The organism is Citrobacter sp. Igbk 17 (assembly GCF_028069775.1).
Taxonomy (GTDB): Bacteria; Pseudomonadota; Gammaproteobacteria; order Enterobacterales; family Enterobacteriaceae; genus Citrobacter.
This window is the reverse complement of the sequence record NZ_JANEWI010000009.1, coordinates 57,396-115,066: the sequence shown is the minus strand read 5'-3', so window position 1 is coordinate 115,066 and position 57,671 is coordinate 57,396. Positions and strand designations below refer to the sequence as shown.

The following is a 57,671-nucleotide window of genomic DNA, read 5'->3' as shown; positions in this document are numbered from 1 at the left end:
CACGGTTTGCAAACCTGCTATCGCACCTGCTTCGCCCTGCCTATTCGTAAAGGCTGGGTACGTGACTAACCCACGGTAAAGAGAGTAGTATTAAGCGCGAAACTGAGCACGTATTCTACTCTCCAGGGGATCTATGGAAACTCGACGCGACGAGCGTATTGGTCAATTACTGCAGGCGCTAAAACGCAGCGATAAATTACACCTTAAAGAAGCCGCGACACTGCTGGGTGTATCAGAAATGACCATTCGTCGCGATCTGAATAATAACACCGCCCCGGTCGTACTGCTTGGGGGCTATATTGTTCTGGAACCCCGTAGTGCCAGCCACTATTTAATCAGCGATCAAAAATCCCGCCTGGTTGATGAAAAACGCCGGGCAGCGCAGCAGGCAGCCAGCCTTGTCCAGGCGCATCAGACCGTTTTCTTCGACTGCGGAACAACAACGCCGTGGATCATTGAAGCGATCGATAATGAACTACCGTTCACCGCAATATGCTATTCACTGAATACGTTTCTGGTGTTGCAGGAGAAACCACAGTGCCGCGTCATTTTATGTGGCGGCGAATTCCACGCCAGTAATGCTATTTTCAAGCCACTCGATTTTCAGGAAACCTTGAATAACGTCTGCCCGGATATCGCTTTTTATTCTGCAGCCGGCGTGCATATCGATAAAGGCGCAACCTGTTTTAACCTTGAGGAATTGCCGGTTAAACACTGGGCGATGTCGATGGCGCAGTATCATGTTCTGGTGGTTGATCACAGCAAGTTCGGGAAGGTGCGTCCCGCGAGGATGGGCGAATTAAAACGCTTTGATACCATCATTAGCGATAACCGCCCGGATGATGCGTTTGTCGAGTATGCCAAAGCGCAACATATCAAATTGATGTACTGAATTTGTGCCGGATGACGGTGCTATCACCTCGTCATCCGGCATCAGCAATTAAGAGAACCAGCCACCAAACCACTGGTGGAATTTCATCATAACGAAGTCCCACATCCGGCTAAAGAATCCCCCCTCTTCCACCGCTTCCATCACCATCAACGGACGCTGTTCAATAGATTTTCCGTTCAACTGGAAGTCGATTGTCCCCACAACCTGGCCTTTCTTCAGTGGCGCGGTCAGTTGTGGCTCTGTCAGGGTAAAGCTCGCCTTCAGGTTTTTCAGCTGGCCGCGCGGAATGGTTACAGACCCACCTTCCCCAGCGCCCAGATTGACTTCACTCTTATCACCAAACCAGACACGTTGGGTCACAAAGGTGGCATCCGGTTTAATCGGCGTAACGGTTTCAAAGAAGCGGAAACCCCATGTCAGCAGCTTTTCGGATTCATTAAAGCGAATGCGATCGGTTTTTGCCCCCAGCACCACGGAGATCAAACGCATATCGCCCTGTGTCGCGGATGCAACCAGGTTATAACCTGCTCCCGCCGTGGTGCCCGTTTTCATACCATCCACATTCAGGTTGGTACTCCACAGCAGGCGGTTACGGTTTGGCTGGCGAATTTTATTAAAAGTAAACTCTTTCTCTTTATGGATGGCGTACTCTTCCGGCACATCGTGGATTAACGCTTTACCCAACAATGCCATATCACGCGCGGTACTGAACTGCCCTGCGGCATCCAGGCCATGTACCGTCTGGAAAGTCGTGTTCGTCAGTCCCAGTTTTTGCGCATAGCCGTTCATCAAACCAATAAACGATTCCTGGCTTCCGGCAACATAATCAGCGAGCGCAATACAGGCATCATTACCAGACTGAATGATCACGCCTTTGTTCAGATCGGACACCGCAACCTGATCGCCAGGCTTGAGGAACATCACAGAAGAGCCGCGCAGAGCCGGATTCCCGGTAGCCCAGGCATCTTTCCCGACGGTAACCATGTCATTCAGATTAATTTTCCCGGCTTTTAGCGCCTGACCGACCACATAGCTGGTCATAATTTTGGTCAGACTGGCGGGGTCCAGTTTCTCATCGGCATTACCTTCCGCCAGCACTTTGCCGCTGGCGTAATCCATTAAGATCCACGCACGTGCGTCAACGCTCGGCGGGGCCGTTGGTTGTTCCGCCGCCTGTACGGTCGGCGCAAAAAGGATTAACAGTGCTGAACCTGCAGCAAGGCTGCGTAGGGAAGAGAAGTATTGCGTCATAAATGCCACCCGAGTATCCATTCCAAAAAACCACGTCATACCACACCGTGTTTACACAAAACCGGCCAAGTTGCCTCAGCCAACCATACAGAAAAGTTCTGATGGATGACGTGTAAAATAAGTGCGGTGAGTAATAACGCACTAACGAGCTTAAAGAAACCGTAAGTTGGTAAAGTTTTTAAAGTTTATGCAATAACGCTGCGCTGCGCTGCTCTCATCACGATTTTTTTGCGCCTTGTTGCGTAAATATTAGGTTTACCCCACCATGTGAGCGAGTCAGATAGAGAATGCAGCCATAACGCTGCTCAATTAATTTGCGGGGTTACTATGATTACACTGTGGGGTCGCAATAATTCGACCAACGTAAAAAAAGTATTGTGGACACTCGAAGAACTGGAACTGCCGTACAGCCAAATTCTGGCTGGCGGACAGCATGGCGTAAATCATGACGCAGATTATCTGGCGATGAACCCTAACGGGCTGGTTCCACTGCTACGCGATGACGAAACAGACGTATTGCTGTGGGAATCCAATACCATTGTCCGCTACCTGGCGGCCCAGTACGGGCAAAAACGACTGTGGGTTGACGCCCCGGCGAAACGCGCCGAGGGCGAAAAATGGATGGACTGGGCTAACCAGACGCTGAGCCCTGCACATCGGGTAATCTTATTTGGTCTGGTCAGAACCCCTGCCGATCAACGCGACCAGACAGCCATCGAGGCCGGTGCGAAGGTCTGCGATAACCTGTTTGCCATTCTCGACAACGCGCTGGCCGACCGGGTGTGGTTCTCTGGCGCTGAATTTGGCACTGCGGACATCGCCGTCGCGCCGTTCATCTATAACCTGTTTAATGTCGGCTTAAGCTGGACGCCGCGCCCTCACCTGGAACGTTGGTATCAACAGCTCACCGAGCGCCCGGCATTCCAGAAAGTCGTGATGATCCCGGTCAGCTAATCCTGTCAGGGACTGACTTTCAGTAATTCCCCGTCGGACTCGTCGGTTAATACATACAAATAGCCGTCTGGTCCGACGCGCACATCGCGGATTCGCTGCCCTCTGTCATGCAAAATTCGCCCGTCTTCCGTCACCGTATTGCCTTTCACGCTTAACACAATCACCCCCTGTTCTTTCAGCGCTCCAACAAACAGTTTGTGTCGCCACTGTGGGAACGTATCGTGGTTATAAAAGGCCATCCCACTGACTGCAGGTGATTTTTCCCAGTAAAAGATAGGCTGCTCAGTGCCCGCCACAATTGAGCCTTTTGCTTCGGGGATGTTGAAACCGCTGTAGTTAACACCCCATGTCGCGATTGGCCATCCATAGTTTTTACCTTTCTCGGGGATATTGATCTCATCTCCACCACGCGGACCATGCTCGTTGAGCCACAACACATCGCTCCAGGGATTCATCGCCATCCCCTGCGGATTACGGATGCCATACGACCATATTTCAGCCCGCGCGCCAGTCTGATTCACAAACGGGTTATCCGGTGGAATTTTGCCCTCGTCTGTTAGTCGAACCACTTTGCCCTGTAATTTATCCAGCTCCTGAGCGGTTATGCGCTGGTTATTCTCGCCAAGGCCTATAAACAGATAACCTTTGCCATCAAATACCATACGCCCGCCAAAATGGTTCCCGGTTGATAACTTAGGCATTTGGCGGAACACCGTCTGAAAGCCCTGCAGGTGTTTACGATCGTCACTTAACCGCCCGTAGCCTACTGCTGTTCCGGCTTTCCCTTCACTGTCAGCTTCCGCAAAGCTAAGCCACACCCGCCGGGATTGGGCAAAATCCGGCGCTAACACCACATCAAGCAAGCCGCCCTGGCCATTCGCCCAAACCTTAGGTACGCCAGTCAGTGGATCGGAAAGCCCCTTATCGGGTTGCCAGAGCCGAAGCTGCCCTCCTCTGAGCGTAATCAGCATACTGCGATTATCCGGTAAAAAGGCCAGCGACCACGGGTGGTCGAGTTTGGTTTGTAGGACCTCCACCTTGACGGCAGCGGCATAGGGGGAAAGCAATGCCAATGAGGCAACACAGAGAAAGAGTCGACGCATAGCACCTCCTTAATGGCTCTGCTTAAAGCGTAGCCAGCAAGGGGAATTATCCCGCCACCTTTACATAATCTTAACGAAAAGGGGGAGCGCTCTCCCCCTGGTTCAGATGTGTTCCAGCGTTGAATAAGCTTGCAAACTCTGGATACTCAGCGTCAGCGTTGTCAGGCAGTTTTCCAGTTTCTCTGCGTTAACGGCAATAAAGTTCGGACAATCATGATGTCCACTCATCAGACAAACAGCGGTGGCGGCTAACGCCCCTTCAGCACGACGAAGGGCATTCCACTCTTCCTGATCAAGATGCATACCGTGGAGCTGTGATTGATCGTGCAATTCGCGATTCAGTTCAAAAAAGCTATCACGCAGACGATCGCTCTCGCTGACTGACATATAGCCTTTCGCTTTTCTCAACAGCAGATAAGCGGCAAGATCGATACGGGCGTTTATCAATTTGTTGAGAAGATCGGTTCTCAGTCTGTCAACAACCATACCTTGTTCCTCCTCTTTCCAACCATGGTGCAACTTAATAGTATGGTTGTTTTTTGAACAAATTGATGCTCTATATCAATAAAGCCTAATTGATTAACATAATTTACAATGTTACAACTTTCGGCCTAATGCAGGTGTTGCACTTACGCAAAACATCGCGTTTCTGGCATACCGAACATTTTTTGCTATACCTGAAGTGATTACTGCCATAGCGCTGATTATGAGGGATGTATGTCAAAAGCGAGTGATGCAGAAAAAATACGCACACTATCCAAAATCGATCTGAATTTGCTGACAATTTTCTGTTTGATCTATAGCGTGGGTAGTATTTCCAGAGTCGCTGACATGCTGAACATTTCACCTTCTGCCGTTAGCCAGTCACTACGAAAACTGCGAGAAATGATGGGAGATAATCTCTTTGTCCGTAGCGGAAACGCGCTGTTGCCGACCGTCTACTCTGATGAACTTTATGACAATACGATCCCAATTATCGACAAACTATCGACGCTGATGCCGCTTTCCTCTCCGGCGGCGAAAAAAAGGCTAACGCTGTATACCGAGTCATTTATTTCCCCGATTGTTATTCCCGATGTCACGGCCAGAATAATCAATACCGATGCGGATATCAGTCTCCTGCACCTCACCGCTGATTTAAACGAGCAGAGCATTGTTGAGTTATTAAACATGCGCCAGGCTGATATGGTGTTTTCAACATTTTCCGTTGAGTCAGGAAATATCACCTGCCAGAAAATATCTGATATGCGGCTGGTTCTCATCGTCTCGCAGAATAATACGTTATACGGAAATGCAATTACAGAGGAGCAGTTCAGAAGTGCCAATCTGGTGGGTTACAATACCAAGAATGAAAAAATAATTTACCACCGGAGTATTGTGGATAAAAAATTCAGAACCGGTGAGCGTTGTCTGCTGACCTCTTCTTTCACGGCAATACTGACTATTGTGTCCACAACCCAATGCTTAGGGGTGATCCCGGAAAAGGTATTCGAAACACACGCGCATCTGTATGGTCTTAAAAAGATAAACACACCATTTCCGTTACCGCAATTTAGTGTATTTTCTTCTTCACGCAAAGATGGTGCGGCCCATAAAATACTGTCACCCATTCTGACTGATTTACAAACGACCTCCCGGTGATAAATTTCCGGGAGGCCAGATGTCGCCATTAATAACTACACACGGATTTTAGCGATACGCCAGATATGGTCAGCATATTCCTGTACCGTTCTGTCTGACGAGAAATACCCCATATTAGCAATATTATGCATCGTCTTTGTCGTCCACTCGCGGGGATAACGATATAACTCATCTACCGAATCCTGGCAGTCCACATAGCTGCGGTAATCCGCTAATACCTGATAGTAGTCGCCAAAGTTGATTAGCGAATCCAGCACATCTCTGTAGCGTCCGGGCTCTTCCGGGCTGAACACACCCGTACCAATTTGCGTCAGTACCTGATGTAACTCCGCATCGTTTTCAAAAATACAGCGCGGGTCATAGCCATCGCGACGTAGCGCATCAACCTCACTCGCCGTATTACCAAAGATAAAGATGTTATCTTCCCCAACGTATTCACGCATTTCTATATTCGCGCCATCCAGCGTACCGATCGTTAGCGCCCCATTCAGCCCAAACTTCATGTTGCTGGTACCGGATGCTTCCGTCCCGGCCAGGGATATTTGTTCAGAAAGATCGGCTGCCGGAATGATCATTTGCGCCAGGCTGACGTTGTAATCCGGGATAAACACCACCTTCAGCTTGCCGCCAATTTGCGGATCGTTATTCACTAATCTCGCCACATCATTAATTAGGCGAATGATCTGTTTCGCCATGTGATAGGACGACGCCGCTTTTCCCGCAAAGATATTCACACGCGGCACCCAGGTAGCATCCGGTGCCGCTTTAATGCGGTTATAGCGAGTGATGACATGGAGCACATTCAGTAACTGCCGCTTATATTCATGAATACGCTTCACCTGCACATCAAACAACGCACCAGAATCCACCACCACCCCATACTGTGTTGCAATATGGTGCGCCAGTCGCTGCTTGTTTACTCGTTTCGCTCGATATACCGCCTCATTCACCGACGGATAATCAATATACTGCTTCAGCTCGCCCAACTGCATTAACCGGGTCCGCCAGCTATCACCGATATTCTCATCCAGCACTTTTGCAAGCGGAGGATTAGCCAGCGCCAGCCAGCGGCGAGCCGTGACACCATTGGTCACATTGGTGAAACGCAGCGGAAAGATGCGTGCAAAGTCAGCAAACAGCGATTCCGTCATCAATTTGGAATGGAGTGCCGACACGCCGTTTACCTTATGACTAACCACGACTGCCAGCCAGGCCATGCGCACCACGCGACCATGGGATTCATCAATGAGCGATACACGTTTCAACAGCTCACTGTCATCACGATATCGCTCCTGCAACGTCTTCAGAAACCGATCGTTAATGTCGAAAATAATCTGCAAGTGACGCGGCAAAAGTCGACTCAGCATCTCGACCGGCCATGTCTCCAGCGCCTCACTCATCAGCGTGTGATTGGTGTATGAAAAAATCTGACAGGTCACATCAAACGCGTTATCCCAACTGAACTGGTGATGATCAATTAGCAGACGCATCAGTTCCGGAATCGCCAGGACCGGGTGAGTATCATTGAGGTGAATCGCAATTTTATCCGCCAGATTATCGTAAGTCCGGTGTAACTGGTAATGGCGACTCAGGATATCCTGAATCGTTGCCGAGGCCAGAAAATAAGCCTGCCGCAAGCGCAGTTCACGCCCTGCATCGGTGGAATCATCCGGATACAGGACCCGTGAAATCCGATCAAAGTGGTATTTATTTTCTACTTCGGTTGCAAAGTCATCATGTGGATTTAATTTCCCGGCATTGACCTCACTATTCACCTGTACATTCCACAGCCGCAGCGTATTTGTCGTGTCGGTCGCATAGCCGGGAATAATCTGGTCATGTGCGACAGCCAGAATATCCTCGGTTTCAATCCAGCGGGCTTTATTCCCCTCCAGTTGCACACGTCCGCCAAAACGCACTTTATAATGCGTATTATGACGTTTGAACTCCCATGGGTTCCCGTATTCCAGCCAGTAGTCCAGAGACTCTTTTTGAACACCATCAATGATATTTTGTTTAAACATACCGTAGTTGTAGCGAATACCGTAACCGCATCCAGGTAAGCCCAGCGTTGCCAGCGAATCAAGGAAACAGGCCGCCAGACGACCCAGGCCGCCATTTCCGAGCCCAGGGTCATTCTCCTCGTCGATCAACTCTTCCAGATCCAGCCCCATGGCCTCCAGCGCGCTCCGGACTTCATCATATAAGCCCAAAGAAAGTAGCGCATTGGAGAGCGTACGGCCGATGAGAAACTCCATCGACAGATAATAAACCTGGCGGGCATCCTGAGAGAATTGTGCCCGATTAGAGCGGTGCCACCGCTCAACCATGCGATCGCGTACAGCATATAACGTCGCATTCAACCACTCCCGTTTCGTGGCAATGGCGGGATCTTTACCGATAGTAAATAAAAGCTTATTGGCGATATCATCTCTCAGCTTATCAACATCAGAATCCGGGGCGACCGGAAGCGGTGAAATATACATATGGGCATTACCTTTCATAATATTGTAGGATACGTAACAGACAGGTGAATTATTTAAAATCTGCTTTGCGAACGTCAGTTTTATTTCGAATGACTTCATGACTGGCGAGAAAACTTAATTCCGACATTAATACCCGCCAACTCAGCCCCGTAGCCAGGGAGATATAATATAAACTCACTCCGTTAGCATACAGTGTTTTAGCCATTTCAAGTTTCGACTTCAAAACAATCTCTTTCAAAATAAACCTCATTAATAACGCTCGACGAGATAAAATTTACGATAATAAGTTTCTATAGCCAAGAAGTGGCACTTAAAGCCGGAATTAGACTCGCTAAACACCTTTCACTAACAGAAACACGTGATGGGTATTCTCTGTGTATTATGCCGATCAGATATAGATGTCGTGTGAAGGCATCTGTATAATCCCCCGATTACGAGCAATGTACAGTATAAGAAAATGGCAAAAATTGGTTTTATATCACTAGGTTGTCCGAAAAACCTCGTCGATTCTGAGCGCATCCTGACCGAACTTCGTACCGAAGGCTATGATGTTGTGCCAAGTTACGACGATGCGGATATGGTCATCGTTAACACCTGCGGCTTTATCGACAGCGCCGTTCAGGAGTCACTGGAAGCCATTGGCGAAGCGCTGAACGAAAACGGCAAAGTGATCGTCACTGGCTGTCTGGGTGCCAAAGTCGATCAGATCCGTGAAGTCCACCCGAAGGTGCTGGAAATTACCGGACCGCACAGCTACGAACAGGTTCTGGAGCACGTGCATCACTACGTGCCGAAGCCGAAGCACAACCCGTTCCAGAGTCTGGTTCCAGAGCAGGGTGTCAAACTGACCCCGCGCCATTATGCCTATTTGAAGATTTCTGAAGGCTGTAATCACCGCTGCACATTCTGCATTATTCCATCCATGCGTGGTGATCTGGTGAGCCGCCCGATTGGCGACGTTCTTAGCGAAGCTAAACGTCTGGTCGATGCAGGCGTGAAAGAAATTCTGGTGATCTCCCAGGATACTTCTGCTTACGGTGTGGATGTGAAGCATCGTACCGGTTTCCATAACGGCGAGCCGGTTAAAACCAGCATGGTTGACCTGTGCGAACAGTTGTCAAAACTGGGCATCTGGACCCGTCTGCACTACGTCTATCCGTATCCGCACGTCGATGATGTGATCCCGCTGATGGCGGAAGGGAAAATCCTGCCGTATCTGGATATCCCACTGCAGCACGCCAGCCCGCGTATTCTGAAACTCATGAAACGCCCTGGTTCTGTGGACCGACAGCTGGCACGGATTAAACAGTGGCGTGAGATCTGCCCTGAACTGACCCTGCGTTCAACGTTTATTGTTGGCTTCCCGGGCGAAACCGAAGAAGACTTCCAGATGCTGCTCGACTTCCTGAAAGAAGCGCGCCTTGACCGCGTCGGCTGCTTTAAATACAGCCCGGTAGAAGGTGCAGGAGCCAACGATCTGCCAGATCAAATCCCGGAAGAGGTAAAAGAAGAACGCTGGAACCGCTTTATGCAACTGCAGCAGCAGATCTCTGCTGAACGTTTGCAGGAGAAAGTAGGCCGCGAGATTCTGGTCATCGTTGATGAAGTTGACGAAGAAGGCGCGATTGGTCGAAGTATGGCTGATGCTCCTGAAATCGACGGTGCGGTATATCTGAATGGCGAAACCAACGTGAAGCCTGGCGATATCATCCGCGTGAAAGTCGAGAACGCAGATGAATACGACCTGTGGGGCACGCGCGTTTAAATAATGTAACCCAACGTAGGCCGGATAAGGCATTTATGCCGCATCCGGCAACGCCTGATGGCGACGCTAAAGCGTCTTATCAGGCCTACGGTTCACCCTTTAATTTTCGGATCCAGCGCGTCACGCAACCCATCCCCCAGCAGGTTAAACGCCAGCACCGTCAGGAATATCGCCACCGCCGGGAAAATCGCCACGTGGGGCGCGATCACCATATCAGCCCGCGCTTCATTGAGCATGGCTCCCCATTCCGGCGTCGGCGGCTGTGCCCCTAAACCCAGGAATGACAGACTTGCGGCAGAAATGATTGACGTCCCGATGCGCATGGTGAAAAAAACCACGATTGAAGAGACCGTACCCGGCAAAATATGGTTAAAGATAATGGTCGCGTCGCTGGCACCAATGCTGCGTGCTGACTCAATAAATGTTTGTTGCTTAAGAACCAACGTATTGCCACGAACCAGTCGCGCAAAAGCCGGAATGGAAAATACCGCAACCGCAATAATCACATTCGCAATCCCGCTTCCCAACACCGCCACCACTGCTATTGCCAGCAATATCCCCGGAAAGGCGAACAGCACGTCGCAGATACGCATAATCAGTCGGTCCCACCAGCCTTCGTAATACCCGGCCAGCAGCCCCAGCACCGTGCCAATCGCCGCGCCAATAAAGACGGCAAAGACCCCGGCCGCCAGCGAAATTTGTGCGCCAACCAGTACACGGCTAAAAATATCCCTGCCTAACGAATCCACGCCAAACCAGTGCAGCATCGACGGTCCGTCATTCAGCCGGTCGTAATCGAAGTAGTTTTCAGCATCAAATGGCGTCAGCCAACGGGCAAAGATGGCCACCAGGATCAGGGCCAGCACAAATAACCCCGCGATCATCGCAACATGTTGACGACGAAAACGACGCCAGAACTCATGCCACGGCGTACGTATTTGATCTGGCTTAACGAGGGGCATCGCATTTAAAATCGCCTGGCGGCGCCAGTTAAAAAATCGCATCCTTACTTGTACCTGATAGCCGGATTAATGGCGGCATAGAGCACATCCACCACTAAGTTGATAAGAATAAATTCCAGGGAAAACAACAGCACTTCGGCCTGGATCACCGGATAGTCACGCATTTCAACTGAGTCGACCAACAATCGCCCAAGCCCAGGCCAGTTGAATACCTTCTCAACCACAATCGAGCCACCCAGCAAAAAGCCAAACTGCAGCCCCATCATCGTGACAACCGGGATCATCGCGTTACGCAGACCATGTTTTAGCACCACCCAGGTTTCACTCACTCCCTTCGCCCGCGCGGTGCGCATATAGTCCTCGCTAAGCACATCGACAAACGAGGCGCGGGTAAAACGGGCGAGTACCGCCGCCACCGCCGCCCCTAGCGTGATTGAAGGGAGAATGTAGTGCAACCAGGTATCCGCGCCTACGGTCGGTAGCCAACCCAACTCAACGGAAAAGATCTGCATTAACAGCATGCCAAGCGCAAAGGCCGGGAAAGAGATCCCAGTGACCGCCAACGTCATACTCAACCTGTCAGGCCAGCGGTTGCGCCAAACGGCGGCAATGATCCCCGCCGTCATACCAAACAAAACCGCCCACGCCATGCTGGCGATCGTCAACCACAGCGACGGCATAAAACGGCTGGCAATCTCATCGGCAACCGGACGGCGAGAAACCATCGAGGTACCGAAATCGCCTTGTAATACGTTGGTCATGTAATGCCAGAACTGAACGTGCAGCGGCTGATCCAGGCCCAACTGCCGACGTACCAACTCAATCACCTCTGCATCAGCCTCCGGCCCGGCAATAAGCCGCGCCGGATCGCCGGGTAGCAAGTGAACAAACAAAAACACCAGCACCGCCACAATTAACAGCGTCGGAATCAACCCCAGCAGGCGCTTGAAAACATAGTTGAGCATCAGACTCCCTTCGCCGGCCCCGTCCATGCAGAGCCGAATGAATAGCTTATTTCAAATCCGCGTCATCAAAACTAAACCCGGTGTCAGGCATGATCCAGAATCCGGTCAAATTCGTACTGTGCGCCGAGATCAGTTTTTCCACCACCAGCGGGATCCACGGCGACTCTTTCCAGATAATATCCTGCGCGTCTTTGTACAACTGCGCTTTTTGCGCCGGATCGTTGGTCTGCAATGCCGCCGTTAAATCATTGTCCACCTGCTTGTTACTGTAGAACGCGGTATTAAACAAGGTTGGTGGCCAGTTCTGTGACGCAAACAGCGGCGACAGCGCCCAGTCCGCTTCGCCCGTAGACGCCGACCAGCCGGTGTAGAACATCCTTACCCCGCTTTCTTTCTGCGCCTTGCCCTCGACTTCTGCGGCCCGCTGCCCGGCATCCATCGCCGTGACCTGAGCCTTCACGCCCACCTGCGCCAGCTGTTGCTGGGTAAATTGCAGCACTTTCTGCGCGGTACTGTGGTTATGGGATGACCACAGCGTGGTGGTAAAGCCGTTGGGATAACCCGCTTCTTTCAGTAATTCGCGTGCTTTTGCCGGATCGTAAGGCCACGGCGTGTAGCTTTGCGCATAGGCTATCGATGGCGGAAGAACGCCAGTTGCCGGCGTGGCATAACCCGCAAACGCCACTTTCACCAACGCCTGACGGTTGATGGCATAATTCAACGCCTCGCGCACCTTCGGATTATCGAACGGTTTTTGCGTGACGTTCATGCTGATATAACGCTGCATAATAGACGGGCTGGCGACCAGTTCCAGGTTTTTATTCTTCGCCAGTAACGCGGCCTGCTCGTACGGAATGGGGAAAGCAAACTGCGCTTCCCCGGTTTGCAGCATTGCCGCACGCGTATTGTTGTCCGTTACCGGACGCCAGGTAATCGTATCAAGCTTTGGCAACCCTTGCTGCCAGTAGCCCGCGAACTTCTTAACTTTGACAAAGTCGGTCTGATTCCAGGTTTCAAGCTGGTACGGCCCCGTCCCTACCGGATGGAAACCGATCTCTTTCCCGTATTTCTCCAGCGCGGCCGGAGATATCATCGCCGTAGCCGGATGCGCCAGAATATTGATAAAGGCAGAGAATGGCTGCTTCAGCGTAATCTTCACCGTAGCGGGATCAACCACCTCGGTTTTATCAATATTCTTATACAGGTTATAGCGTTTAAGGTGATTTTCCGGATTGCTGGCGCGATCAAGGTTGGCTTTTACCGCAGCCGCATTGAAGTCAGTCCCATCCTGAAACTTCACGCCCTGTCGCAGTTTAACGGTATACGTTAGGCCATCATCAGAAACGGTATAGCTTTCCGCCAACACGTTTTTCAGCTTCATCTCTTTATCAAGGCCGAACAGTCCCTGGTAAAACGACTTGGCTACCGCCTGCGATAACGTGTCGTTGGCATCATAAGGGTCGAGCGTGGTGAAATTAGACCCTACCGCAACCACCACATCTTTGGCAGCCCAGGACGGGGATGCAGCCAGCGCTGAGGCGACCCCCAGAGCAACCAGCCATTTACGAGCAACAATTTTTGCCATGTTATTCTCCTTAAACCCTGCCTGCCTGTCATAAACGCGAAAGCGCATTTTCCGCTGGCGCACGCGCAACATAATGCCCCGGTCCCACTAACTGGAGTGAAACCGGGGGGATCTCTTCACCGCGTTTGCGGATATTACTGGGGATATCATCCGACAACAGCACGCGCTGTGGCCTTTGATACGATGGATCGGCAACCGGGACTGCCGCCATAAGTTTTCGCGTGTAGGGATGCTGTGGATTCTCAAACACCGCCCGTCGGGTACCGATCTCAACAATCTGCCCCAGGTACATCACCGCCACGCGGTGACTAATACGCTCCACCACCGCCATATCGTGAGAAATAAACAGGTACGCAATACCCATTTCCCGCTGTAGGTCGAGCAACAGGTTAATAATTTGCCCGCGAATAGAGACATCCAGTGCCGAGACGGACTCATCGGCAATGATCACTTTTGGATTGAGCGCCAACGCCCGGGCTATACAGATACGTTGCCGCTGACCGCCGGAAAATTCGTGCGGATAGCGCCAGGCGTGCTCAGGTAGCAACCCGACACGCTCCAGCAACCACGCGACCCGTTTTGTCGCCGCATCGCCGTGTAACAAACCGTGCACCCGCAATGGCTCTAAGATGGAATATCCCACGGTCTGGCGCGGGTCGAGCGACGCATAAGGGTCCTGGAAGATAAACTGGATATCCCGACGCAGCGGCTGCAACTTGCTGGCGGCCAGGGTATCAATGCGTTGTCCATTGAAGAAAATCTCCCCACGCTGGGACTCCACCAGACGCAACAATGCCCGCCCGGTCGTTGATTTACCGCAACCCGACTCGCCAACCAGTGAAAGCGTTTCGCCGGGCCAGAGATCAAAACTGACGTTCTCCACCGCATGCACCTCGCGGGTCACGCGATTTAGGATGCCGCTACGCAGGGGAAAACGTGTCACCAGGTTGCGAACCCGCAGAATCGGCTCTCCCTCAACCACCGTGTCCTGCTCGGTTTGAGGTTCAACATGATGAGGATTCTGCAGAGAAATAAGCGGGAAGCGTCGCGGAAGGTCGTGCCCGCGCATCTCCCCAAGTTGCGGCACAGCCGCCAACAGCGCTTGAGTGTAAGGATGCTGAGGAGCATGAAAAATTTGCTCAACGCTGCCCGTTTCGACCGCTTCCCCCTGGTACATCACCAGCACACGGTCAGCGATATCTGCCACCACCCCCATATCGTGGGTGATAAAAATGACCCCCATCGACATCTCTTGCTGCAGCACTTTTATCAGTTGCAGGATCTGCGCCTGAATAGTGACGTCCAGCGCCGTTGTCGGCTCATCAGCAATCAACACCGCCGGTCGGCATGATAGCGCCATGGCGATCATCACTCGCTGGCGCATTCCGCCGGAAAGCTGGTGTGGATAGCGCGATAAGATGGCCTTCGATTCGGGAATTCGAACCTGGTCAAGCATGCGCTTGGCTTCCACCATTGCCTCTTCGCGACTGGCCCCCTGGTGTAGACGAATGGACTCAGCGATCTGCTCGCCGACGGTAAACACCGGATTAAGCGACGTCATCGGCTCCTGAAAAATCATCGCGATGTCAGCGCCGCGCACATGGCGCATCTGGGCTGCGCTTTGCTCGCCGAGTTCAATCACCTGCCGATTGCGCCGCCGTAGCAGCATCGCATCACAGCTTACCTCGCCGCCCGCCTGTTCAATCAGACGCATCAGCGACAAGGCCGTTACCGATTTTCCGGAACCGGATTCGCCAACAATCGCCAGCGTTTCACCACGTTTCAGGCGAAACGACAGATTTCGTACGGCACGGATACGCTGCTGCTCTTGTTCGAAGGCGATATTCAGGTTGCTGACGGCCAGTACGTCACTGACATCAAGCTCATCACTGTGTGGCAACGCTATCTCCTTTTTCCCGATAAATACCGGTGGTTGGCGTATCGCCAGCGTATCCCCATGCGCGGTACATACCTTCGCTGTTAAACGGCAAAGCCACATTCCCTTCATGATCGATAGCAATTAATCCACCGCTGCCGCCCAGCGCCGGCAACTTTTCCATCACCACACGCTCGCACGCCTCTGACAGACTCAGGCCACCATAATCCATCAGCGCCGCAATGTCATAGGCCGCCAGCGCGCGAATGAATACTTCTCCGGTTCCCGTACATGAAACCGCAACGTTGGCATTGTTGGCATAGCAACCCGCGCCAACCAAAGGACTGTCGCCCACCCGCCCCGGTAATTTGTTGGTCATTCCGCCAGTCGAAGTCGCCGCAGCCAGATTGCCGAAAACATCCAGCGCCACCGCGCCGACGGTGCCCATTTTGTTGTTTTCGTCCAGCGGTGTGCCGCTATGATCAAGTACCGTTTTATCCTCAGCACGCGCCACCAGCAGTTGCGCATAGCGTTCAGGGGTAGAGAAAACATCAGCAGAAACGCGTTCCATGCCCTGTGAAATCGCAAAATTTTCCGCCCCTTCGCCAATCATCATGACGTGAGGACTGTGTTCCATCACCAGACGCGCCGCGAGGATCGGGTTACGTAGATGGCTGACTCCGGCAACAGCACCCGCTTGCAGGGTATTACCATCCATGACGCAGGCATCGAGTTCATGGGTTTCATCACGGGTATACACAGCACCAATTCCGGCGTTAAACAAGGGGCACTCTTCCAGTAGGCGCACAGCCTCAGTGACAACATCCAGCGCGCTACGGCCCGCTTCCAGCATACGTTGACCGGTTTCAACGATATCTGACAGTGCCTGTATATAACGCAACTCCTGCTCCTGGCTTAGCGCTGCGCGGGTTATTGCCCCTGCGCCGCCGTGAATTGCAATGACTGCTTTGCCCATTTTTTTTATCCATTAAGGTGGCAGGTAACGGGGTTATAAATATCAGAATTTCTGTGAGTTATTGATTCGATTTTTGAATATAGAAAGATGCAGACGTCATGTAAAGGTAAAGGCCCCTTCTACAGAGCCAATCCTATTAACCTACGGATAGCGGTGAAATAAGCGGCAGTTGTTCACGAATACGCCAGGCTTATTCCCGATGCGGTTAGATAAACTATTTCAGTAGCCCGGCAATATGTGTTTTTGCGTACCCGACAAAACGTTCAACCGACGGCATCGATTCGGTCCAATCCACGGTGGTTAACCCCAGATACTCCGAACGCGCAGCCTGCAGCATGGCGGCATGTTCAGCGGGCAATTGCGGTATCAACCAGGATGCAGCCGTCTCTTTAGCAACAATATTACCGGTCACGACGCTATACCAGATACGCGCCAACGTCAGGATAATATTGCGCTCATCCCCTTCTAAATCGGCCGGTTTCTGCCACATATCCAGGATATGTCGAAATGTTTGTACGATATCGCTAAAAGGGATGACGTTGAATAATGTCTCAGCGGGTTTACCGAACAACGGTACGCTGGCACGCCGGGCCTGGGTCAGCAGAATGGCAAGGTCAGGATCCACCTGCGCCGGTTCATACACGCCAGCGCAGATATCATCACGCAGCCATTCACCAAATTGCATTTCTCTTGATGGTGGAAATCGCCACGGCACCAGTTGCGAATAGACCACGATAGTCACTTCCAGTGCCCGATAGCTATCGGCACTGCCCGGCGGTGCTGATATTTCCAGAAAACCCTGCATCAATTCTTTTCTTTGCTGCATATCCAGCGGTTGCCTGATGGTAACCAGCAAATCGATGTCGCTTTGGGGTTTTAATCCCCCTTCAACAGCAGATCCATACAAATGAATAGCAACCAGATTGCCCTCGATAATCCGTGCAATCAGCACTCTGGCGGCATTCACCTGTCGTCGAATTGAGTCCGGGATCGTATTCGTCATTTAGCCCCCACGGCAAAAAAGAACGGAAATATTGAGTTTATACCGCATTTTTCCTGCAGCGTGACTCTCGGGTGTAAAACCTTCAGCAGATCGGATTCTAAGCCTGAGGTGGCATACTGTCCGCGTCCATTTTCTGACATAATAACCGGATTCGATTTTGCCCCGCAGGAGTCTTCACATGGAATTTACCGCCGGACTGATGCCGCTTGAAACGGCTCTCTCTCAGATGCTTTCGCGTATTACCCCGCTCACCGCCGTCGAAACGCTGCCACTGGTTCAATGCTTTGGCCGTATTCTGGCGACCGATATCGTCTCTCCCATTGATGTCCCTGGATTCGATAACTCGGCAATGGATGGTTATGCGGTGCGTTTGGCCGACCTGCAATCCGGCCAGCCGCTCTCCGTTGCAGGTAAAGCCTTTGCCGGTCAGCCTTTCCATGGTGAATGGCCTGCGGGAACCTGCATTAGAATTATGACCGGCGCCCCGGTACCTGCCGGTTGTGAAGCCGTCGTCATGCAGGAGCAGACAGAACAAACTGACGACGGTATTCGTTTTACCGCCTACGTCCGCAGCGGACAAAATATTCGTCTGCGCGGTGAAGATATCGCCAACGGCGCGGTGGTATTTCCGGCGGGAACACGTCTGACAACCGCAGAACTTCCTGTTCTGGCCTCGCTCGGTATTGCCGAAGTACCGGTCGTTCGCAAAGTTCGCGTGGCGTTGTTCTCTACCGGTGATGAACTGCAACTGCCGGGTCAACCGCTGGGCGACGGACAGATTTACGATACCAATCGCCTGACCGTGCATCTGATGCTGCAACAGTTGGGCTGTGAAGTGATCAACTTAGGGATTATCCGCGACGATCCTAACGCGCTACGCGCCGCATTTATCGAAGCCGACAGCCAGGCCGATGTTGTCATCAGCTCCGGTGGCGTGTCGGTGGGTGAAGCAGACTACACCAAAACCATTCTGGAAGAGCTGGGAGAGATTGCCTTCTGGAAATTGGCCATCAAACCGGGTAAACCGTTCGCTTTCGGCAAACTGAGCAACAGCTGGTTTTGCGGCCTGCCAGGAAACCCGGTCTCCGCGGCCCTCACGTTCTATCAACTGGTACAACCGTTGCTGGCGAAACTCAGCGGTAACACCGCCTGCGGACTGCCACCACGCCAGCGTGTGCGCACCGCATCACGCCTGAAGAAAACGCCTGGCCGTCTGGATTTTCAGCGCGGTGTATTACAGCGTACCGCAGAAGGCGAACTGGAAGTCACCACCACCGGACATCAGGGATCGCATATTTTTAGCTCCTTTAGCCTGGGCAACTGCTTTATCGTGCTGGAGCGCGATCGCGGTAACGTTGAAGCTGGCGAGTGGGTAGAAGTCGAGCCGTTTAACGCCCTGTTTGGAGGCCTGTAATGGCGGAACTCAGCGACCAGGAGATGATGCGCTATAACCGGCAAATCATTTTGCGCGGCTTCGATTTTGAAGGCCAGGAAGCGCTCAAGGAAGCGCGGGTACTGGTCGTGGGTCTGGGTGGGCTTGGTTGTGCTGCCACCCAGTATCTGGCGGGCGCTGGCGTCGGGCAGTTAACCCTGCTCGACTTTGACACCGTGTCCGTTTCAAACCTGCAACGCCAGACGCTGCATAGTGACGCAACCATTGGCCAACCCAAAGTAGAGTCGGCACGCGACGCACTGGCGCGGATTAATCCCTATATCGTCATTACGCCTGTGAATGCGCTTCTCGACGATACCGCGATTCATGCGCTGATCGCCGAACATGATTTGGTGCTGGACTGCACCGATAATGTCAGTATCCGCAATCAGCTCAATGCCGGCTGCTTCGCCGCAAAGATTCCACTGGTATCCGGCGCGGCAATCCGCATGGAAGGACAAATTACGGTCTTCACATACCAGGAGGGTGAGCCCTGCTATCGCTGCCTGAGTCGCCTGTTCGGTGAAAATGCCCTGACCTGTGTAGAAGCGGGTGTAATGGCTCCGCTCATCGGTGTGATAGGTTCACTTCAGGCGATGGAAGCCATTAAGCTGCTGGCAAACTACGGTAAACCGGCATCCGGTAAAATCGTGATGTATGACGCCATGACCTGCCAGTTTCGCGAAATGAAGCTGATGCGTAACCCAGGGTGTGAGGTTTGTAGTCGGTAAAAAAGTCGGGTGGCGGCTTCGCCTTACCCGACCTACAACGGCCCGAACGCAGGCCGGGTAAGCGTTAGCGCCACCCGGCAACAGCATCAGAGAGACGTCCGCCCAAACGCGCTCTGCCAGTCGTGTTCAAACTTCGCCACGGCAGCATCAACAGCCGGGGAGCTAATCAACTGCTGTGCAACATCCAGCGGCAGCGTAATGGCTTCGCAGCCCGCCAGCAGGCAGTCCAGCGCCTGGCGTGGGGTTTTAAAACTGGCGGCCAACACTTTGGCGTGAGGCACATGCATTTTCAGTAAGCGCTGCAGGGCGTTCACCGTCTGGATGCCATCTCCACCCTGGGCATCCACGCGATTAACATAGGGTGCAATATACTCTGCACCAGCCAGCGCGGCCAACAACCCCTGTGCCGCACCGTATACCGCCGTCCCCAATGTCGGGATACCCTCTTCCTTCAGCAACTTAATCGCCGCCAGACCTTCTGCAGTGACCGGCACTTTGACCACGATATCCGCGATGATTGCCCGCAGTTTACGCGCATCGCTGACCATACCTTCCGCTGTCGTCGCCATTACCTGCGCAAACAGCCGACCTTGTCCTCCCATCGCTTCCTGCAGTTGCGGCAGCAACACTTCCAGCGTCTCTTTACCCGTTGCCACAATACTCGGGTTAGTGGTCACCCCCGCCAGCGGAAAAATACGCGCCAGGGCCTTTACCGCGGCCACATCAGACGTATCCAAATAGAGTTCCATAACCTTTCCTCAAACGAATAATTAGCATGAATAAAAGGTAGCACGGCGAAACCTCACGGTTAGTTGACGCACGTCAATATAGCTTTCATTCGAAAGTAATTTAATCTTTATACGAAAGAAAAGAGGCCGCTTATGATTTTTAATATTCAGCGCTATTCCACTCACGATGGCCCCGGTATTCGTACCGTGGTGTTTCTTAAAGGATGCTCCCTGGGCTGCCGCTGGTGCCAGAATCCGGAAAGCCGCGCCCGCACGCAGGATCTGCTCTATGACGCGCGTTTGTGCCTCGAGGGTTGCGATCTGTGTGCGCAGGCTGCACCGGAAGTGGTTGAACGTGCGCTGAATGGCCTGCTTATTCACCGTGAAAAACTGACCGATGAGGCCATCACGTCGCTGACCCACTGCTGCCCGACTCAGGCGCTGACCGTCTGCGGAGAGATAAAAAGCGTGGACGATATCATGGCGACCGTATTGCGAGATAAACCGTTTTACGACCGCAGTGGCGGTGGAATCACCCTTTCCGGCGGCGAACCGTTTATGCAGCCGGAGCTGGCAGCCGAATTATTCAAAGCCAGCCACGATGCAGGTATTCATACGGCGGTCGAAACCTGTCTGCATGTCCCATGGAAATATATTGCGCCTTCATTACCCCATATCGATCTGTTTCTTGCTGATTTAAAACATGTGGCTGACGCCCCGTTTAAACAGTGGACCGATGGGCGTGCCGCACGCGTGCTGGAAAATCTGAAAAAACTGGCCGCCGCGGGTAAAAAAATGATTATCCGCGTACCGCTGATTCAGGGATTCAATGCCAACGCTGAAGATATTCAGGCCATTACCGATTTTGCTGCCGACGAACTGCACGTCGATGAGATCCATTTTTTGCCCTATCACACGTTGGGCATCAACAAATACCTCTTACTCAATCAACCCTACAACGCCCCGGAAAAACCGCTTGATGCGCCTGCACTGCTCGAATTTGCCCAGCAGTACGCCAGCCTTAAAGGTTTAACCGCGACCCTACGAGGATAACTGCCATGACGACTCTGAAACTGGACACACTCAGCGACCGCATCAACGCGCATAAAACAGCACTGATCCACATCGTGAAGCCACCGGTTTGTACCGAGCGCGCCCAGCACTATACCGAGATGTACCAGCAGCACCTGGATAAACCCATCCCGGTACGTCGTGCGCTGGCACTGGCTCATCACCTGGCGGAGCGCACTATCTGGATCAAACATGACGAGTTGATCATCGGCAACCAGGCAAGCGAAGTGCGCGCCGCCCCCATCTTCCCGGAATATACCGTGTCGTGGATCGAAAAAGAGATCGACGACCTCGCCGACAGACCGGGCGCAGGCTTCGCGGTAAGCGAGGAGAATAAACGCGTATTACACGAAGTGTGTCCGTGGTGGCGAGGTCAGACCGTGCAGGATCGCTGCTACGGGATGTTTACCGACGAGCAAAAAAGTCTGCTGGAAACCGGCATTATCAAAGCCGAAGGTAACATGACCTCCGGCGACGCACACCTGGCGGTAAACTTCCCGCTGCTGCTGGAAAAAGGGATTGATGGCCTGCGCCACAAAGTTGATGAGCGCCGTTCCCGCATCAATCTGACCCGCCTTGAAGATCTCCATGGCGAACAGTTCCTGAAAGCAATTGATATTGTGCTGGAGGCCGTCAGCCTGCACATTACCCGCTTTGCCAACCTGGCACGTAAGATGGCTTCAACAGAAGCCCGTACCCACCGTCGCAATGAGCTGCTGGCAATAGCGGAAAACTGCGAGGTGATCGCCCACGAACCGCCAAAAACCTTCTGGCAGGCGCTGCAACTGTGCTACTTCATTCAGTTGATCCTGCAGATTGAGTCCAATGGTCACTCAGTATCGTTTGGCCGAATGGACCAATATCTCTATCCGTACTACCGTCGCGACGTTGAGCTGAACCAGAGCCTAGACCGCGAGCACGCCATTGAGCTGCTGCACAGCTGCTGGTTGAAGCTGCTGGAAGTGAACAAAATCCGCTCCGGCTCCCACTCGAAAGCCTCGGCGGGCAGCCCGCTGTATCAGAACGTCACCATTGGTGGTCAGAATCTGATCAAGGGTCAGGCGGTGGATGCCGTCAATCCACTTTCCTACGCCATTCTGGAGTCCTGCGGCCGCCTGCGTTCTACGCAGCCAAACCTGAGCGTGCGTTATCACGCAGGGATGAGTAATGACTTCCTGGACGCCTGCGTGCAGGTGATCCGCTGCGGCTTTGGCATGCCGGCATTCAATAACGATGAAATCGTTATCCCGGAATTTATCAAACTCGGCATTGAACCCGAGGACGCCTATGACTATGCGGCCATCGGTTGCATCGAAACCGCCGTGGGAGGCAAATGGGGCTACCGCTGCACGGGCATGAGCTTTATTAACTTTGCCCGCGTTATGCTGGCGGCGCTGGAAGGAGGTCGTGATGCCACCAGCGGCAAGGTGTTCCTGCCACAGGAAAAAGCGCTCTCAGCCGGTAATTTCAACAATTTCGACGAAGTGATGGATGCCTGGGATACGCAGATCCGCTACTACACGCGTAAATCTATTGAGATTGAATATGTCGTCGACACCATGCTGGAAGAGAACGTGCATGACATTCTGTGTTCCGCACTGGTAGACGATTGTATTGAGCGCGCGAAAAGCATTAAGCAAGGTGGCGCAAAATATGACTGGGTATCCGGATTACAGGTTGGGATTGCCAACCTCGGCAACAGTCTGGCTGCGGTGAAGAAACTGGTCTTTGAACAAGGAACAATCGGTCAGCAACAGCTGGCGGCCGCACTGGCCGACGATTTTGACGGTCTGACCCACGAGCAGTTGCGCCAGCGTTTAATCAACGGTGCGCCAAAGTACGGTAACGACGACGATTCCGTTGATACGCTGCTGGCTCGCGCTTATCAGACTTACATCGACGAACTTAAACAGTATCATAATCCGCGCTACGGCCGCGGCCCGGTTGGCGGTAACTACTATGCCGGGACCTCTTCCATCTCCGCAAACGTACCCTTTGGCGCGGCAACCATGGCAACGCCGGATGGACGTAAAGCACATACACCGCTGGCGGAGGGTGCAAGCCCGGCTTCCGGTACTGACCACCTCGGCCCAACGGCGGTCATTGGCTCGGTAGGTAAACTGCCCACGGGTTCGATTCTCGGCGGCGTACTGCTCAATCAGAAGCTGAATCCGGCAACGCTGGAAAATGAGTCTGATAAACAGAAGCTGATTTTCCTGCTGCGGACTTTCTTTGAAGAGCACAAAGGCTGGCATATTCAGTACAACATCGTGTCTCGTGAAACGTTGCTGGACGCGAAAAAACACCCGGATCAGTACCGTGACCTGGTCGTTCGTGTCGCAGGCTATTCCGCTTTCTTCACTGCGCTGTCTCCGGATGCGCAGGACGACATTATCGCCCGTACTGAACACATGCTGTAAACAATATTGCTGGCCGGATGAGACTCCACACTGCCATCCGGCACACTACCCTCCCCATTGCCGGATGCGCTGACGCTTATCCGGCCTACAACGACAGCACAATCCCCCGTCTTTCACGCACCTGTGGCGTGAAAGACAACGGGAAAACTTTCATTCGAAATTAAATTTGTGCTTCAGGTCACATTGTTATTAGTAATCCTGAGCACGCCGATATCCGGAGTGCAAGTCACGTTCCCGTAGGCCGGATAAGGCGTTCACGCCGTCATCCGGCACACTACCCTCCCCATTGCCGGATGCGCTGACGCTTATCCGGCTTACAACAACAGCACGCCCCCCCGTCTTTCACGCACCAGTGACGTTGAAGACGACCGTGAAACTTTCATTCGAAATTAAATTTGTGCTTCAGGTCACATTGTTATTAGAATATTTCTGGTCGCAGTAATGAGCCAGGAGCCAGTATGACCATCAACGTTATCGTCACAGATATGGACGGAACGTTTCTCGATGATGCCAAAAAGTACGATCGCGTACGATTTATGGCGCAGTATCAGGAACTGAAAAAACGCAACATTGAATTTGTCGTGGCCAGCGGCAACCAGTATTACCAGCTCATCTCTTTTTTCCCGGAACTCAAAGATGAGATCTCTTTTGTCGCCGAGAACGGTGCATTGGTGTTTGAACATGGTAAACAGCTGTTTCACGGCGAGCTAACCCGCCACGAGTCCCGTATTGTCATTGGTGAACTGCTAAAAGATAAACAGCTCAACTTCGTGGCTTGTGGTCTGCAAAGCGCCTATGTCAGTGAAAACGCCCCGGAATCTTTTGTGGCGTTGATGTCAAAACACTACCATCGCCTGAAGCCCGTAAAGGATTATCAGGATATCGACGATGTGCTGTTCAAGTTCTCGCTAAATTTACCAGACCAACAAATCCCATTGGTTATCGATCACCTGCATGCTGCGCTGGATGGCATTATGAAGCCCGTCACCAGCGGCTTCGGGTTTATCGATCTGATTATTCCAGGTTTACATAAAGCCAACGGTATCAGCCGCCTGCTAAAACGCTGGAACCTGTCACCACAAAACGTCGTCGCCATCGGCGACAGTGGCAACGATGCGGAAATGTTGAAAATGGCGCACTACTCTTTCGCCATGGCCAATGCAGCCGAGAACATCAAATTTATTGCCCGTTATCAGACCGACGATAATAACCATCAAGGTGCACTGAACGTGATTCAGGCCGTGCTGGATAACACCTCCCCTTTCAACGTCTGATCCTGCCGACCGGAGTACCTGCTCCGGTTCTCACCGTTTTTGCATTTCGTGCACGCCATCAAGTTTTTAAACTTGCATTAACTTATTTTTAACTTATATTGCATTTGTAAGTTAAATAAGTTTCAAATGAAAGTTATGCGAGGTGGTTATGGCTTTTACTTTTACCAGCAACACATTGCCCGCCGACCACAAAGCGGCAATCCGTCAGATGAAGCAACAGCTGCGGGCACAGCTCGGGGACGTCCAGTTGATTTTCAATCAACTTAGTGAGGGCATCGCCAGCCGTGTGGCGGAAATCAACGACCTTAAAGCGCAAGGTTCCGCGGTCTGGCCGGTGTTGTCATATGCCGATATCAAAGCAGGTCGCGTGAGTGCAGAGCAGCGTGAAGACATTAAGCGTCGCGGTTGTGCTGTTATTAAAGGCCATTTCCCTCGCGAACAGGCTTTGGGCTGGGATCAATCGATGCTGGACTATCTGGATCGCAATCACTTTGATGAACGCTATAAGGGACCAGGGGATAATTTCTTCGGTACCCTGAGCGCATCGCGTCCAGAGATCTATCCGATCTACTGGTCACAGGCGCAAATGCAGGCCCATCAGAGTGAGGAGATGGCGAATGCACAGTCCTTTCTCAATCGCTTATGGACGTTTGAAAGTGACGGTAAGCAGTGGTTTAACCCGGATGTCAGCGTCATTTATCCTGACCGTATTCGCCGCCGCCCGCCAGGAACGACGTCCAAAGGGCTGGGCGCACACACCGACTCCGGAGCACTGGAGCGCTGGCTGCTTCCGGCTTATCAGCGTGTTTTCGCCAATGTCTTTAACGGCAAGCTGGCAGAGTACGATCCGTGGCATGCTGCACATCGCACCGATGTCGAAGAGTACACGGTAGATAACACCACGAAGTGCTCAGTGTTTCGGACCTTCCAGGGTTGGACTGCACTGTCCGATATGCTGCCAGGCCAGGGGCTACTGCATGTTGTTCCTATTCCGGAAGCGATGGCTTATGTGCTGTTGCGTCCCCTGCTGGACGATGTCCCGGATGATGAACTGTGTGGCGTCGCGCCAGGCAGAGTATTGCCGGTGTCAGAACAGTGGCACCCACTACTGATGGAGGCGTTAACCAGCATTCCACAACTGGAGGCCGGAGATTCAGTGTGGTGGCATTGTGATGTCATTCACGCCGTTGCGCCGGTGGAAAATCAACAGGGCTGGGGTAATGTGATGTACATCCCTGCCGCACCGATGTGTGAGAAGAATCTGGCCTACGCCCATAAAGTGAAGACGGCCCTGGAAAAAGGCACATCACCAGGTGATTTTCCGCGTGAAGATTATGAAACGAACTGGGAAGGCCGCTTTACACTGGAGGATCTGAATATCCACGGTAAGCGCGCGCTGGGGATTATCTAATTTGTAATAACCCCAATTCCCCCTAAGTATTTCGCGTTACAGGTGCAGCCAACACACCTGTAACGCGCATAAAGACGGAAACGTTATTCGACGCCTTTAGTCCGCAGATAATCTTCGTAGTTCCCGGTGAAGTCGATCACGCGTTCCGGCGTAATTTCAATCACACGGGTTGCCAGCGAACTGACGAACTCACGGTCGTGAGAAACAAAGATCAGCGTACCCTGATACATTTCCAGTGCCATGTTCAGCGATTCGATTGATTCCATATCCAGGTGGTTGGTTGGTTCATCCATAACCAGGATATTCGGTTTCTGCATCATCAGCTTGCCAAACAACATGCGCCCTTTTTCACCACCGGAGAGCACCTTGGCAGGCTTCTTGATGTCATCCTGACTGAACAGCAGACGACCGAGGAAGCTGCGCACAACCTGCTCATCGTCGCCTTCCTGTTTCCACTGGCTCATCCACTCGAATACGGTCAGATCGTTTTCAAACTCATATTCGTGATCCTGCGCGTAGTAACCGACCTGGGCATTTTCAGACCACTTAACGGTACCGTTGTCCGGCTGCAAATCGCCAACCAACGTTTTCAGCATGGTGGATTTACCCACGCCGTTGGCACCAATGATGGCAACCTTCTCTCCCACTTCCAGCAGCAGATTAAAGTTTTTAAACAGCGGGCCTTCCTCGAATCCTTTAGTCAGGGCTTCCACTTCCAGCGCGTTACGGAACAGTTTCTTATCCTGTTCGAAGCGGATGAACGGGTTCTGACGGCTGGAGGCTTTCACTTCGTCGAGCTTAATCTTATCGATCTGACGCGCACGCGAGGTCGCCTGTCTAGATTTAGATGCGTTGGCGCTAAAGCGGCTGACGAAGGATTGCAGATCGGCAATCTGCGCTTTTTTCTTGGCGTTATCAGCCAGCAGACGCTCACGAGCCTGAGTCGCCGCCGTCATGTATTCGTCGTAGTTGCCCGGATAAACGCGCAGTTCGCCGTAGTCCAGATCCGCCATATGCGTACAGACCATGTTCAGGAAGTGACGGTCGTGCGAAATGATGATCATGGTGCTGTCACGCTCGTTCAGCGTCTGCTCCAGCCAGCGGATAGTGTCGATATCCAGGTTGTTCGTTGGTTCGTCGAGCAGCAGAATGTCCGGGTTAGAGAACAGCGCCTGCGCCAGAAGGACACGCAGTTTCCAGCCGGGTGCAACTTCGCTCATCGGGCCGTAATGCTGTTCTACCGGAATGCCGACGCCCAGCAGCAGTTCACCCGCACGGGCTTCCGCAGAGTAGCCGTCCATTTCACCATATTGAACTTCGAGGTCAGCCACTTTATAGCCGTCTTCTTCGCTCATCTCGGCCAGGCCGTAGATACGGTCGCGTTCCTGCTTCACTTCCCACAGTTCAGCGTGCCCCATAATAACGGTGTCGAGAACGGTGAACTCTTCAAAGGCGAACTGATCCTGACGCAGCTTACCGATGCGCTCGTTCGGATCGAGTGAAACGTTACCCAGCGTCGGTTCGAGGTCGCCGCCGAGAATTTTCATAAATGTGGATTTACCGCTACCGTTCGCGCCAATCAGGCCGTAACGATTGCCGCCGCCAAATTTGACGGAAATATTTTCAAACAGCGGCTTACTGCCGAACTGCATAGTGACGTTGCTGGAAACTAACACTGGCGTATCCTGAAAAGAGAAAGAAATATGTGACAAACCGCTTATTATGCCATAAGTCTGCAATAAGATCGCGCCGTTCATGCTGCACAGATAAAGTGAAAGCAAAAGGAAAAAAGTGTGATTTAGTACACATCCGAATTCCTTGTTGCTCAGAATGCACATATAATGCGTGCCCAACACTACATAAATCTCAACCCACTAGCCTGCTTGGCTTCAGAATCTCGCAAAAATGAATATGAAATTGACAACGCTTTTCGCGGCGGCGCTCGCGGTAGTTGGTTTTTGTAACACTGCTTCAGCCGTCACGTACCCGCTGCCTACCGATGGTAGTCGTTTAATTGGCCAAAACCAGGTTATCACCATTCCTGAAGGCAACACCCAGCCGCTAGAATACTATGCGGCAGAGTACCAGATGGGTCTGTCCAACATGCTGGAAGCTAACCCGGGCGTGGATACCTTCCTGCCAAAAGGCGGCACCGTACTGAACATTCCTCAGCAGCTGATCCTGCCGGATACCGTGCATGAAGGTATTGTGATTAACAGCGCCGAAATGCGTCTGTACTACTACCCGAAAGGTACCAACACCGTCATCGTTCTGCCAATCGGTATCGGCCAGTTAGGTAAAGACACCCCTATCAACTGGACCACCAAAGTTGAACGTAAGAAAGCGGGCCCAACCTGGACGCCAACCGCTAAAATGCATGCGGAATACCGTGCTGCGGGCGAACCGCTGCCAGCCGTTGTTCCGGCAGGTCCGGATAACCCGATGGGTCTGTACGCGCTGTATATCGGCCGTCTGTATGCTATCCACGGTACCAACGCTAACTTCGGCGTCGGCTTACGCGTCAGCCATGGCTGCGTGCGTCTGCGTAACGATGACATCAAATTCCTGTTTGAAAACGTGCCGGTCGGTACGCGCGTCCAGTTTATTGATGAGCCAGTGAAAGCCACCACTGAACCAGACGGTAGCCGTTACATTGAGGTACATAACCCACTGTCTACCACTGAAGCGCAGTTCGAAGGCGGCGAAATCGTACCGATTACGCTGAACAAGAGCATTACCAGCATCACCGGTCAGTCTGACGTCGATCAGGCCGTCGTTGAGCAGGCGGTACAGAACCGCTCTGGTATGCCGGTTCGTCTGAACTAAGCACATACCTGAAACGAAAAAGGCGGATGAATCATCCGCCTTTTTTATTGCCTCAATGCCGCTTTCACAGTAATAACAACAAACCATACCCCACCAGCGCCGCCCATATCAGCATCGGCACCGAATACAGATGAAAACGCCACCAGATACGTCGGTCATTCGCCATGCGTAAAGCAATCAGATTCGCCAGCGACCCCGGCAACAGGCCGAACCCGCCGATATTAACCGCCCAGGCCAACAATAGCGTCGGTGGAACATAGTTGAGCAACAAAATAGTGCTGGGAACGTTACTGATAAACTGCGATAAGCCGATTGCCGTCAACCAGAGCTCCGGTGCTGAAAGCGTGCCAATCTGACTGGTTATTCCGTGTAACGCCGGTAACTGCGTCAGCAAATGCACATCAATAAACATCGCCATAAACACCAGCAGCAACGTCCAGTCCACGCTTAAAATCACACGACGAGCCAATATCATGAATCCAGTCGCCACAATCGCCAGGCCCCACAGCTCAAGCTGGAGCTCCAGTGCCATCAGGAAGACGATATACAGCGCCAGGCAGCTCCACACCAACCGAGGCTGCCAGTCAGGTGCGCGCGTACCGCTATGATAGTGCAGCGTTTTATGTGGGAAACTGAACCAGCACAGCACCACCAACGTCAGCATCATGGTGCCAGCAAGCGGTGCCATTTGCCAGGTAAACGCAGTAAATGACAGGCCAGAGCGCCCCCACATCAGAATGTTCTGCGGGTTACCTATCGGTGTCAGCAGAGAACCTGCGTTCACCGCCAGCGCCTCAAAAATAATGAGGCGGTTTACCGGGATGGCGCACAGTTTTTTCAGGGTAATGGTAAGGGGAACAACAATAAATAAGGCGACATCGTTGGTCAGAAAGGTCGACAGCAGCGCCGCCGCCAGCACCATAAATATCGCTAGCTGACGCTCCGTGTGGAAGCGGCGGGTCATCTTGCGCCCTAATACATCAAAGTAACCGCTTAGCTCCACGCCTTTGGTTAGCAGCATCAGGCCGCTTAGTGTAATAATTGTGTGCCAGTCAATTGCCCCAGGCCAGGCCCAGGGTGTAAATGGCACAAACAGGCTCAGAACAACCCCGATGAGGATTAACAGCTGGAAAAAACGATCGCGCTGTAAGGCGCGAAGAAAAGGAAAACTCATTCAGAGCCTGTTCCTTGCTGTTGCGTAAACCGACTAAAAGCCTCCAGCGTTTCCTTACTGACATGATGCTCCATTCCCTCCGCATCGCGACGGGCAATCTCCGGACTGATACCTAACATCAGCAGGAAGTTTTCCACAATCTGATGGCGTTCCCGGCTCTCCTGCGCCAGACGCTCACCTTCAGCGGTTAAAAACACCCCACGCCAGGGAATCATTTCAATCAACCCAACGGAGGCCAGGCGCTTAAGCATTTTGGCAACCGTCGGTTGGGAAACCCCAAGACGAGCAGCCATATCCACCTGACGCGCCTCCCCCACCTCGATAATGAGATCGGAAATCAGCTCTACGTAGTCATCAATCAGCTCACGGCGATGTGCCTCGCGGACCTGACGAAATCCTTCAACGTGTTCTTCGACATTCACCAATTGCGTCACTTTTTTTGTTGTTGGCATACCTGCGCGACGACTCATTCTGCTTCCTCGTTCCTGTGACGCGTTAACAGCATCTGATTAGAGAACGCTCATTGTAAACCAGAGTTGCGCGGGCACAAAAAATTAACGTTTTAGCAATAGCTATATAATATAGCCTGTGCTATATCTGTATATAATAAAGACATCCCTCAAGGACTGATGGGATCGTGAAGTCAGGAGGTTTGTATGAATGAATTTAAGAGGTGTATACGCGTGTTTAGCCACTCTCCCTTTAAAGTACGGTTGATGCTGATCTCAATGCTGTGTGACATGATTAACGGCAAACCAGAGCAGGATAAACCCTCAGCAAAATAATGCGGCGTCGCGGTACGCCGCTTCATTTTTTTGTCGTAACCTGATTACGGTGATCGGTTTCGTCCAAATAACCCTTCTTTTTGTCTGTTTTGCAGTTGCCCTCTCAAAACAATTTCTTTGTAGTAGTTGACCTTCTCATGCACACACTCTATCTTTTCGCAGCCCTGCATATATTGCGGCTCGCGGATGCGGACCCATTCCCTCTTCTCGCTCTCTCAGGCAGGCATGACCCTTTGCGCCAGGGGTAGCACATGGCGTTTTTGCAACAGTGGCATATGAATTTAACCCTCAAAGATTCACTTATTGCTCGTAGCCGGGCTATTAGTCCGTGGACTGGCTTTTATTTTTTACAGTCTCTGCTGATCAACCTCGCGCTGGGCTACCCACTAAGCCTTCTTTATAGCGTTGCCTTTACCTGTGTATTGATGCTGTTGTGGCGTACTGCGCCGCGCGCGCAAAAAACGCTGATTGGCATCTGTTCACTGATTGCAGCGATGTATTTCCCATTCGGCCAGGCTTACGGCTCGCCAAACTTCAATACGTTGTTGGCGCTGCACTCGACCAACATGGAAGAGTCGACCGAAATCCTGACCATCTTCCCCTGGTACAATTACCTGGTTGGCGTGTTTATTTTTGCGCTCGGCGTTATCGCCGTACGGCGTAAAAAAGACGAGCAGAAACGTCGCTGGAACAAGTACGACAGCCTGTGTTTGCTGTTTAGCATCGTTGCATTCTTTGTTACTCCGGTACAAAACCTGGCATGGGGCGGCGTTTTCAAGTTAAAAGATACCGGTTACCCGGTTTTCCGCTTTGCCAAGGACGTTATCGTCAACAATAACGAAGTGCTCGACGAGCAAGAGCGCATGGCAAAGCTGTCGAGCGTGAAAGACAGCTGGACAGTCACCGGAGTGAAGCCGAAATATCACACCTATGTTGTGGTCATCGGTGAAAGTGCCCGACGCGATGCGTTAGGCGCGTTTGGCGGTCACTGGGATAACACGCCGTTTTCCAGCACCGTTAATGGCTACATTTTTACTGATTACATTGCTGCCAGCGGCTCCACGCAAAAATCGCTCGGCTTAACGCTAAACCGGGTCGTCGATAATAAGCCTCAGTTCCAGGATAACTTTGTCACGCTGGCCAACCGCGCGGGGTTCCAGACGTGGTGGTTTTCCAATCAGGGGCAGATCGGTGAATACGATACGGCAATAGCCAGCATCGCGAAACGGGCCGACGAAGTGCACTTCCTGAAAAACGGTGACTTCGAAGCCGATAAAAACACCCGTGATGAAGCCTTGTTGAAAATGACCGCTCAGGTGCTGGCTACCGAACGCACCCAGCCGCAACTGATTGTGCTGCATTTAATGGGTTCTCACCCGCAGGCCTGCGATCGTACTCAAGGGAAATATGACACGTTCGTCCAGTCGAAAGAGACCTCCTGTTATCTGTACACCATGACGCAAACCGACGATCTGCTGCGCCAGCTTTACGAGCAGTTGCGTAACAGCGGCAGTAGCTTCTCCATGGTCTATTTCTCCGATCATGGCCTCGCCTTTAAAGAGCGTGGAAAAGAGGTGCAGTACCTTGCCCATGACGACCAGTTCCAGCAGAACTTCCAGGTCCCCTTTATGGTACTGTCCAGCGATGACAAAGCGCATCGGGTGATTAAAGCCCGCCGCTCGGCGAATGATTTCCTGAGTTTTTTCTCACAGTGGACGGGGATCAGCGCGAAGGAAATTACCAACAGCTACCGCTTTATCTCTGAGAAAAAAGCTGGGCCAGTGTATATCACCAACTTTAAATTGCAGAAGGTGGACTACAACCATTTGGGCACTGATATCTTCGAGACCAAATAGTCCCCTTCCAGGCCGGATAAGGCATTTAGCCGCTACCCGGCACGAAATAATGTCTGATGCGCTGCGCTTATCAGGCCTGCAACGACACGCCTTCCTGTATTACAGGCAAAAAAAATCCGCCCCAGAAGGCGGATTTTTTATATCACCGAAGTGATTAGAAGCGGTAACCAACACCCGCGATCCAGGTACCTACGTCAACGCTACGAATACGGCTCTGCTCGTAAGAGAAGTCCAGAGCAACGTTTTCGATCGGGTTGAACTGCACACCGGCACCGTAAGAGAAACCGTAGTCGCTGGTGTCGTGTTTGTCAGCAGGCGTTGCTGCATCCTGGAATTTACCGTAGCCAACACCTACAACACCGTAGACGCTTGCCCAGTCATTCAGACGGTAAGCCGGACCTGCAGTGATGCCGTAGTATTGGGTTTTGTTGTAATCACCAAACGAGTCGGTACGATCTTTTTCAGTGTAAGTGAAGGAACCGATCACGCCCAGCGGGCTGTTGTCCTGCTCATAACGATACTTCAGGTTGAAACCGTTCATTTTGTTCGCTGCGCCCTGAGCATCGCTCTGAGCGTAACCACCAGTAACGGTAGAAGTAGCAGCTACAGCGGTACCTGCGGAGAAAGCCAGAACAGCGGCCAGTGCTGAAAGACATGCAATTTTTTTCATAACCACCTCAAATGTGCTTCAAGTAAATCTTAAGTTTTAAATATACCAAAAACTGATGGGAAACTCTTTGCGATTCGCGATGTCTAACGGAGCTTTTCATGTAACAGAACATTTCAGAAACCCGCTATCTCTTTCAATTAACATCACTTTTCTAATGATTTATGCCATTATTGCGCGCACAACACGGCACATTCATCCAGATGATTCCAAATCGCGCAGATTATTAATCCATCGTTTTCATGCCATTGTACGGATCTCAGTAATTTTTTTTTCAACGAATACTCAACCAGCCGAGCGTATTTCCATTACACTCGCTGTTTTACTTTTCTATACACAAACTCACGCGCATCGCAGCAAATCTGCGGCGTCCTGTGGGGAAGGTGTGTAACCATCATTTGACAGGAGAAAGGATGCCGGGGTCGTCACGTAAAGCGCCAGTCTGGTTGCCTATTTTGGTTTTGCTGATAGCTATGTCCTCTATTCAAAGCGGCGCATCGCTGGCGAAATCGCTGTTCCCTCTCGTCGGTGCGCCAGGCGTTACTGCCCTGCGCCTCGCTCTGGGAACGCTCATCCTTATTGCATTCTTTAAACCCTGGCGTTTACGTTTTGCCAAAGAGCAACGTCTTCCCCTGCTGTTTTATGGTTTGTCTCTGGGTGGGATGAACTATCTCTTTTACCTGTCAATTCAGACTGTACCGCTAGGTATTGCCGTAGCACTGGAGTTTACCGGCCCGCTTGCAGTGGCGTTATTTTCCTCCCGACGCCCGGTAGATTTTATTTGGGTTGCGCTGGCCGTACTCGGACTTTGGTTCCTGCTGCCGTTAGGCCAGGACGTTTCTCACGTTGATTTAACCGGTGCCGCGCTGGCATTGGGGGCTGGTGCCTGCTGGGCTATCTATATTCTTACCGGGCAACGCGCAGGCGCAGAACATGGTCCGGCAACGGTCGCAGTAGGTTCATTAATCGCAGCGCTGGTTTTTGTGCCGATTGGCGTCATTCAGGCAGGTGATGCGCTGTGGCACTGGTCTATTCTCCCGTTGGGCTTAGCGGTAGCGGTCCTCTCAACTGCGCTTCCCTATTCGCTGGAAATGATCGCATTAACGCGACTGCCTACACGTACCTTTGGGACACTGATGAGTATGGAGCCCGCACTGGCGGCGGTGTCTGGGATGATTTTCCTCGGTGAAACGCTGACGCTTGTCCAGACGCTGGCTCTGGGAGCGATTATTGCTGCGTCAATGGGCTCTACGCTCACCATCCGCAAAGACCCACAAATTAAGCAAGTTGACGTGAATTAACCTGCCAATATTCTGCATGGTTTGCATAATCATGCAGAATATCTTGTTATATATCCCCACTATTATTATCGCCCTTTACTTCCCCGTTGAAGCACGCTATTTATGCTGAGGCATAGCATTAACACAATAATAACATTCCACTGCACCAAAATAACTTATCATATTGATTTATAATCATATTTTATATTTTCATTCGCCTCACTATTAAAGTGATAGGTAACACCGGAAAAATAAAACTGAAATTAGCGCTATACTTATCCTCGTTGAAGATTTGGGACGTAAACATCAAGAGGATATGAAATTATGAGTACCGCAAAACTGGTAAAAACAAAAGCATCTGCCCTCCTTTATACCCGCAACGATGTAACAGACAGCGATAAAAAAGCGACCGTTGAACTGCTGAATCAGCAGGTGATCCAATTCATCGACCTGTCACTGATCACCAAACAGGCACACTGGAATATGCGCGGCGCAAACTTTATTGCCGTACATGAAATGCTGGATGGTTTCCGGACTGCACTGACCGATCACCTTGATACCATGGCTGAGCGTGCCGTACAGTTAGGCGGTGTTGCACTGGGGACAACTCAGGTTATTAACAGCAAAACGCCACTGAAAAGCTACCCACTGGATATCCATAACGTACAGGACCACTTAAAAGAGCTGGCTGAACGTTATGCCGTGGTTGCTAACAGCGTACGTAAAGCGATAAGCGAAGCAAAAGACGAGGATACAGCAGATATCTTCACTGCGGCTTCCCGTGACCTCGACAAATTCTTGTGGTTTATCGAAGCGAATATCGAATAACAGACATATAAGAAATACCTATATTACCCTCGCATTTGCGGGGGTTTTGCACTTCTATGGTGCATAACATTGATCGTTCGTCACTCCAAAGTAAATTATTTGTAATAATCACTTCACACAATCGTTAACGAAAGATTGTTTTATCAACAATTTTTACGCTAAATAGTCATACCGTTTGCACCACGCCCGTCACGCACCAAATGGGTGCCCTGAAACGGTGCAACCAGCCCGCTTTGCCCTACTTATTGTGCAACAAAATGAGACACCCTCTTTTTAAAACAATGAGTTGCAAAATTGGCACGATTTTTTCATTAAGCCATATGTTCTCGCAGGGGATCGCCCCGTGGATATAAAAGGAAATCCTATGAAGTCTGTATTAAAAGTTTCACTGGCTGCACTTACCCTGGCTTTTGCGGTGTCCTCCCATGCCGCAGATAAGAAACTCGTTGTCGCAACCGACACCGCCTTTGTTCCCTTTGAATTCAAACAGGGCGACAAATACGTTGGTTTTGATGTGGATCTGTGGGCTGCCGTCGCTAAAGAATTAAAACTGGATTATGAACTGAAACCTATGGATTTCAGCGGCATCATCCCGGCCCTGCAAACTAAAAACGTCGATTTGGCGCTGGCAGGTATCACCATTACCGAAGAGCGTAAAAAAGCCATCGACTTCTCTGACGGCTACTACAAAAGCGGCCTGTTAGTGATGGTCAAAGCGAACAATAACGATGTGAAAAGCGTAAAAGATCTGGACGGTAAAGTCGTCGCAGTGAAAAGCGGTACCGGCTCAGTGGATTACGCAAAAGCGAACATCAAAACCAAAGACCTGCGTCAGTTCCCGAACATTGATAACGCGTATATGGAGCTGGGTACCAACCGCGCAGACGCGGTACTGCACGATACACCAAACATTCTGTACTTCATCAAAACTGCCGGCAACGGTCAGTTCAAAGCTGTAGGTGATTCCCTGGAAGCCCAGCAGTACGGTATCGCCTTCCCGAAAGGCAGCGATGCACTGCGTGAGAAAGTGAACGGCGCGCTGAAAACGCTGAAAGAGAACGGCACTTACAACGAAATCTACAAAAAATGGTTCGGTACTGAACCTAAATAATAACCTACAGCGTAACCCCGGTAGCGTGATGCTTACCGGGTCTACGCCAGCATTATTGAGACCTGTAAGCCGGATAAATACATCCGGTAAAACAGGCATTTGACTATTTTCACCACGGTAACAGGAACGACATATGCAGTTTGACTGGAGTGCCATCTGGCCCGCCATCCCACTTTTGATAGAAGGCGCCAAAATGACCCTGTGGATTTCAATCCTCGGTCTGGCCGGCGGTCTGATTATCGGGCTTGCAGCAGGTTTTGCGCGTACCTTCGGCGGTTGGATAGCCAACCACGTCGCGCTGGTCTTTATCGAGGTCATCCGCGGTACGCCAATCGTTGTACAGGTCATGTTTATCTACTTCGCCCTGCCAATGGCGTTTAACGATTTACGTATTGACCCCTTCAGTGCCGCTGTTGTCACCATCATGATTAACTCCGGTGCCTATATCGCAGAAATCACGCGCGGTGCGGTACTCTCAATCCATAAAGGATTCAGCGAGGCTGGCCTGGCGCTTGGGCTTTCACGCACGGAGACCATCCGCCACGTTATTTTACCTCTTGCGCTGCGTCGTATGCTGCCACCGCTGGGCAACCAGTGGATCATCAGCATCAAAGATACCTCGCTGTTTATCGTCATTGGCGTCGCGGAACTGACGCGTCAGGGTCAGGAAATCATTGCTGGTAACTTCCGCGCGCTGGAAATCTGGAGCGCCGTTGCGGTGTTCTACTTGATCATTACGCTGGTGCTGAGCTTCATTCTGCGTCGTCTGGAAAGAAGGATGAAAATCCTGTGATTGAATTTAAAAACGTTTCTAAGCACTTTGGTCCAACCCAGGTGCTACACAACATCGATCTGAATATTAAACAAGGTGAAGTTGTGGTGATTATCGGGCCATCTGGCTCCGGTAAATCTACACTGCTGCGTTGCATTAACAAGCTGGAAGAAATTACCTCCGGTGACCTGATTGTTGATGGTCTGAAAGTCAACGATCCCAAGGTCGATGAACGGTTAATCCGCCAGGAAGCCGGGATGGTATTTCAGCAGTTCTATCTGTTCCCCCATCTGACTGCGCTGGAAAACGTCATGTTTGGCCCTCTACGCGTACGCGGGGCGAAAAAAGAACAGGCTGAAAAACTGGCCAAAGAGCTGCTGGCAAAAGTCGGTCTGGCCGAGCGTGCCCACCACTACCCTTCTGAGCTTTCCGGCGGTCAGCAGCAGCGTGTTGCCATTGCCCGTGCGCTGGCGGTGAAGCCGAAAATGATGCTGTTTGACGAGCCAACCTCGGCACTGGACCCGGAACTGCGTCATGAGGTTCTGAAAGTCATGCAGGACCTGGCAGAAGAAGGGATGACCATGGTGATTGTGACTCACGAAATTGGCTTCGCCGAAAAAGTAGCCTCACGCCTGATTTTCATCGATAAAGGACGTATTGCCGAAGATGGTAATCCGCAAGCCCTGATTGAAAATCCACCCAGCCAGCGTTTGCAGGAATTTTTACAGCACGTTTCCTGATGCCTGATACCTCCCTTCAGCCGGAAGGGAGGTTTTTCACCAGAATCCTCTCATTTCAATCCTCTCCCGCCCTGACATCTATACTTATCCTTTTGAATTTATTTTCTCATGGGAGGAGTGATGCGCTGGTTCCTGTTCATCTTCTTTTGTCTTCTGAGCATGCCGACTCACGCGGTGACGATACCCGGCGTTCCCTCCTCTGACTCAACCAGTCCGCAAGCTGAGCCCACGACAGAACCCGATATTGAACAAAAAAAGGCGGCCTATGGCGCGCTGGCAGATGTGCTGGAAAATGAGACCTCACGCCAGGAGCTGATCGGTCAATTGCGTAAAGTGGCGACCACGCCACCACCCGAACCGGTACCCACCATTGTCCCGCCGACGTTAACGGAAGAAAAAACGGTGCTGGAGAATGTCACGGATGTCAGCCGTCATTATGGTGAGGCTCTCTCAAGCCGTTTTGCCCAGCTGTATCGCAACATCACTGACGCCCCCCATAAAACCTTTAATCTGCAAACGTTCACGAATGCCCTGACCCATTTCCTTATGCTGGCGGCATCTGTTTTTGGCTTTTACTGGCTGATACGGCTTTGTGCACTTCCGCTGTATCGCAAAATGGGGCAATGGGCGCGACGGAAAAACCGCGAGCGCAGTAACTGGTTACAGCTTCCCGCCATGATCGTTGGCGCGTTCATTGTCGATTTACTGCTGCTGGCGCTCACCCTGTTTGTCGGGCAGATATTGAGTGATCGAATGAATGCCGGTAGCCGCACGATTGCATTCCAGCAGAGCTTGTTTCTCAATGCCTTCGCACTGATTGAATTTTTTAAGGCCATTTTGCGCCTGATTTTTTGCCCGGCGGTGACAGAGCTACGACCATTTAACATTCAGGATGCAGGCGCACGCTACTGGAACCGGCGTCTGAGTTCATTAAGCAGTCTGATTGGTTACGGGCTTATTGTGGCGGTCCCCATTATCTCGAATCAGGTCAACGTACAGGTCGGCGCAATGGCTAACGTCATCATCATGCTGTGTATCACGCTGTGGGCGCTGTACCTGATTTTCAGAAACAAGAATGAGATTACCCAGCACTTGCAGAATCTTGCCGAACGCTCTTTAGCTTTCTTTAGCCTGTTTATCCGTGCTTTTGCGCTGGTCTGGCATTGGCTGGCCAGCGCCTATTTCATTGTGTTGTTCTTCTTCTCACTCTTTGATCCGGGCAATAGTCTGAAATTCATGATGGGCGCTACGCTGCGCAGTCTGGTGATCATCGGGATCGCCGCCTTTGTTTCCGGCATGTTTTCCCGCTGGATAGCCAAAACGATTACCCTTTCGCCGCACACGCAGCGCAGCTATCCGGAATTACAAAAGCGGCTAAATGGCTGGCTGTCAACGGCGTTAAGCGTGGCCAGGATACTGACAGTGTGTGTCGCCGTTATGTTGCTACTCAACGCCTGGGGACTGTTCGACTTCTGGAACTGGCTGCATTACGGCGCGGGCGAAAAAACGGTCGATATTCTGATCCGGATCGCACTGATTCTCTTCTTCTCAGCTATCGGCTGGACGATCCTTGCCAGCCTGATTGAAAACCGCCTGGCTTCAGATATTCACGGTCGTCCGCTGCCCAGTGCGCGGACTCGCACGTTGTTGACGTTATTTCGCAACGCGCTGGCAGTGATCATCAGTACCATCACGATCATGATTGTGTTGTCAGAGATTGGCGTCAATATCGCCCCATTACTGGCCGGGGCCGGCGCGCTGGGGCTGGCGATCTCATTCGGATCACAGACACTGGTGAAGGATATTATTACTGGGATATTTATCCAGTTTGAAAACGGCATGAATACCGGCGATCTGGTCACTATCGGCCCGTTAACCGGCACGGTCGAACGCATGTCGATCCGCTCTGTTGGCGTACGCCAGGACACAGGGGCATACCACATCATCCCGTGGTCCTCGATAACAACCTTCGCCAACTTCGTCCGTGGGATCGGATCGGTCGTTGCGAATTACGACGTCGACCGTCATGAAGATGCGGATAAAGCCAATCAGGCGCTGAAGGATGCGGTCGCTGCGGTGATGGAAAAGGATGATATTCGTGGGCTTATCATTGGCGAGCCGTCGTTTGCCGGGATTGTCGGTTTGACCAATACGGCATTCACCTTACGGGTCTCGTTTACCACCCTGCCGCTGAAGCAGTGGACGGTACGTTTTGCGCTCGACAGCGAGGTGAAAAAACACTTCGATCTGGCCAACGTGCGCCCCCCGGTACAGACCTATCAGGTACTGCCTGCACCGGTGTCAGGCCCGCAATCAACGGCAGCAGAACCGCTGCCGCCGAGCGAGCCCACGATTTAGCGTTGACGCGCCATAAAACGACGACGCTGATCGTTATCCATAAAGGTCCAGGCAATAAAGCGACTCTGCTTTTGCCCCTGGGCCATCTCTTTTTTAACCACTTTCACCGCGCCAGCATCGGTTAACGCATGGTACAACGGAGGCAGATTCTCACCCCGTGATACCAGAGTGGTAAACCACATCACCTGACGACCAAAGGCCTGACTTTCTGCGATCATTTTCTTGATGAACGCCACTTCCCCCCCTTCGCACCACAGTTCCTGCTGCTGGCCGCCAAAGTTCAGCGCATCATCTTTGTCTTGCCCCAGATTGCGGCGTTTGCGCTCGCTTCCGGCACGGGCAGAGGCAGCAGAATCATGGAATGGCGGATTACACAACGTGGCTTCGTACTGCTCATTCTTGTGAATAATGCCGTTGAAGATAGCCGAAGCATCTTTCTGACGACGCAGACGAATCGCCCGGGTTAAGCCGGGATTGCCATTGATGATTGCCTGAGCGCTGCTAAACGCTTCACTACTGGTTTCGCTGCCGGTAAAACGCCAGCCGTATTCATGCACGCCGATCAGTGGATAAATGCAGTTCGCCCCTACCCCAACATCCAGCACGCTGGCATTTGCAGGGATGGTTCCGGTGGTTTCACCCAACAGGTCGGCCAGATGGTGAATGTAGTCCGCACGACCCGGAACCGGCGGGCACAGGAAACCTTCCGGGATATCCCAGTTTGCCACCGCATAATAATGCGCCAGCAGTGCTTTATTGAGCGCCTTAACTGCCTGCGGATTCGCGAAATCAACACTCTGCTCGCCGCCTGGCGTGAGGATGAGATATTGCGTCAGCTCGGGGGTAACCTGGCATAACGTCGCAAGATCATAACGGCCATTGTGGCGGTTGCGTGGATGTAATCCCGGTTTCTGGGGGGGCATAGCATTCTCCTTTTAACAGCGGCGTAAGATACCCGCATAACGCCACGGGGTAAACATACACTGCAGGGAAATTTCATTTTTTATGCGAATGGCATCGTTCAAAAAACAGCCTGTTGTTGGTCGATTTTTTGCGGCAAATGCCCTGCAATGACGACCTAAACTTATCAGGCACGATCTGTTGTTTCTCAGAGGATATCATCATGAAGAAATGCCTCACATTCCTTGCCGCTACCGTACTTACCGGCATGACATTTGCGACTTTTGCTGCACAGCCCAATACCAGTCCTGCCACCGGTCCACTACAAGCCTCCGGTACGATTTCCGTGAGCGGAGCATCAAGCCTGGATGACCTTGAAGGTAAGCTGGCAGAAAAAGCGAAAGAGCAAGGCGCGAAAGGCTTTGTGGTTAATTCCGCTGGCGGTAAAAATCAGATGTACGGTACAGCAACTATCTATAAGTAACTCTCCCTCAGCTCAACTGCATTCGCCCTGAATGCAGTTTGCTGTCCTTTCTTTCTGAAATCCCCTGCATGAACTGTAACCACCATGTTGGAATTTTGAGTTCAATGTAAATAAATGTATTTATTTTTGAAGTAATGAATGCTAAAACGTCGCTCTTATTGATAATGCTTATCAAAATTATTATCAATTACGCACTTCATTCAGGCGAGACCTGCAGGGTATAACGTCCACAGAGATGTCCCTTCGTTTGAGTGAAACCTTCTAATCAATAATAATAAGTCATTCATTAACATGGATAAAAATCGCAATCTGCCGTCTAGTAGTTTTCACTCGCTCACCTTCTTTGCCGGCCTGTGTATTGGCCTGTCTCCTGTAGCCCAGGCCGTCGCCGCAGGCTCACAAGAGACAAAGCAGGAAGATACGCTGGTCGTTGAAGCAGCTAAGCCCTCGCTGTATGCCCCAACGCACTCTGCCGACCCGAAGTTCTCTCGTCCGGTGGCTGATACCACTCGCACCATGACGGTGATTTCTGAGCAGGTTATTAAAGATCAGGGAGCAACCAATCTTACTGATGCGTTGAAAAACGTGCCGGGAGTTGGCGCATTTTTTGCGGGTGAAAATGGTAACTCCACCACCGGCGATGCGGTGTATATGCGCGGTGCTGACACCTCAAACAGCATTTATATCGACGGTATTCGTGATATTGGTAGCGTCACGCGTGACACCTTCAATACGGAACAGGTTGAAGTGATTAAAGGGCCTTCCGGCACCGACTATGGTCGCAGTGCCCCCACAGGCTCCATCAATATGATCAGCAAGCAGCCGCGCACCGATTCAGGTATTGATGCCTCAGCCAGCGTCGGTAGCGCCTGGTTCCGCCGGGGAACACTGGATATCAATCAGGTCATCGGTGACACCACCGCGGCACGCTTAAACCTGATGGGTGAGAAAACGCATGATGCCGGACGCGATAACATTAAAAACGAACGCTACGGCGTGGCCCCCTCTATTGCCTTTGGTTTAGGCACCGAAAACCGACTGTATCTGAACTATCTACACGTCACCCAGCACAACACACCGGACGGAGGAATTCCGACGATTGGTCTGCCTGGCTACTCAGCGCCGTCTGCTGGAACATCGGCCCTGAACCATTCAGGAAAAGTAGATACGCATAATTTCTATGGTACCGACTCCGATTACGACGACTCGACGACCGATACCGCGACAATGCGTTTCGAGCATGACCTGAGTGACAGCACGACCCTGCGTAACACCACGCGCTGGTCGCGCATTAAACAGGATTATCTGATGACCGCGGTCATGGGCGGCGCATCAAACATCACGCAGCCAACCCGCAACGTCGATACCTGGAGCTGGTCACGGGTGGCGAATACCAAAGATGTGAGCAACAAAATCCTCACCAACCAGACCAACCTGACGTCAAAATTTTATACCGGTGCGGTCGGACATGACATCAGTACCGGCGTGGAGTTGACCCGTGAAACACAGACCAACTATGGCGTAGCGCCACTCACACCGCCACCGGTCAATATTTACTCACCGAACAGCAACGTAAACATTGGCGGATTATCCCGTAATGGCGCCAACGCCAACGGCCAGACCGATACCTTCGGTATTTACGCCTTCGATACGCTGCAAATTACGCGTGATATTGAACTGAACGGTGGTATTCGTCTGGATAACTACCGTACCCAGTATGACAGTGCAACCGCGTGCGGCGCTTCTGGTCGCGGTGCCGTCGCATGCCCAACGGGCGCTGCCAAAGGTTCTCCGGTCACCACCGTCGACACCGCGAAATCCGGTAATCTGGTGAACTGGAAAGCAGGTGCACTGTACCATTTGACCGAGAACGGCAACGTTTACATCAACTATGCGGTTTCCCAGCAACCGCCGGGCGGCAGTAATTTTGCCCTTGCTCAAAGTGGGACCGGTAACAGCGCCAACCGTACCGACTTTAAACCGCAAAAGGCAAAGACCAGCGAAATCGGGACGAAATGGGAGGTACTGGATAAACGCCTGCTGTTGACCGCCGCCGTTTTCCGCACGGATATCGAGAACGAAGTTGAACAGAACGATGACGGGACATACTCCCAGTATGGCGAAAAACGTGTTGAAGGCTACGAGCTCTCCGTGGCAGGAAATATTACCCCGGCATGGCAGGTGATTGGCGGTTATACCCAACAACGCGCCACGGTGCATAGCGGTCAAGACGTCGCGCAGGATGGTACGTCTTCCCTGCCGTATACGCCGGAACATGCCTTCACATTGTGGAGTCAGTACCAGGCCACTGATGATGTTTCCGTTGGTGCCGGTGCTCGTTACGTGGGCAGCATGCATCGCGGTTCGGACGGCGCCGTTGGGACGCCATCCTATACCGAAGGTTACTGGGTTGCGGATGCCAAGTTAGGCTATCGCGTAAACCGTAATCTCGATTTCCAGTTGAACGTCTACAACCTGTTTGACACCCAATACGTATCCTCCATTAACAAAAGTGGATACCGTTACCATCCGGGTGAGCCAAGAACCTTCCTGCTCACCGCGAATATGCATTTCTAATCCATTGCGTGGGGCGTAAGCCCCACTTTCAGGAGAAACACTGATGATGTACCACATTCCCGGCGTCCTGTCGGCGCAGGATGTCGCCTGGTTTCGCGAACAACTGGAAAGCATCGACTGGGTTGATGGCCGTGTCACAACGGGCGCTCAGGGAGCACAGGTTAAAAATAACCAGCAGGTTGACACGCGTAGCGAGCGCTATATGGCATTGCAACAAGCGGTGCAGAACGCTGTGAACAACAGTGCGTTGTTTTTCGCTGCCGCACTGCCGAAAACCCTCTCTACACCGCTGTTCAATCGTTATCAGAACAACGAAACCTACGGTTTTCACGTTGATGGTGCGGTGCGTAGCCACCCGGAAAACGGCTGGATGCGTACTGACCTTTCCGCTACCTTATTTTTAAGCCATCCCGACAGCTATGACGGTGGGGAGCTCCGGGTAAATGATACTTACGGGCAACATACGGTGAAGCTTCCGGCTGGCGATCTGGTACTTTACCCCTCCAGCAGTCTGCACTGCGTCACGCCGGTTACCCGTGGTACCCGTGTGGCATCGTTTATGTGGGTCCAGTCGATGATCCGTGATGACAAAAAACGCGCCATGCTGTTTGAACTGGATAAGAACATTCAATCACTGAAAGCGCGCCACGGAGAAAGTGCAGAGATCCTGTCGTTGCTTAATCTTTACCATAACCTGCTGCGCGAGTGGTCCGAAATCTGATACGCCTGTCGGCGCTCGTTTTTCCCCCGTCTCATTCGCTATAATTATTCTATAAACGAATTCTATAAAACGAATGACAGGAGGCACACATGGCATCCGGCTGGGCAAATGACGACGCCGTGAACGAACAGATCAACAATACGATTGAAGATGCTGTTGCCCGTGCCCGTGGCGAGTTACCCACGGGAGAAAGTCTGCATGAATGTGAAGAATGTGGCAATCCTATCCTGCAGGCGCGCCGTGAAGCGGTACCTGGCGTGCGTTTGTGCATCTCCTGCCAACAGGACAAAGATTCACATAACTCTGCATTTTCAGGATATAATCGCAGAGGTTCGAAAGACAGCCAGCTACGTTGACTCATCTTTACCAAAAGTTTCAGCGCATACGATTTCCTTTACGAGCACGCTTTTTCACTCACGGTGTAGCAAAATGTGCCGTTGTCACTTTCTCTGTAAAGCGCAATGACAAGAACTGTAAATCCCTCTTCTGAATTTATTAATATTCAATAAGTTATTTGTCATTCAATTTTTTTGATTGATGTCGTCAATTCTATTCGATTTTCTCTCACCGAAAAAAACGTGATACTTCTCACATCGACAGAACAACGTCTACTGAACAGAACATCGACTAACCGAATAAACCTGCGAGAGAAAAATCATGAAAAACATTAAATTTGCTGTTGCTGCTATCGCCCTGTCTACCCTGTCATTTGGTGTTTTCGCTGCTGAGCCGGTCACCTCCACTCAGGCACAAAGCATGAATAAAATGGGTGTGGTATCTGCTGATGGTGCCACCACGCTGGATGGCCTGGAAGCAAAACTGGCTGAAAAAGCGGCTGCTGCGGGTGCAAGTGGTTACAGCATCACCTCCGCTGTCGGCAACGACAAAATGAGCGGCACCGCGGTTATCTACAAATAACCAACAGAATTCCTGTACGACCCAATGCTCCAACCCTCATTGACCCTGTTTGTTACCCTTGTTTGCCCGTCCGCCACTGGACGGGCTTTTTTTTATCTAACGCTCAAGCCGTTGGCGAAACGCCTGCAATACCGCATCCGGCATACCGATTTGCTGTGCCGCCCCACATATCGCTTGCCAGCTTCCGGCATCAAGCGGGATACCCTGCGCCAGCCGTTCTTCACGGGTATTCACTTCCCACTCGCCCGGTAACAGGATGGGCGCATCCTCAGCATGCGGCGACGCTTTGACCCATTCAGCAAATGCCGAAACCTGATTGTCACAATCCGGGGCACCGAAGAGTGTTGGGTTAATGATGATCGTGGTCATGCAGTTAATAATGGCATCTGCACTGTTCTGCAAACTGGCTTCGTGGGTCGTTTTACCGCCAGAGAGCGCACCGCCCAGGATTTCACACATTGCCGCCAGCGCATAGCCTTTATGCTGAGCGAAGGTGAGCAGCGAGCCCAATGGTGATTCCTGCATAACAGCAGGATCGGTAGTAGGAGCCCCCAGGGCATCAATCAGACAGCCCGGCGCAACCGGCTCACCTTTGTGCCACGCCACGCGCGTTTTACCGAAAGCAATGGCGCTGGTCGCGTAGTCCAACAGCAACGGGAAATCATTTTTACGTGGAAACACAACGCAGAAAGGGTTGGTGCCAAAACGGCTATCACGACCATGGAACGGGGCAACCATCGGAATCCCCACCACATTCACAAAGTGTATAGAGACAAAGCCCGCCGCCGCACACTGCTCCGCCCAGTAGCCAATGCGTCCAATATGGTGAGAATTATGCAGTGCTACCGCAGCAATTCCGTACTGCTGAGCTTTCTCAATCCCCAGCGCGATAGCTTCATGCGCGGCTACCTGACCAAATGCGCAATCCCCATCCAGCGTAACCACTGCCCCCGCCTCTTTCACCACTTTCGCATGACGATTGATCTGCAAATGCCCCTGCGAGAATGAGCGAATGTAGCTTGGGATCATCCCGATACCATGTGAATCATGGCCGGCGAGGTTTGAGGCAATCAGATGATCGGCCACCAACTGCGCTTCCTGCTCGTCACTCCCCATCTGGCGGAAAACGGCCTGAATAAACGCATGCAGCGTTGGCGCGTGAAAGCGATGTCCACTGTTCATTGTAATCTCCTGTTGTGTTGCGTGTTTGTTGTGTTTCTTATTTTTCAACAAACTATGCTGCGCTACGGTAGCCAGGAGGTCAATAAACGTGCAGAAATTTCACGTTGCAGAGGGTGCAGGACAGGAACGACTGACGGGCCAGATGACAGGCCCGTCGGGATGAAGAAAGGGTCAGAAGCTTTGATCGACGCGAGCAAGCCCGTCTGCCAGCGTGGCGGATTCCCCGGTGGCCACCAGACAGCAAGCCATCTGAATTTTCAATGAGGCCGGTATCGGCTCGCTTCCGGCCAGACAGCGTTCTATCCAGCGGGCGGTCGTTTCCGGATCTTTTGCTACCGGCAGTGGGACTGGCTCGTCAGGCATCTCACTCTGGCGGTCCTGTAGCACACGCACTCCCGTCGGGTCTATCAGGCTAATCTGCGGGCAACGTTGCGGGTTGGCATACACTTCGCCTTCCGTTCCATGCATCAGCAGACCACGGCCGCCGATGTCGCCGAAAAATTTCGCCACTCGCGAGACATATTCGGGATGAGAAACACTGGCAAGACGCAGCGCGGCATCTTCAGCAAACGGTGTGGCCAGCTTCGCCAGCGTATGTGCACTGTTGCGAACGCCCATTCTCCAGCGCATCGCCAGTTGCGTCTCCAGCGGCGGACACAGCGCGCGCACCGGAATAAACACCGGTTCATGGCCATCCAGTTTTGCCTGTGCCTGGCCGGCATGCAGCGTGGGCATGATCCCCATCAGTTCAAAAATGGTTTCTGTCAGCACGCGGGTTGGATCTTCGCTGACGCCGTGTACCAGCACCGGGAATCCCAGTTTATGCAGTAAAATAGCCAGCAGCGGCGTCAGATTGGCTTGCTTTCGCGCGCCATTGTAACTGGGAATCACAATAGGCATGGGTTTGGCAACAGGCGGCGTCAGGCGAATGGTATGGTTTTGCATCGCTTCATAAAAGCCCAGCATCTCCGCTTCTCCCTCGCCTTTAATACGCAGCGCAATCAGCACGCCGCCCATCTCAAGGTCAGGGACATCGCCATTCAACATATGGGTATACAGTCCGCGAGCAGTATCCTGGTCCAGGTCACGCGCGTGATTTTTACCTCGCCCAATCTCTTTGATGATTTTGCGGTAATCCATCGATAACTCCTTTCCTGTTGCTCGCATCGTTAACGCCGACGGCGGCGCGTGGGTTTCGCTTTTTCTTTTGGTTTTACTATAACGTCTGGCACAGCAGGTTGCTCTATCGGAAAAATGGGTAACGCATTCAGTAAACGCTTGCCATAGTTTTTGGTCAACAACCGCTTATCGTAGATCACGACTTCACCCCAGCAGCCATGGCTACGAATGAGTCGCCCAACTTGCTGGATCAAATTGAACGACGCTGCCGGTAAGCTTTGCACCTCAAAAGGGTAGCGGTTCAGGCTTTTCAGCCACTCGCCCTCAGTGAGCACTACCGGGCTGTCGATGGGCGGAAACGCGATTTTGTGGATATGTACCTGGGTCAGCAATTCGCCTTTCAAATCCAGACCTTCGGCAAAAGATTGCAGTCCGACCAGTACGCTGCGTTCGCCGTTTTCTACCCGCTTTCGGTGTAACTCCACCAGACGATAGCGCGGCTGGTCACCCTGTACCAGCAGCAGCAAGCGCAGATCGGTAACATGCTCAAGAAAACGCTGCATCGCCCGCCCGCTGGCAAAAAGCACCAGCATGCCCTGATGCTTTTTACTTTCCAGTTGCTCGCGGAAATAGGCCGCCATTTCCGCAATATGCTGCTCTTCGTTCTCCATCAACGGTTCGTAACGCATCTTTGGAATGACGATTTTGCCTTGCTCGACATGGTTAAACGGTGAATCCAGCGCGACAAAGCGGTCTCCCGCTTTTTCTTTCAGACCGCTCATCTCCTGCAGACGCGAGAAGCTATTGAGAGAACGGAGCGTGGCAGAGGTCACAATAATATGCGGTACGCTACGCCACAGCAGTCGTTCGAGCTGATCGCTCACGCGGATCCCGACACAATGGAACCAGACATGGATCTGCCCGTCACGCACCTCGCGCGTCGCCCATTTACTCACCGGCGCGCCTGACGACTGCGCCAGCGACGCCAGGCGCCACAATTTGCTTTGCGCCTCAAACATGCCCAATGCCCGGTTCATCTGCAAAATAACCCGATGCAGACGCACGATATCGTGGGTACCGGTTTTTTCACTGAGATCGTTGAGGAACAGTTCTGCCAGGCCACGCAGCATTTCCGTCAGTTTCGCCAGTCGCTGGCAGATCTCCATTACTTCATCAGGCAGTTCTCCCATTGCAAAGCGGTGTTCCGCTTCCTGCGTGGCGGGCATATAGAGATTGAGGATGTTATTAAGTGAAGCGATCAGTTCATATAGCTCTTCACAGTGACCATTCAACCGCTCGGCGTTCGCCAGCGGCGGCGTGGTTTTCGGGCGGAACTGCTCCATGCAGGTCGCCACTAATTTGCAGAACAGGTCCAGTTGAAGTCGATACCAGGGCGCGCTGATTTCCGCACTCATCTCCAGCGCATCGCGGGCGACATCCGGCAAATGATGGCCTTCATCAAGAACTAACAGCAGGTTTTTCGGCTCTGGCAGTACGGCTTCGCTTTCCATGGCCGCCATCACCAACGCGTGGTTCGCCACCACGACTTCGGCTTCCTGAATCTCGCGGCGGGCGACAAAAAAAGGACATTCACGATAGTAGTGGCAGTTACGGTTCAGACAGCTCGCTTTATCGGTGCTCAAACGCTGCCAGAGTCCGTCGTCAATGGCGATATCAGTGTGATCGCGCAACCCGTCCCATTTATAGCTGTCGAGATCGCCTTTCAGCCTGGCGCAGCGCTTTTGTTCTTCCTGATTATTGGGTGTCAGATCATCGTCGAGAAAAGCCAGCAGATCCTGTTGATTGGGTTCGGTACTCGCCAGTGCGGCTAAATTGCGCGGGCAGACATAACGACCACGACCAAAAGCAGCGGTAAAACGCAGATCGGGGATGATTTTCCGCAGCAACGGCAGGTCTTTGCTGTAGATCTGATCCTGCAGCGCGACGTTAGCGGTACTGACCACCAACGTTTTCTGTTCTTCACGCGCAATGGCGATACCGGGGATCAGGTAAGATAACGTTTTCCCTACACCGGTCGGCGCTTCAATCGCCAGATGCCGTCCCTCTTCCCCTGCCAGCGTTTTCGCGACATCGGCAATCATCTGTCGCTGCGGTGCACGGGGAATAAAGTCGGGGATCTGTTCCTGAAGCGCCTTGTACCAGGCGGCTATTTGCGCTTTTAGCGCCGCGGTTAATGCCATGAGAAAACCTGAAATACTGTATAAACAGCCACCATTGTGGCACATTTCAGACGCTCAATGTACCTTTTTCCCCCATTCTGGAAAGCGGCTCGCAGCACCGGCCTAAACAGCCGGATGGCGGCTTACACACCTTATCCGGTCTACAATCCGGGTTCGCGCCTTATTCGGCCTACAGTGAGGGACATTGCAGGCCGAATAAGGGTGTCGGTTAATAGTACCCCAACAACTTCCACCACAGCATGCCCACGGCAAAAATGATAATCACATTCGCCGTCACCACGCAGAGGTTGATTTTGTAAAAGCGCGGACGTTCAAAATACCCCTGGGCAAAATAGATGGGACCTGGCCCACCACCGTACTCCGTATTGCCCCACATCAGGTTACTGAAGATGCCAAAACAGATAGCGACCATCATCGGCGGCGCGCCTGCTGCGATCGCCGTTGCCGCAAAAGGGGCATACAGTGCAGCAACATGCCCGGTCGCTGTGGCAAAGAGATAATGAACGTAAATATAAAGAATCCCCAGCATAATAAAGGATTCTATCGCGCCAAACCCCTGAATACCGCTGCCCAGTTTTATCGTCATCCATTTAATAAAGCCCAGATCGGCAAGTCCGGTCGCCAGACTAATAATGACGCTAAACCAAATCACCGTATCCCAGGCCGCGTGATCATTGAGCAGGCTTTTCCAACTGACTGCGCCAGAGGCGAACAGATACGCGGCCAGTCCCAGCCCGACAGAGGTCGCTGATAATCCCGTGATCAAGCTGGTGCCCCAACCAACCAACGCCAGCACAAAACCAAAGGCGACCTTTTTCTCGTTGCTGCTCATCGCACCGAGTTCACCCAGCGCCTGCTTGCCCATCGCTTTTGCTTCTGGCGTACGCTTAAGCTCAGGGTCCAGCAATTTATAGACCAGAAGCGGCATCAGGCAGAAACAGACCATCGCCGGAACCACCGCGGAAATAAACCATCCCCCCCAGGTTATCTCAACGCCTAACGAGGATTTTGCCAGACTGGCCACCAGCGGATTCGCCGCCATCCCGGTCAGGAATATCGCTCCGGTTATCGGTGTAAACTGAAAGCACACCATGGTTAAGAAATCACCGATGCGCTTGCCGGTTACTCCAGGCGCCGAGCCCAGTACGTCATTGATTGAACGGGTGATGGGAAAAATAATCCCCCCGGAGCGGGCAGTAACCGACGGCATTGCCGGGGCCATAATCAGATCGGACACCCCCAGCGAGTAAGCGATACCCAGGCTGCTGCCGCCAAAAAGCGACAGCATTTTGTACGCGATACGTTTCCCAAGCCCTGAGGTAACAAACCCCAGAGAAAGGACATAGGCGCAGAAGATAAGCCATACCGTGCCAGAAGCAAACCCGGAAAGCGCTTTTGCCTCTGGCAAGGTTTTGGTAAAAATGACCACGCAAAGCGCAATCAACATTACCGCCCCCGAAGGGAGCGGTTGGGTAAGAATAGCGGCAATGGTCGCGGCAAAAATGGCAAACATATGCCAGGCCTGAGGCGTCAGACCATCAGGTACGGGATAAAACCAAATGATCCCCCCAATGACCAGCGGTATCAGGAACGACAGAATGGATTTTCCCGCGACAGAATTCGTTGACATAAAAATATCCTTATTCCGTTAACCCGAGAACCATCATTTCTGCGACAGATATTTGGCCAGCACCTGATCGACCATTGCAGGAGCCATTCCCAGGTAATTCGCCGGGTCGGTCAGTTCTTCAATCAACTGCGGATCCAGTCGTTCAGAGACGGATGGCATCGCATTCAGCACATCCGCCAGTCGCCCCCCGTGTTCATTGACGATACGGCAGGCGTCATACACGACATCATGCGCATCCTGACGACCGATATACGGTGCCAGTCCCATCATGACCGCTTCAGCCACAATCAGTCCGTTGGTCATGCCGAGGTTACGTTTCATCGCCGCTTCATCAACCACCAGCCCCGCTAGCATAAAGTTGGCCTGATGCAACGCCCCGGCGCTGAGGACGAAACTTTCCGGGATAGCAATCCATTCCGCATGCCACGGCCCGGTCGCCCGCTCCAAATCCTGCACCATCGCATCCAGCATCAGTCCCGCTTGCTGACGTACGCCTTTCGCACAGGCCAGCATCAACTCGCTGGAAATAGGGTTACGTTTCTGCGGCATAGTACTGCTGGCTCCGCGGCCTTTGACAAACGGTTCATACAGCTCACCAAACTCGTTTGATGCCATCAGCATCACGTCATACGCAATTTTGCCCAGCGAACCGGTCATTACCGCCAGCAGGTTTACGGCTTCGGCAAAACCATCACGCGCAACGTGCCAGGTGGAGGTCGGTACATTGAGTCCCAACTCTTCCATCATGGCTTTTTGTACCGCCAGCCCTTTATCCCCCAGCGATGCCAGCGTACCGGCCGCACCCGCAAACTCGCCAACCAGTACACGCGGGCGCGCCTGGGCAAGACGTTCAGCGTGACGTTCGAACATATCCAGCCAAATAGCGACTTTATAACCAAAGGTCACTGGCAGCGCTTGCTGCAGATGGGTTCTTCCCGCCATTGGCGTATCGCGGTAACGGCGCGCGAGGTCAGCGAGCGTCGCACGAAGTTTGTCCATATCGGTTTCAATTAACGCAAACGCATCACGAATTTGCAGAACGACCGCGGTGTCCATGATGTCCTGCGTGGTTGCGCCCCAGTGCACATAGCCACCAGATTCCCCGGCTTGTTTCGAAATTTGGTGTACCAACGGCAGGATGGGATAACCCACAATCTCGGTTTCATGGCGCAGCAAATCGAAATCCAGCGTATCGGCATTACATTTCTCGGCGATTTCCTGCGCCGCAGCCTCGGGTATCACACCGCAGCGTGCCTGGGCTTTGGCTAAGGCCACTTCCACTTCCACGTATTTGCGTACCAGCTCGCGATCGTCAAACACCGCGCGCATCGCCGGTGTGCCGAAAGAATCCCTGAACAGAACAGAATCAAGTACATTCGAAGCCATAAATCCCCCTGGAAAATCTGATAATGATAAGATGCGTGTTTCGGGTCGTTTGTTGGATAAACAAAGACCGCTACATTGTCCAGACATAATCAAATGTCCGTACATTTGAATGTACGGACATTTATAGTATTCATGAGAAATGTATGGAATAGTCCGTACATATTTTTGTGATGAAGATCATTAATTTTTTGATGAAACCGCGATGAAAGAATCTCTGTACAAGCGAATAGCACGTGAACTGGCACAGCAAATTTCGGTGGGTACCTTTGCTCCCGGCTCGCTGTTTCCCACAGAAATGGAGCTGTGTGAAACGTGGCAGGTCAGCCGCCACACCATAAGAGAGGCGTTGAGGGAATTAACAGAACAAGGGCTGATTTCGCGGCGTAAAGGTGCAGGAACACGCGTTTGCGAACCACAGGCAAACGGTGTTAATCACCCGCTATCGCATCTGGAAGATCTGTTACTGCTGGCAAAAAACAACCTGCGCGTGATTAAGAAAATCGACGAGATTGTGGCGGATATTGAGCTTTCCCAGATGATTGGTTGTCCGCCAGGTTCCCGCTGGCTGCACATTGCCAGTACCCGTGAAGATGCGCAGAACCCGGATGCACCAATCTGCTGGACCGACAGTTACGCCAGTACGGATTACGCCAAGCTGCGCACGTACATCCGCGACGATCCGCACTCGTTAATTAGCGATCTGATCGAAACGCACTACGGCATTAAAAGCCATGAAGTTCACCAGACGATTACAGCCGTCGGCGTGCCCAGGAAAATAGCAAAAATCCTTAACGTCGCACCTGATTCTCCGGCGATGAGAATTGTGCGTCGCTATCTGGACAGGGAAGGAAAGGTATTTGAAACGACGATTTCGATTCATCCGGCAGGACGCTATACCTGCTCAATCGTACTGAAATCGCAAAGTTCCGGGGAATGATGCATTGCGTATCCGACCTACGCGACAGGCAGGCCGGATAACACGTTTACGCTGCCATTCGGTAACGTAACTTACTGTGCAGATGAAGGTTTGCGCGGACGGCGCGGCGGACGAGGCTTATCGCCCGCCGGTTTGCCTTCACTGCTACGCGGTTTCGCTTTTGGCGCACCGCCATCCTGACGACGCGGCTGCTGCCCACGACCCGCACCACTCTGACCACGACCACCGCCGCCACGCTGCTGACGTCCGTTCTGGATCGGCTCAGCTTTGATTGACGGGTCTGGCTCATAGCCCGGGATCGCAATACGCGGGATCTCTTTTTTCAGCAGCTTCTCGATATCACGCAGCAACTTGTGTTCATCAACGCACACCAGCGACAACGCTTCACCGGTTGCCGCCGCACGGCCGGTACGGCCAATACGGTGCACGTAATCTTCCGGTACGTTTGGCAACTCGTAGTTCACAACATGCGGCAGCTCTTCGATATCCAGCCCGCGCGCTGCAATGTCGGTCGCCACCAGCACGCGAATATCCCCGGATTTAAAATCAGCCAGCGCACGCGTACGCGCACCCTGAGATTTATTGCCGTGGATCGCCGCACTGCGAATACCGTCTTTGTTCAGCTGTTCTGCCAGATGGTTCGCGCCGTGTTTAGTACGGGTAAATACCAGCACCTGCTGCCAGTTACCCTGACCAATCATCTGCGACAGCAGTTCACGTTTACGTTTTTTATCAACGAAATGCACATGCTGAGTCACCTGCTCTGACGCGGTATTACGACGCGCCACTTCAATTCCCAGCGGGTTGTGCAGCAGTTTTTCGGCCAGCGATTTAATGTCGTCAGAGAACGTAGCCGAGAACAGCAGGTTCTGACGTTTTGCCGGCAGTTTAGCCAGTACGCGACGAATATCATGGATAAAACCCATATCCAGCATGCGGTCAGCTTCGTCCAGTACCAGGATCTCAACCTGATCCAGTTTCACCGCATTCTGGTGTTCCAGATCGAGCAAACGACCCGGAGTGGCGATCAGCACATCTACGCCGCCACGCAGCTTCATCATCTGCGGGTTAATGCTGACGCCGCCAAAAACCACCAGCGAGCGAATATTCAGATACTTACTGTAATCACGCACGTTTTCGCCAATCTGAGCCGCCAGTTCGCGGGTTGGCGTGAGGATCAGCGCACGTACCGGACGACGGCTTTTGCCATGCGGCTGATGGGTAATGAGATGTTGTAACAGTGGCAGGGTAAAACCTGCCGTTTTACCCGTGCCGGTCTGGGCGCTGGCCATCAGATCGCGGCCTTCCAGCACGGCAGGGATCGCCTGCTGCTGAATAGGGGTAGGTTCACGGTAACCCTGCTCGGCAACGGCACGTAAAATATCAGGGTTTAAACCAAGGGAATCAAAAGACATAACAACTCCGAACCACCCTGACCGTTACCGGTGTCGTTTTCAGGGAGATACATATAATAGAGATGACAAAAACCACAATGTCATGAAGGGGCGGAGTGTAGCAGTTTTTGTGATATACCGCATAAATTTCCCGCCCACGGAAAATACGTCGACAGACTGGACAAGGTGACGTATGAGTCATAATCTTAATCAATCGATTGATTAAGTTCAGAGTCGCGCAATGAATACACCCACCATGACAACCAAAGGTGAACAGGCGAAAAATCAGCTCATTGCCGCCGCACTGGCGCAATTTGGCGAGTACGGCCTGCATGCCACTACGCGTGATATTGCGGCTCAGGCCGGACAAAACATTGCGGCCATCACCTACTATTTTGGCTCAAAAGAGGATTTATATCTCGCCTGTGCCCAGTGGATTGCTGATTTTATCGGCTCGCAGTTTCGCCCTCACGCGGAGGAAGCAGAGCGACTGTTTTCTCAGCCAAAGCCAGACCGGGCCGCGATGCGCGAACTTATCCTGCGCGCCTGCAAAAATATGATCATGCTGTTAACCCAGGACGACACGGTTAACCTGAGCAAATTTATTTCACGCGAGCAGCTTTCCCCTACCGCCGCGTATCAACTGGTGCATGACCAGGTTATCGATCCACTGCATACCCACCTGACACGCCTGATCGCCGCCTATACTGGCTGCGATGCCCATGATACCCAAATGATCCTGCACACCCACGCCATACTTGGCGAAGTGCTGGCCTTTCGCCTGGGTAAAGAAACGATTCTGTTACGTACGGGCTGGCCACAATTTGATGAGGATAAAACCGCGCTGATTTACCAAACGGTCACCTGTCATATCGATCTTATTCTGCAAGGTTTAACGCAAAGGAGTCTGGAGTCATGAAAAAACCTGTCGTTCTTGGGCTGGTTATCGCGGCCCTCGTTGCCGTGATTGCCGGTGGAACGTGGTGGTATCAAAGTCGGCAAGATAACGGCCTGACGCTGTACGGCAACGTCGACATCCGTAGCGTCAACCTGAGTTTTCGTGTCGGTGGCCGGCTGGCCTCGCTGGCGGTTGACGAAGGCGATGCCATTACTGCAGGCCAGGTGCTGGGCGAGCTGGATCGCGCCCCGTATGAAAACGCGCTGATGCAGGCGAAAGCCAATGTTGCCGCCGCCCAGGCGCAGTACGACCTGATGCTGGCAGGTTATCGGGAAGAAGAGATCGCGCAAACTGCCGCGGCGGTAAAACAGGCGCAGGCGGCTTATGATTACGCGCAGAAT

At 52.2% G+C, this 57,671-nt stretch carries 50 protein-coding genes (2 of these 50 cut by a window edge); 28 read left to right on the top strand and 22 right to left on the bottom strand.

What is annotated here, in order from left to right; genetic code table 11:
* Window positions 1-69, top strand: the 3' end of a protein-coding gene (gene ybjG, locus NNO08_RS07935) for an undecaprenyl-diphosphate phosphatase (RefSeq protein ID WP_271456498.1). The gene continues 540 nt to the left of window position 1, outside the view; only the last 69 of its 609 coding nucleotides appear in the window; the start codon falls outside the window, past its left edge; it ends in the stop codon at window positions 67-69.
* A 64-nt stretch (window positions 70-133) separates the two neighbouring features.
* On the top strand, window positions 134-892 hold the full coding sequence (gene deoR, locus NNO08_RS07930; protein ID WP_048212169.1) for a DNA-binding transcriptional repressor DeoR: 759 nt from the start codon (window positions 134-136) through the stop codon (window positions 890-892).
* A gap of 48 nt (window positions 893-940) precedes the next feature.
* On the opposite strand, the gene dacC is transcribed toward deoR, so the two are convergent.
* Window positions 941-2,143 carry a serine-type D-Ala-D-Ala carboxypeptidase gene (gene dacC, locus NNO08_RS07925; RefSeq protein WP_137384369.1) on the bottom strand — a complete coding sequence of 401 codons (1,203 nt, stop codon included), beginning with the start codon at window positions 2,141-2,143 and terminating at the stop codon, window positions 941-943.
* 327 nt (window positions 2,144-2,470) lie between these two features.
* Here dacC and NNO08_RS07920 point away from each other — a divergent pair, with 327 nt between their 5' ends.
* Window positions 2,471-3,097: a glutathione S-transferase family protein gene (locus tag NNO08_RS07920; RefSeq protein WP_271456497.1), complete on the top strand. Its 627-nt coding sequence runs from the start codon at window positions 2,471-2,473 to the stop codon at window positions 3,095-3,097.
* Window positions 3,098-3,102: 5 nt separating this feature from the next.
* On the opposite strand, the gene NNO08_RS07915 is transcribed toward NNO08_RS07920, so the two are convergent.
* Entirely contained in the window at window positions 3,103-4,200 is a 1,098-nt protein-coding gene (locus NNO08_RS07915) for a PQQ-dependent sugar dehydrogenase (protein ID WP_271456496.1), read from the bottom strand.
* Between the two features lie 102 nt (window positions 4,201-4,302).
* Window positions 4,303-4,686, bottom strand: a complete 384-nt coding sequence (gene bssR, locus NNO08_RS07910; protein WP_202039054.1) for a biofilm formation regulator BssR — start codon at window positions 4,684-4,686, stop codon at window positions 4,303-4,305.
* A 231-nt stretch (window positions 4,687-4,917) separates the two neighbouring features.
* Between bssR and NNO08_RS07905 the strand changes: the two genes are divergently transcribed.
* Complete coding sequence (locus NNO08_RS07905) at window positions 4,918-5,841, top strand: LysR family transcriptional regulator (RefSeq protein WP_271456495.1); 924 nt, start codon at window positions 4,918-4,920, stop codon at window positions 5,839-5,841.
* A 35-nt stretch (window positions 5,842-5,876) separates the two neighbouring features.
* Here NNO08_RS07905 and glgP read toward each other — a convergent pair whose 3' ends face one another.
* Window positions 5,877-8,327 carry a glycogen phosphorylase gene (glgP, locus tag NNO08_RS07900; RefSeq protein WP_271456494.1) on the bottom strand — a complete coding sequence of 817 codons (2,451 nt, stop codon included), beginning with the start codon at window positions 8,325-8,327 and terminating at the stop codon, window positions 5,877-5,879.
* A gap of 457 nt (window positions 8,328-8,784) precedes the next feature.
* Here glgP and rimO point away from each other — a divergent pair, with 457 nt between their 5' ends.
* A complete protein-coding gene (gene rimO / locus NNO08_RS07895; protein ID WP_271449699.1) occupies window positions 8,785-10,092 on the top strand; it encodes a 30S ribosomal protein S12 methylthiotransferase RimO in 1,308 nt (435 codons plus the stop codon).
* A 92-nt stretch (window positions 10,093-10,184) separates the two neighbouring features.
* On the opposite strand, the gene gsiD is transcribed toward rimO, so the two are convergent.
* The 6 genes from gsiD to NNO08_RS07865 all read right to left on the bottom strand — a co-directional run bounded on the left by gsiD (window position 10,185) and on the right by NNO08_RS07865 (window position 17,459).
* On the bottom strand, window positions 10,185-11,096 hold the full coding sequence (gsiD, locus tag NNO08_RS07890) for a glutathione ABC transporter permease GsiD (RefSeq protein WP_137384301.1): 912 nt from the start codon (window positions 11,094-11,096) through the stop codon (window positions 10,185-10,187).
* A gap of 2 nt (window positions 11,097-11,098) precedes the next feature.
* Window positions 11,099-12,019, bottom strand: coding sequence for a glutathione ABC transporter permease GsiC (gsiC, locus tag NNO08_RS07885; protein WP_137384302.1), 921 nt, complete (start codon window positions 12,017-12,019; stop codon window positions 11,099-11,101).
* Between the two features lie 46 nt (window positions 12,020-12,065).
* Window positions 12,066-13,604, bottom strand: a complete 1,539-nt coding sequence (gene gsiB, locus NNO08_RS07880) for a glutathione ABC transporter substrate-binding protein GsiB (RefSeq protein WP_271456493.1) — start codon at window positions 13,602-13,604, stop codon at window positions 12,066-12,068.
* A gap of 28 nt (window positions 13,605-13,632) precedes the next feature.
* Entirely contained in the window at window positions 13,633-15,504 is a 1,872-nt protein-coding gene (gene gsiA / locus NNO08_RS07875) for a glutathione ABC transporter ATP-binding protein GsiA (RefSeq protein WP_271456492.1), read from the bottom strand.
* On the bottom strand, window positions 15,491-16,456 hold the full coding sequence (gene iaaA / locus NNO08_RS07870) for a beta-aspartyl-peptidase (RefSeq protein WP_271454498.1): 966 nt from the start codon (window positions 16,454-16,456) through the stop codon (window positions 15,491-15,493). Before iaaA ends, gsiA begins: the two co-directional genes overlap by 14 nt.
* 214 nt (window positions 16,457-16,670) lie before the next feature.
* Window positions 16,671-17,459 (bottom strand): aminoglycoside adenylyltransferase family protein, encoded by a 789-nt coding sequence (locus tag NNO08_RS07865; protein WP_271456491.1) that lies wholly within the window; start codon window positions 17,457-17,459, stop codon window positions 16,671-16,673.
* Window positions 17,460-17,637: 178 nt separating this feature from the next.
* On the opposite strand from NNO08_RS07865, the gene moeA reads away from it, so the two are divergent.
* Window positions 17,638-18,873, top strand: coding sequence for a molybdopterin molybdotransferase MoeA (gene moeA, locus NNO08_RS07860; protein ID WP_271456490.1), 1,236 nt, complete (start codon window positions 17,638-17,640; stop codon window positions 18,871-18,873).
* Window positions 18,873-19,622 (top strand): molybdopterin-synthase adenylyltransferase MoeB, encoded by a 750-nt coding sequence (gene moeB, locus NNO08_RS07855; RefSeq protein WP_271449705.1) that lies wholly within the window; start codon window positions 18,873-18,875, stop codon window positions 19,620-19,622. Before moeA ends, moeB begins: the two co-directional genes overlap by 1 nt.
* Window positions 19,623-19,708: 86 nt before the next feature.
* Here the strand turns inward: moeB and fsa are convergent, their stop codons facing one another.
* Window positions 19,709-20,371, bottom strand: coding sequence for a fructose-6-phosphate aldolase (fsa, locus tag NNO08_RS07850; RefSeq protein ID WP_271456489.1), 663 nt, complete (start codon window positions 20,369-20,371; stop codon window positions 19,709-19,711).
* 132 nt (window positions 20,372-20,503) lie between these two features.
* On the opposite strand from fsa, the gene NNO08_RS07845 reads away from it, so the two are divergent.
* From NNO08_RS07845 to NNO08_RS07830, 4 genes are all read left to right on the top strand, one after another.
* Window positions 20,504-21,403 carry a glycyl-radical enzyme activating protein gene (locus NNO08_RS07845; RefSeq protein WP_271456488.1) on the top strand — a complete coding sequence of 300 codons (900 nt, stop codon included), beginning with the start codon at window positions 20,504-20,506 and terminating at the stop codon, window positions 21,401-21,403.
* Between the two features lie 5 nt (window positions 21,404-21,408).
* Window positions 21,409-23,841 (top strand): formate C-acetyltransferase/glycerol dehydratase family glycyl radical enzyme, encoded by a 2,433-nt coding sequence (locus NNO08_RS07840; RefSeq protein WP_271456487.1) that lies wholly within the window; start codon window positions 21,409-21,411, stop codon window positions 23,839-23,841.
* Window positions 23,842-24,299: 458 nt separating this feature from the next.
* Window positions 24,300-25,115, top strand: coding sequence for a Cof-type HAD-IIB family hydrolase (locus NNO08_RS07835; RefSeq protein WP_271449709.1), 816 nt, complete (start codon window positions 24,300-24,302; stop codon window positions 25,113-25,115).
* Between the two features lie 148 nt (window positions 25,116-25,263).
* On the top strand, window positions 25,264-26,526 hold the full coding sequence (locus tag NNO08_RS07830) for a DUF1479 domain-containing protein (RefSeq protein ID WP_271456486.1): 1,263 nt from the start codon (window positions 25,264-25,266) through the stop codon (window positions 26,524-26,526).
* Window positions 26,527-26,609: 83 nt separating this feature from the next.
* Here NNO08_RS07830 and NNO08_RS07825 read toward each other — a convergent pair whose 3' ends face one another.
* Window positions 26,610-28,202, bottom strand: coding sequence for an ABC-F family ATPase (locus NNO08_RS07825; protein ID WP_137384314.1), 1,593 nt, complete (start codon window positions 28,200-28,202; stop codon window positions 26,610-26,612).
* Window positions 28,203-28,431: 229 nt separating this feature from the next.
* Here NNO08_RS07825 and ldtB point away from each other — a divergent pair, with 229 nt between their 5' ends.
* Window positions 28,432-29,352, top strand: a complete 921-nt coding sequence (gene ldtB, locus NNO08_RS07820; protein ID WP_126318723.1) for a L,D-transpeptidase — start codon at window positions 28,432-28,434, stop codon at window positions 29,350-29,352.
* Between the two features lie 64 nt (window positions 29,353-29,416).
* On the opposite strand, the gene NNO08_RS07815 is transcribed toward ldtB, so the two are convergent.
* The gene (locus NNO08_RS07815; protein WP_271456485.1) at window positions 29,417-30,526 is read right to left on the bottom strand and encodes an anion transporter; all 1,110 of its coding nucleotides are present in this window, start codon (window positions 30,524-30,526) and stop codon (window positions 29,417-29,419) included.
* A complete protein-coding gene (gene mntR, locus NNO08_RS07810) occupies window positions 30,523-30,996 on the bottom strand; it encodes a manganese-binding transcriptional regulator MntR (RefSeq protein WP_003831586.1) in 474 nt (157 codons plus the stop codon). The genes NNO08_RS07815 and mntR overlap by 4 nt, the downstream gene beginning before the upstream one ends.
* Before the next feature lie 186 nt (window positions 30,997-31,182).
* On the opposite strand from mntR, the gene mntS reads away from it, so the two are divergent.
* Together mntS and NNO08_RS07800 are read left to right on the top strand one after the other, a co-directional pair.
* On the top strand, window positions 31,183-31,311 hold the full coding sequence (gene mntS, locus NNO08_RS07805; protein WP_137384317.1) for a manganase accumulation protein MntS: 129 nt from the start codon (window positions 31,183-31,185) through the stop codon (window positions 31,309-31,311).
* A 275-nt stretch (window positions 31,312-31,586) separates the two neighbouring features.
* Window positions 31,587-33,167, top strand: a complete 1,581-nt coding sequence (locus NNO08_RS07800; protein WP_271449738.1) for a phosphoethanolamine transferase — start codon at window positions 31,587-31,589, stop codon at window positions 33,165-33,167.
* A gap of 154 nt (window positions 33,168-33,321) precedes the next feature.
* Here NNO08_RS07800 and ompX read toward each other — a convergent pair whose 3' ends face one another.
* Window positions 33,322-33,837: an outer membrane protein OmpX gene (gene ompX / locus NNO08_RS07795; protein WP_048212190.1), complete on the bottom strand. Its 516-nt coding sequence runs from the start codon at window positions 33,835-33,837 to the stop codon at window positions 33,322-33,324.
* Between the two features lie 410 nt (window positions 33,838-34,247).
* Here ompX and rhtA point away from each other — a divergent pair, with 410 nt between their 5' ends.
* From rhtA to ybiO, 6 genes are all read left to right on the top strand, one after another.
* Window positions 34,248-35,135: a threonine/homoserine exporter RhtA gene (gene rhtA, locus NNO08_RS07790; protein ID WP_271442741.1), complete on the top strand. Its 888-nt coding sequence runs from the start codon at window positions 34,248-34,250 to the stop codon at window positions 35,133-35,135.
* A gap of 303 nt (window positions 35,136-35,438) precedes the next feature.
* Complete coding sequence (gene dps, locus NNO08_RS07785; RefSeq protein ID WP_005123679.1) at window positions 35,439-35,942, top strand: DNA starvation/stationary phase protection protein Dps; 504 nt, start codon at window positions 35,439-35,441, stop codon at window positions 35,940-35,942.
* 364 nt (window positions 35,943-36,306) lie between these two features.
* Entirely contained in the window at window positions 36,307-37,053 is a 747-nt protein-coding gene (gene glnH / locus NNO08_RS07780) for a glutamine ABC transporter substrate-binding protein GlnH (protein ID WP_271456484.1), read from the top strand.
* Between the two features lie 133 nt (window positions 37,054-37,186).
* On the top strand, window positions 37,187-37,846 hold the full coding sequence (gene glnP, locus NNO08_RS07775) for a glutamine ABC transporter permease GlnP (RefSeq protein WP_005123684.1): 660 nt from the start codon (window positions 37,187-37,189) through the stop codon (window positions 37,844-37,846).
* Window positions 37,843-38,565, top strand: coding sequence for a glutamine ABC transporter ATP-binding protein GlnQ (glnQ, locus tag NNO08_RS07770; RefSeq protein WP_271441272.1), 723 nt, complete (start codon window positions 37,843-37,845; stop codon window positions 38,563-38,565). The genes glnP and glnQ overlap by 4 nt, the downstream gene beginning before the upstream one ends.
* Window positions 38,566-38,685: 120 nt before the next feature.
* Window positions 38,686-40,923, top strand: coding sequence for a mechanosensitive channel protein (gene ybiO / locus NNO08_RS07765; protein WP_271456483.1), 2,238 nt, complete (start codon window positions 38,686-38,688; stop codon window positions 40,921-40,923).
* Here ybiO and rlmF read toward each other — a convergent pair.
* Entirely contained in the window at window positions 40,920-41,846 is a 927-nt protein-coding gene (gene rlmF / locus NNO08_RS07760) for a 23S rRNA (adenine(1618)-N(6))-methyltransferase RlmF (RefSeq protein WP_271456482.1), read from the bottom strand. The genes ybiO and rlmF overlap by 4 nt on opposite strands.
* A gap of 200 nt (window positions 41,847-42,046) precedes the next feature.
* Here rlmF and mcbA point away from each other — a divergent pair, with 200 nt between their 5' ends.
* From mcbA to ybiJ, 5 genes are all read left to right on the top strand, one after another.
* Entirely contained in the window at window positions 42,047-42,307 is a 261-nt protein-coding gene (gene mcbA / locus NNO08_RS07755; RefSeq protein ID WP_137384321.1) for a DUF1471 family periplasmic protein McbA, read from the top strand.
* 291 nt (window positions 42,308-42,598) lie between these two features.
* A complete protein-coding gene (locus NNO08_RS07750) occupies window positions 42,599-44,884 on the top strand; it encodes a catecholate siderophore receptor Fiu (protein WP_271456481.1) in 2,286 nt (761 codons plus the stop codon).
* Window positions 44,885-44,927: 43 nt separating this feature from the next.
* A complete protein-coding gene (gene ybiX, locus NNO08_RS07745) occupies window positions 44,928-45,605 on the top strand; it encodes a PKHD-type hydroxylase YbiX (RefSeq protein ID WP_271456480.1) in 678 nt (225 codons plus the stop codon).
* Window positions 45,606-45,694: 89 nt separating this feature from the next.
* The gene (locus NNO08_RS07740) at window positions 45,695-45,961 is read left to right on the top strand and encodes a DksA/TraR family C4-type zinc finger protein (RefSeq protein WP_271456479.1); all 267 of its coding nucleotides are present in this window, start codon (window positions 45,695-45,697) and stop codon (window positions 45,959-45,961) included.
* Between the two features lie 301 nt (window positions 45,962-46,262).
* A complete protein-coding gene (gene ybiJ, locus NNO08_RS07735; RefSeq protein WP_048212199.1) occupies window positions 46,263-46,523 on the top strand; it encodes a DUF1471 family protein YbiJ in 261 nt (86 codons plus the stop codon).
* Window positions 46,524-46,619: 96 nt separating this feature from the next.
* Here the strand turns inward: ybiJ and NNO08_RS07730 are convergent, their stop codons facing one another.
* The 5 genes from NNO08_RS07730 to pcaB all read right to left on the bottom strand — a co-directional run bounded on the left by NNO08_RS07730 (window position 46,620) and on the right by pcaB (window position 54,041).
* On the bottom strand, window positions 46,620-47,705 hold the full coding sequence (locus tag NNO08_RS07730; protein ID WP_271456478.1) for a malate/lactate/ureidoglycolate dehydrogenase: 1,086 nt from the start codon (window positions 47,703-47,705) through the stop codon (window positions 46,620-46,622).
* A gap of 171 nt (window positions 47,706-47,876) precedes the next feature.
* Window positions 47,877-48,845, bottom strand: a complete 969-nt coding sequence (ybiB, locus tag NNO08_RS07725; protein WP_271441266.1) for a DNA-binding protein YbiB — start codon at window positions 48,843-48,845, stop codon at window positions 47,877-47,879.
* 29 nt (window positions 48,846-48,874) lie between these two features.
* Window positions 48,875-51,025, bottom strand: coding sequence for an ATP-dependent DNA helicase DinG (gene dinG / locus NNO08_RS07720; protein ID WP_137384326.1), 2,151 nt, complete (start codon window positions 51,023-51,025; stop codon window positions 48,875-48,877).
* 208 nt (window positions 51,026-51,233) lie between these two features.
* Entirely contained in the window at window positions 51,234-52,655 is a 1,422-nt protein-coding gene (locus tag NNO08_RS07715; protein WP_271449718.1) for a DASS family sodium-coupled anion symporter, read from the bottom strand.
* Between the two features lie 33 nt (window positions 52,656-52,688).
* Window positions 52,689-54,041 (bottom strand): 3-carboxy-cis,cis-muconate cycloisomerase, encoded by a 1,353-nt coding sequence (gene pcaB / locus NNO08_RS07710; RefSeq protein ID WP_271456477.1) that lies wholly within the window; start codon window positions 54,039-54,041, stop codon window positions 52,689-52,691.
* Between the two features lie 202 nt (window positions 54,042-54,243).
* Between pcaB and NNO08_RS07705 the strand changes: the two genes are divergently transcribed.
* A complete protein-coding gene (locus NNO08_RS07705; protein WP_271441263.1) occupies window positions 54,244-54,978 on the top strand; it encodes a GntR family transcriptional regulator in 735 nt (244 codons plus the stop codon).
* Window positions 54,979-55,049: 71 nt separating this feature from the next.
* Here NNO08_RS07705 and rhlE read toward each other — a convergent pair whose 3' ends face one another.
* The gene (gene rhlE, locus NNO08_RS07700; RefSeq protein ID WP_271456476.1) at window positions 55,050-56,393 is read right to left on the bottom strand and encodes an ATP-dependent RNA helicase RhlE; all 1,344 of its coding nucleotides are present in this window, start codon (window positions 56,391-56,393) and stop codon (window positions 55,050-55,052) included.
* Between the two features lie 220 nt (window positions 56,394-56,613).
* Here rhlE and cecR point away from each other — a divergent pair, with 220 nt between their 5' ends.
* The gene (gene cecR / locus NNO08_RS07695) at window positions 56,614-57,291 is read left to right on the top strand and encodes a transcriptional regulator CecR (protein ID WP_271456475.1); all 678 of its coding nucleotides are present in this window, start codon (window positions 56,614-56,616) and stop codon (window positions 57,289-57,291) included.
* Window positions 57,288-57,671: the beginning of a secretion protein HlyD gene (gene hlyD, locus NNO08_RS07690; protein WP_271456474.1), read on the top strand. The gene runs 612 nt beyond the window's last position; 384 of the gene's 996 nt are visible here — the first part of the coding sequence; its start codon is at window positions 57,288-57,290; its stop codon lies off the right edge, out of view. The genes cecR and hlyD overlap by 4 nt, the downstream gene beginning before the upstream one ends.

What these genes read in the sequence shown, in the direction of transcription:
- deoR (WP_048212169.1), top strand. Translation starts at nt 134, where the DNA reads ATGGAAACTCGACGCGACGAGCGTATTGGTCAATTACTGCAGGCGCTA.
- dacC (WP_137384369.1), bottom strand. Translation starts at nt 2,143, where the DNA reads ATGACGCAATACTTCTCTTCCCTACGCAGCCTTGCTGCAGGTTCAGCA.
- NNO08_RS07920 (WP_271456497.1), top strand. Translation starts at nt 2,471, where the DNA reads ATGATTACACTGTGGGGTCGCAATAATTCGACCAACGTAAAAAAAGTA.
- NNO08_RS07915 (WP_271456496.1), bottom strand. Translation starts at nt 4,200, where the DNA reads ATGCGTCGACTCTTTCTCTGTGTTGCCTCATTGGCATTGCTTTCCCCC.
- bssR (WP_202039054.1), bottom strand. Translation starts at nt 4,686, where the DNA reads ATGGTTGTTGACAGACTGAGAACCGATCTTCTCAACAAATTGATAAAC.
- NNO08_RS07905 (WP_271456495.1), top strand. Translation starts at nt 4,918, where the DNA reads ATGTCAAAAGCGAGTGATGCAGAAAAAATACGCACACTATCCAAAATC.
- glgP (WP_271456494.1), bottom strand. Translation starts at nt 8,327, where the DNA reads ATGTATATTTCACCGCTTCCGGTCGCCCCGGATTCTGATGTTGATAAG.
- rimO (WP_271449699.1), top strand. Translation starts at nt 8,785, where the DNA reads ATGGCAAAAATTGGTTTTATATCACTAGGTTGTCCGAAAAACCTCGTC.
- gsiD (WP_137384301.1), bottom strand. Translation starts at nt 11,096, where the DNA reads ATGCGATTTTTTAACTGGCGCCGCCAGGCGATTTTAAATGCGATGCCC.
- gsiC (WP_137384302.1), bottom strand. Translation starts at nt 12,019, where the DNA reads ATGCTCAACTATGTTTTCAAGCGCCTGCTGGGGTTGATTCCGACGCTG.
- gsiB (WP_271456493.1), bottom strand. Translation starts at nt 13,604, where the DNA reads ATGGCAAAAATTGTTGCTCGTAAATGGCTGGTTGCTCTGGGGGTCGCC.
- iaaA (WP_271454498.1), bottom strand. Translation starts at nt 16,456, where the DNA reads ATGGGCAAAGCAGTCATTGCAATTCACGGCGGCGCAGGGGCAATAACC.
- NNO08_RS07865 (WP_271456491.1), bottom strand. Translation starts at nt 17,459, where the DNA reads ATGACGAATACGATCCCGGACTCAATTCGACGACAGGTGAATGCCGCC.
- moeA (WP_271456490.1), top strand. Translation starts at nt 17,638, where the DNA reads ATGGAATTTACCGCCGGACTGATGCCGCTTGAAACGGCTCTCTCTCAG.
- moeB (WP_271449705.1), top strand. Translation starts at nt 18,873, where the DNA reads ATGGCGGAACTCAGCGACCAGGAGATGATGCGCTATAACCGGCAAATC.
- fsa (WP_271456489.1), bottom strand. Translation starts at nt 20,371, where the DNA reads ATGGAACTCTATTTGGATACGTCTGATGTGGCCGCGGTAAAGGCCCTG.
- NNO08_RS07845 (WP_271456488.1), top strand. Translation starts at nt 20,504, where the DNA reads ATGATTTTTAATATTCAGCGCTATTCCACTCACGATGGCCCCGGTATT.
- NNO08_RS07840 (WP_271456487.1), top strand. Translation starts at nt 21,409, where the DNA reads ATGACGACTCTGAAACTGGACACACTCAGCGACCGCATCAACGCGCAT.
- NNO08_RS07835 (WP_271449709.1), top strand. Translation starts at nt 24,300, where the DNA reads ATGACCATCAACGTTATCGTCACAGATATGGACGGAACGTTTCTCGAT.
- NNO08_RS07830 (WP_271456486.1), top strand. Translation starts at nt 25,264, where the DNA reads ATGGCTTTTACTTTTACCAGCAACACATTGCCCGCCGACCACAAAGCG.
- ldtB (WP_126318723.1), top strand. Translation starts at nt 28,432, where the DNA reads ATGAATATGAAATTGACAACGCTTTTCGCGGCGGCGCTCGCGGTAGTT.
- NNO08_RS07815 (WP_271456485.1), bottom strand. Translation starts at nt 30,526, where the DNA reads ATGAGTTTTCCTTTTCTTCGCGCCTTACAGCGCGATCGTTTTTTCCAG.
- mntR (WP_003831586.1), bottom strand. Translation starts at nt 30,996, where the DNA reads ATGAGTCGTCGCGCAGGTATGCCAACAACAAAAAAAGTGACGCAATTG.
- mntS (WP_137384317.1), top strand. Translation starts at nt 31,183, where the DNA reads ATGAATGAATTTAAGAGGTGTATACGCGTGTTTAGCCACTCTCCCTTT.
- NNO08_RS07800 (WP_271449738.1), top strand. Translation starts at nt 31,587, where the DNA reads ATGAATTTAACCCTCAAAGATTCACTTATTGCTCGTAGCCGGGCTATT.
- ompX (WP_048212190.1), bottom strand. Translation starts at nt 33,837, where the DNA reads ATGAAAAAAATTGCATGTCTTTCAGCACTGGCCGCTGTTCTGGCTTTC.
- rhtA (WP_271442741.1), top strand. Translation starts at nt 34,248, where the DNA reads ATGCCGGGGTCGTCACGTAAAGCGCCAGTCTGGTTGCCTATTTTGGTT.
- dps (WP_005123679.1), top strand. Translation starts at nt 35,439, where the DNA reads ATGAGTACCGCAAAACTGGTAAAAACAAAAGCATCTGCCCTCCTTTAT.
- glnH (WP_271456484.1), top strand. Translation starts at nt 36,307, where the DNA reads ATGAAGTCTGTATTAAAAGTTTCACTGGCTGCACTTACCCTGGCTTTT.
- glnP (WP_005123684.1), top strand. Translation starts at nt 37,187, where the DNA reads ATGCAGTTTGACTGGAGTGCCATCTGGCCCGCCATCCCACTTTTGATA.
- ybiO (WP_271456483.1), top strand. Translation starts at nt 38,686, where the DNA reads ATGCGCTGGTTCCTGTTCATCTTCTTTTGTCTTCTGAGCATGCCGACT.
- rlmF (WP_271456482.1), bottom strand. Translation starts at nt 41,846, where the DNA reads ATGCCCCCCCAGAAACCGGGATTACATCCACGCAACCGCCACAATGGC.
- mcbA (WP_137384321.1), top strand. Translation starts at nt 42,047, where the DNA reads ATGAAGAAATGCCTCACATTCCTTGCCGCTACCGTACTTACCGGCATG.
- NNO08_RS07750 (WP_271456481.1), top strand. Translation starts at nt 42,599, where the DNA reads ATGGATAAAAATCGCAATCTGCCGTCTAGTAGTTTTCACTCGCTCACC.
- ybiX (WP_271456480.1), top strand. Translation starts at nt 44,928, where the DNA reads ATGATGTACCACATTCCCGGCGTCCTGTCGGCGCAGGATGTCGCCTGG.
- NNO08_RS07740 (WP_271456479.1), top strand. Translation starts at nt 45,695, where the DNA reads ATGGCATCCGGCTGGGCAAATGACGACGCCGTGAACGAACAGATCAAC.
- ybiJ (WP_048212199.1), top strand. Translation starts at nt 46,263, where the DNA reads ATGAAAAACATTAAATTTGCTGTTGCTGCTATCGCCCTGTCTACCCTG.
- NNO08_RS07730 (WP_271456478.1), bottom strand. Translation starts at nt 47,705, where the DNA reads ATGAACAGTGGACATCGCTTTCACGCGCCAACGCTGCATGCGTTTATT.
- ybiB (WP_271441266.1), bottom strand. Translation starts at nt 48,845, where the DNA reads ATGGATTACCGCAAAATCATCAAAGAGATTGGGCGAGGTAAAAATCAC.
- dinG (WP_137384326.1), bottom strand. Translation starts at nt 51,025, where the DNA reads ATGGCATTAACCGCGGCGCTAAAAGCGCAAATAGCCGCCTGGTACAAG.
- NNO08_RS07715 (WP_271449718.1), bottom strand. Translation starts at nt 52,655, where the DNA reads ATGTCAACGAATTCTGTCGCGGGAAAATCCATTCTGTCGTTCCTGATA.
- pcaB (WP_271456477.1), bottom strand. Translation starts at nt 54,041, where the DNA reads ATGGCTTCGAATGTACTTGATTCTGTTCTGTTCAGGGATTCTTTCGGC.
- NNO08_RS07705 (WP_271441263.1), top strand. Translation starts at nt 54,244, where the DNA reads ATGAAAGAATCTCTGTACAAGCGAATAGCACGTGAACTGGCACAGCAA.
- rhlE (WP_271456476.1), bottom strand. Translation starts at nt 56,393, where the DNA reads ATGTCTTTTGATTCCCTTGGTTTAAACCCTGATATTTTACGTGCCGTT.
- cecR (WP_271456475.1), top strand. Translation starts at nt 56,614, where the DNA reads ATGAATACACCCACCATGACAACCAAAGGTGAACAGGCGAAAAATCAG.